Origin of the sequence: Acinetobacter qingfengensis (genome assembly GCF_008693185.1) — a bacterium.
Lineage (GTDB): Bacteria > Pseudomonadota > Gammaproteobacteria > Pseudomonadales > Moraxellaceae > Acinetobacter > Acinetobacter qingfengensis.
Window position 1 is genome coordinate 1 of the sequence record NZ_VXKN01000011.1, and the last position, 57,671, is coordinate 57,671.

The 57,671-nt window shown below is 36.3% G+C and carries 51 protein-coding genes, 2 tRNA genes and 3 pseudogenes (1 of these 56 running past the window's edge); 32 read left to right on the forward strand and 24 right to left on the reverse strand.

Annotated features, from left to right (window positions below):
• A pseudogene (locus F4V57_RS15060) lies at positions 1 to 94 on the reverse strand (helix-turn-helix domain-containing protein); the annotation flags it as partial.
• 451 nt (positions 95 to 545) lie between these two features.
• Here F4V57_RS15060 and F4V57_RS12455 point away from each other — a divergent pair.
• Positions 546 to 746, forward strand: a complete 201-nt coding sequence (locus F4V57_RS12455; RefSeq protein ID WP_070070795.1) for a hypothetical protein — start codon at positions 546 to 548, stop codon at positions 744 to 746.
• Between the two features lie 781 nt (positions 747 to 1,527).
• Here F4V57_RS12455 and F4V57_RS12465 read toward each other — a convergent pair.
• Positions 1,528 to 2,082, reverse strand: a complete 555-nt coding sequence (locus F4V57_RS12465) for a lipocalin family protein (protein WP_070070793.1) — start codon at positions 2,080 to 2,082, stop codon at positions 1,528 to 1,530.
• A gap of 778 nt (positions 2,083 to 2,860) precedes the next feature.
• Here F4V57_RS12465 and F4V57_RS12470 point away from each other — a divergent pair.
• The 4 genes from F4V57_RS12470 (at position 2,861) to F4V57_RS12485 (ending at position 5,854) form a co-directional block, all read left to right on the forward strand.
• Complete coding sequence (locus tag F4V57_RS12470) at positions 2,861 to 3,052, forward strand: hypothetical protein (RefSeq protein WP_070070792.1); 192 nt, start codon at positions 2,861 to 2,863, stop codon at positions 3,050 to 3,052.
• Positions 3,053 to 3,540: 488 nt separating this feature from the next.
• Entirely contained in the window at positions 3,541 to 4,128 is a 588-nt protein-coding gene (locus F4V57_RS12475) for an IMPACT family protein (RefSeq protein WP_070070791.1), read from the forward strand.
• A 125-nt stretch (positions 4,129 to 4,253) separates the two neighbouring features.
• Positions 4,254 to 4,880, forward strand: a complete 627-nt coding sequence (locus F4V57_RS12480) for an acyltransferase (RefSeq protein WP_070070790.1) — start codon at positions 4,254 to 4,256, stop codon at positions 4,878 to 4,880.
• A gap of 131 nt (positions 4,881 to 5,011) precedes the next feature.
• Positions 5,012 to 5,854, forward strand: a complete 843-nt coding sequence (locus tag F4V57_RS12485) for a universal stress protein (protein ID WP_070070789.1) — start codon at positions 5,012 to 5,014, stop codon at positions 5,852 to 5,854.
• 153 nt (positions 5,855 to 6,007) lie between these two features.
• On the opposite strand, the gene F4V57_RS12490 is transcribed toward F4V57_RS12485, so the two are convergent.
• Positions 6,008 to 6,685, reverse strand: coding sequence for an O-methyltransferase (locus F4V57_RS12490; protein ID WP_070070788.1), 678 nt, complete (start codon positions 6,683 to 6,685; stop codon positions 6,008 to 6,010).
• 409 nt (positions 6,686 to 7,094) lie between these two features.
• Here F4V57_RS12490 and F4V57_RS12495 point away from each other — a divergent pair, with 409 nt between their 5' ends.
• Positions 7,095 to 7,541 carry a hypothetical protein gene (locus F4V57_RS12495; protein WP_070070787.1) on the forward strand — a complete coding sequence of 149 codons (447 nt, stop codon included), beginning with the start codon at positions 7,095 to 7,097 and terminating at the stop codon, positions 7,539 to 7,541.
• A gap of 97 nt (positions 7,542 to 7,638) precedes the next feature.
• On the opposite strand, the gene F4V57_RS12500 is transcribed toward F4V57_RS12495, so the two are convergent.
• The gene (locus F4V57_RS12500) at positions 7,639 to 8,079 is read right to left on the reverse strand and encodes a hypothetical protein (protein ID WP_070070909.1); all 441 of its coding nucleotides are present in this window, start codon (positions 8,077 to 8,079) and stop codon (positions 7,639 to 7,641) included.
• Positions 8,080 to 8,313: 234 nt separating this feature from the next.
• On the opposite strand from F4V57_RS12500, the gene F4V57_RS12505 reads away from it, so the two are divergent.
• The 5 genes from F4V57_RS12505 (at position 8,314) to ispD (ending at position 13,249) form a co-directional block, all read left to right on the forward strand.
• Positions 8,314 to 9,954, forward strand: a complete 1,641-nt coding sequence (locus F4V57_RS12505) for a CTP synthase (protein ID WP_070070786.1) — start codon at positions 8,314 to 8,316, stop codon at positions 9,952 to 9,954.
• An 18-nt stretch (positions 9,955 to 9,972) separates the two neighbouring features.
• Entirely contained in the window at positions 9,973 to 10,830 is an 858-nt protein-coding gene (gene kdsA / locus F4V57_RS12510) for a 3-deoxy-8-phosphooctulonate synthase (protein WP_070070785.1), read from the forward strand.
• Between the two features lie 61 nt (positions 10,831 to 10,891).
• A complete protein-coding gene (gene eno / locus F4V57_RS12515) occupies positions 10,892 to 12,184 on the forward strand; it encodes a phosphopyruvate hydratase (RefSeq protein WP_070070784.1) in 1,293 nt (430 codons plus the stop codon).
• An 11-nt stretch (positions 12,185 to 12,195) separates the two neighbouring features.
• On the forward strand, positions 12,196 to 12,576 hold the full coding sequence (locus F4V57_RS12520) for a septum formation initiator family protein (protein WP_070070783.1): 381 nt from the start codon (positions 12,196 to 12,198) through the stop codon (positions 12,574 to 12,576).
• Positions 12,563 to 13,249 carry a 2-C-methyl-D-erythritol 4-phosphate cytidylyltransferase gene (ispD, locus tag F4V57_RS12525; protein WP_141729285.1) on the forward strand — a complete coding sequence of 229 codons (687 nt, stop codon included), beginning with the start codon at positions 12,563 to 12,565 and terminating at the stop codon, positions 13,247 to 13,249. The genes F4V57_RS12520 and ispD overlap by 14 nt, the downstream gene beginning before the upstream one ends.
• A 70-nt stretch (positions 13,250 to 13,319) precedes the next feature.
• On the opposite strand, the gene lpxB is transcribed toward ispD, so the two are convergent.
• Positions 13,320 to 14,477, reverse strand: coding sequence for a lipid-A-disaccharide synthase (gene lpxB / locus F4V57_RS12530; RefSeq protein WP_070070908.1), 1,158 nt, complete (start codon positions 14,475 to 14,477; stop codon positions 13,320 to 13,322).
• Between the two features lie 191 nt (positions 14,478 to 14,668).
• Positions 14,669 to 15,379, reverse strand: coding sequence for a cAMP-activated global transcriptional regulator CRP (crp, locus tag F4V57_RS12535; RefSeq protein WP_070070781.1), 711 nt, complete (start codon positions 15,377 to 15,379; stop codon positions 14,669 to 14,671).
• A gap of 127 nt (positions 15,380 to 15,506) precedes the next feature.
• On the opposite strand from crp, the gene F4V57_RS12540 reads away from it, so the two are divergent.
• Both F4V57_RS12540 and F4V57_RS12545 read left to right on the forward strand, forming a co-directional pair.
• Positions 15,507 to 15,932, forward strand: a complete 426-nt coding sequence (locus tag F4V57_RS12540; protein ID WP_070070907.1) for an OsmC family protein — start codon at positions 15,507 to 15,509, stop codon at positions 15,930 to 15,932.
• A 359-nt stretch (positions 15,933 to 16,291) separates the two neighbouring features.
• Positions 16,292 to 18,529 (forward strand): NADP-dependent isocitrate dehydrogenase, encoded by a 2,238-nt coding sequence (locus tag F4V57_RS12545; protein WP_070070780.1) that lies wholly within the window; start codon positions 16,292 to 16,294, stop codon positions 18,527 to 18,529.
• 160 nt (positions 18,530 to 18,689) lie between these two features.
• On the opposite strand, the gene F4V57_RS12550 is transcribed toward F4V57_RS12545, so the two are convergent.
• The 5 genes and pseudogenes from F4V57_RS12550 to rsmI form a co-directional block, all read right to left on the reverse strand.
• Positions 18,690 to 19,469, reverse strand: coding sequence for a pseudouridine synthase (locus tag F4V57_RS12550; protein WP_070070779.1), 780 nt, complete (start codon positions 19,467 to 19,469; stop codon positions 18,690 to 18,692).
• 307 nt (positions 19,470 to 19,776) lie between these two features.
• Positions 19,777 to 20,163, reverse strand: coding sequence for an RcnB family protein (locus tag F4V57_RS12555; RefSeq protein ID WP_070070778.1), 387 nt, complete (start codon positions 20,161 to 20,163; stop codon positions 19,777 to 19,779).
• Between the two features lie 779 nt (positions 20,164 to 20,942).
• Positions 20,943 to 21,362: pseudogene (locus F4V57_RS12560) on the reverse strand (acetamidase/formamidase family protein); the annotation flags it as partial.
• 673 nt (positions 21,363 to 22,035) lie between these two features.
• Positions 22,036 to 22,112 (reverse strand) — tRNA-Ile (locus tag F4V57_RS12565).
• Between the two features lie 326 nt (positions 22,113 to 22,438).
• Positions 22,439 to 23,275 (reverse strand): 16S rRNA (cytidine(1402)-2'-O)-methyltransferase, encoded by an 837-nt coding sequence (gene rsmI, locus F4V57_RS12570; RefSeq protein ID WP_070070033.1) that lies wholly within the window; start codon positions 23,273 to 23,275, stop codon positions 22,439 to 22,441.
• Positions 23,276 to 23,288: 13 nt separating this feature from the next.
• Here rsmI and F4V57_RS12575 point away from each other — a divergent pair, with 13 nt between their 5' ends.
• From F4V57_RS12575 to F4V57_RS12585, 3 genes are all read left to right on the forward strand, one after another.
• Positions 23,289 to 24,221, forward strand: coding sequence for a penicillin-binding protein activator (locus tag F4V57_RS12575; protein ID WP_070070032.1), 933 nt, complete (start codon positions 23,289 to 23,291; stop codon positions 24,219 to 24,221).
• 24 nt (positions 24,222 to 24,245) lie between these two features.
• Positions 24,246 to 24,647 (forward strand): YraN family protein, encoded by a 402-nt coding sequence (locus F4V57_RS12580; protein ID WP_070070031.1) that lies wholly within the window; start codon positions 24,246 to 24,248, stop codon positions 24,645 to 24,647.
• A 70-nt stretch (positions 24,648 to 24,717) separates the two neighbouring features.
• The gene (locus F4V57_RS12585; RefSeq protein WP_141729240.1) at positions 24,718 to 25,422 is read left to right on the forward strand and encodes a BON domain-containing protein; all 705 of its coding nucleotides are present in this window, start codon (positions 24,718 to 24,720) and stop codon (positions 25,420 to 25,422) included.
• Between the two features lie 134 nt (positions 25,423 to 25,556).
• Here the strand turns inward: F4V57_RS12585 and nudC are convergent, their stop codons facing one another.
• From nudC to dnaQ, 3 genes are all read right to left on the reverse strand, one after another.
• On the reverse strand, positions 25,557 to 26,327 hold the full coding sequence (nudC, locus tag F4V57_RS12590; protein ID WP_070070029.1) for an NAD(+) diphosphatase: 771 nt from the start codon (positions 26,325 to 26,327) through the stop codon (positions 25,557 to 25,559).
• Positions 26,328 to 27,983, reverse strand: a complete 1,656-nt coding sequence (locus F4V57_RS12595; protein ID WP_070070028.1) for a hypothetical protein — start codon at positions 27,981 to 27,983, stop codon at positions 26,328 to 26,330.
• Positions 27,984 to 28,099: 116 nt separating this feature from the next.
• Positions 28,100 to 29,500: a DNA polymerase III subunit epsilon gene (gene dnaQ, locus F4V57_RS12600; protein ID WP_070070027.1), complete on the reverse strand. Its 1,401-nt coding sequence runs from the start codon at positions 29,498 to 29,500 to the stop codon at positions 28,100 to 28,102.
• A 208-nt stretch (positions 29,501 to 29,708) separates the two neighbouring features.
• Between dnaQ and F4V57_RS12605 the strand changes: the two genes are divergently transcribed.
• From F4V57_RS12605 to F4V57_RS12640, 8 genes are all read left to right on the forward strand, one after another.
• Positions 29,709 to 32,765: a LysM peptidoglycan-binding domain-containing protein gene (locus F4V57_RS12605; RefSeq protein WP_070070026.1), complete on the forward strand. Its 3,057-nt coding sequence runs from the start codon at positions 29,709 to 29,711 to the stop codon at positions 32,763 to 32,765.
• Between the two features lie 19 nt (positions 32,766 to 32,784).
• Positions 32,785 to 34,638, forward strand: coding sequence for an extracellular solute-binding protein (locus F4V57_RS12610; RefSeq protein ID WP_081409217.1), 1,854 nt, complete (start codon positions 32,785 to 32,787; stop codon positions 34,636 to 34,638).
• Positions 34,639 to 34,661: 23 nt separating this feature from the next.
• Complete coding sequence (locus tag F4V57_RS12615) at positions 34,662 to 35,732, forward strand: microcin C ABC transporter permease YejB (RefSeq protein WP_070070025.1); 1,071 nt, start codon at positions 34,662 to 34,664, stop codon at positions 35,730 to 35,732.
• Positions 35,732 to 36,745, forward strand: coding sequence for an ABC transporter permease (locus tag F4V57_RS12620; protein WP_070070024.1), 1,014 nt, complete (start codon positions 35,732 to 35,734; stop codon positions 36,743 to 36,745). The genes F4V57_RS12615 and F4V57_RS12620 overlap by 1 nt, the downstream gene beginning before the upstream one ends.
• A complete protein-coding gene (locus F4V57_RS12625) occupies positions 36,723 to 38,309 on the forward strand; it encodes an ABC transporter ATP-binding protein (protein WP_070070023.1) in 1,587 nt (528 codons plus the stop codon). Before F4V57_RS12620 ends, F4V57_RS12625 begins: the two co-directional genes overlap by 23 nt.
• A 224-nt stretch (positions 38,310 to 38,533) precedes the next feature.
• Positions 38,534 to 38,944 (forward strand): hypothetical protein, encoded by a 411-nt coding sequence (locus tag F4V57_RS12630; protein ID WP_141729239.1) that lies wholly within the window; start codon positions 38,534 to 38,536, stop codon positions 38,942 to 38,944.
• 50 nt (positions 38,945 to 38,994) lie between these two features.
• Positions 38,995 to 40,728, forward strand: a complete 1,734-nt coding sequence (locus F4V57_RS12635) for a copper resistance system multicopper oxidase (RefSeq protein WP_070070021.1) — start codon at positions 38,995 to 38,997, stop codon at positions 40,726 to 40,728.
• Entirely contained in the window at positions 40,715 to 41,563 is an 849-nt protein-coding gene (locus F4V57_RS12640) for a copper resistance protein B (RefSeq protein ID WP_070070020.1), read from the forward strand. The genes F4V57_RS12635 and F4V57_RS12640 overlap by 14 nt, the downstream gene beginning before the upstream one ends.
• Before the next feature lie 53 nt (positions 41,564 to 41,616).
• Here F4V57_RS12640 and gcvH read toward each other — a convergent pair whose 3' ends face one another.
• Positions 41,617 to 41,991: a glycine cleavage system protein GcvH gene (gene gcvH / locus F4V57_RS12645; RefSeq protein WP_070070019.1), complete on the reverse strand. Its 375-nt coding sequence runs from the start codon at positions 41,989 to 41,991 to the stop codon at positions 41,617 to 41,619.
• A 237-nt stretch (positions 41,992 to 42,228) separates the two neighbouring features.
• Here gcvH and F4V57_RS12650 point away from each other — a divergent pair.
• From F4V57_RS12650 to F4V57_RS12685, 8 genes and pseudogenes are all read left to right on the forward strand, one after another.
• Positions 42,229 to 42,318 (forward strand) — tRNA-Ser (locus tag F4V57_RS12650).
• 411 nt (positions 42,319 to 42,729) lie between these two features.
• Positions 42,730 to 43,155, forward strand: coding sequence for a VOC family protein (locus tag F4V57_RS12655; protein ID WP_070070018.1), 426 nt, complete (start codon positions 42,730 to 42,732; stop codon positions 43,153 to 43,155).
• A gap of 399 nt (positions 43,156 to 43,554) precedes the next feature.
• Positions 43,555 to 46,191 carry a hypothetical protein gene (locus F4V57_RS12660; RefSeq protein WP_070070017.1) on the forward strand — a complete coding sequence of 879 codons (2,637 nt, stop codon included), beginning with the start codon at positions 43,555 to 43,557 and terminating at the stop codon, positions 46,189 to 46,191.
• A gap of 820 nt (positions 46,192 to 47,011) precedes the next feature.
• A pseudogene (locus F4V57_RS12665) lies at positions 47,012 to 47,545 on the forward strand (DUF932 domain-containing protein); the annotation flags it as partial.
• Positions 47,546 to 47,663: 118 nt separating this feature from the next.
• The gene (locus F4V57_RS12670; RefSeq protein WP_150330553.1) at positions 47,664 to 48,785 is read left to right on the forward strand and encodes a YqaJ viral recombinase family nuclease; all 1,122 of its coding nucleotides are present in this window, start codon (positions 47,664 to 47,666) and stop codon (positions 48,783 to 48,785) included.
• A 288-nt stretch (positions 48,786 to 49,073) separates the two neighbouring features.
• A complete protein-coding gene (locus F4V57_RS12675; protein ID WP_070070773.1) occupies positions 49,074 to 50,018 on the forward strand; it encodes a recombination directionality factor in 945 nt (314 codons plus the stop codon).
• 87 nt (positions 50,019 to 50,105) lie between these two features.
• Complete coding sequence (locus F4V57_RS12680) at positions 50,106 to 50,333, forward strand: AlpA family phage regulatory protein (RefSeq protein ID WP_070070772.1); 228 nt, start codon at positions 50,106 to 50,108, stop codon at positions 50,331 to 50,333.
• Between the two features lie 192 nt (positions 50,334 to 50,525).
• Positions 50,526 to 51,389 (forward strand): TIR domain-containing protein, encoded by an 864-nt coding sequence (locus F4V57_RS12685; protein ID WP_070070771.1) that lies wholly within the window; start codon positions 50,526 to 50,528, stop codon positions 51,387 to 51,389.
• Positions 51,390 to 51,490: 101 nt separating this feature from the next.
• On the opposite strand, the gene F4V57_RS12690 is transcribed toward F4V57_RS12685, so the two are convergent.
• The 9 genes from F4V57_RS12690 to F4V57_RS12725 all read right to left on the reverse strand — a co-directional run.
• The gene (locus F4V57_RS12690; RefSeq protein ID WP_150330554.1) at positions 51,491 to 52,561 is read right to left on the reverse strand and encodes a toll/interleukin-1 receptor domain-containing protein; all 1,071 of its coding nucleotides are present in this window, start codon (positions 52,559 to 52,561) and stop codon (positions 51,491 to 51,493) included.
• A 1-nt stretch (position 52,562) separates the two neighbouring features.
• On the reverse strand, positions 52,563 to 53,441 hold the full coding sequence (locus F4V57_RS12695) for a DUF4231 domain-containing protein (protein ID WP_070070060.1): 879 nt from the start codon (positions 53,439 to 53,441) through the stop codon (positions 52,563 to 52,565).
• Complete coding sequence (locus F4V57_RS12700; RefSeq protein ID WP_070070059.1) at positions 53,441 to 53,944, reverse strand: TIR domain-containing protein; 504 nt, start codon at positions 53,942 to 53,944, stop codon at positions 53,441 to 53,443. The genes F4V57_RS12695 and F4V57_RS12700 overlap by 1 nt, the downstream gene beginning before the upstream one ends.
• Positions 53,945 to 54,381: 437 nt before the next feature.
• Positions 54,382 to 54,738 carry a hypothetical protein gene (locus F4V57_RS12705; protein WP_070070058.1) on the reverse strand — a complete coding sequence of 119 codons (357 nt, stop codon included), beginning with the start codon at positions 54,736 to 54,738 and terminating at the stop codon, positions 54,382 to 54,384.
• Positions 54,739 to 54,767: 29 nt separating this feature from the next.
• A complete protein-coding gene (locus F4V57_RS12710) occupies positions 54,768 to 54,992 on the reverse strand; it encodes a hypothetical protein (protein WP_070070057.1) in 225 nt (74 codons plus the stop codon).
• Positions 54,989 to 55,123: a hypothetical protein gene (locus F4V57_RS15020; RefSeq protein WP_264754221.1), complete on the reverse strand. Its 135-nt coding sequence runs from the start codon at positions 55,121 to 55,123 to the stop codon at positions 54,989 to 54,991. The genes F4V57_RS12710 and F4V57_RS15020 overlap by 4 nt, the downstream gene beginning before the upstream one ends.
• Positions 55,124 to 55,127: 4 nt before the next feature.
• Positions 55,128 to 55,379: a hypothetical protein gene (locus F4V57_RS12715; protein WP_406564524.1), complete on the reverse strand. Its 252-nt coding sequence runs from the start codon at positions 55,377 to 55,379 to the stop codon at positions 55,128 to 55,130.
• Between the two features lie 168 nt (positions 55,380 to 55,547).
• The gene (locus F4V57_RS12720) at positions 55,548 to 55,880 is read right to left on the reverse strand and encodes a hypothetical protein (protein ID WP_227515694.1); all 333 of its coding nucleotides are present in this window, start codon (positions 55,878 to 55,880) and stop codon (positions 55,548 to 55,550) included.
• Between the two features lie 358 nt (positions 55,881 to 56,238).
• Positions 56,239 to 57,671, reverse strand: the 3' portion of a protein-coding gene (locus F4V57_RS12725; RefSeq protein WP_081409221.1) for a hypothetical protein. It continues 391 nt past the right edge of the window; the window shows 1,433 of its 1,824 coding nt (coding positions 392-1,824); the start codon falls outside the window, past its right edge — the gene reads right to left on this strand; its stop codon occupies positions 56,239 to 56,241.

Sequence of the window (57,671 nt, forward strand, 5' to 3'; positions counted from 1 at the left end):
GAACATTGTATTTATTACCAGTTGAAACTTTACCAAAACCAGATAAGTAGTATTGGACAACCTCAAGTTTAAATTCTTGAGAATATTTAGCCATAGAAAAGCACCTTTTCAAATTAGAACAAGTGTCCAACTTATTGGGGGCAGATCACTCCCGGGTGGTTTTTTACAGTGAAAGATTCTATCTTATAAATATTACCTTTTTTATTAAGTGACATTATATGGATATAATGCACTACACAGCAACAGGTCATAAACTGTCACCTAGTAAAAAGCTAGAACAAGATTATTACCTAAGGTAAATGAAAGTTACTTAGAATTTGAAAAATTCTGTCAATCAATGAATGTGCTGTATTTTAAATACGTTAAAAAATTTCAGATTAAGACTAGCAAAATTTAACGTTTAACACTCTTTGATCTTGGTAGTACTGTATTAGTTGACGATCAAGACTATTACTAATCAACGCTATGTATGGTTGCTTCTTGTCTTACTATTTTAACAATAGTTTGCTTTGATATAAATTCTCAGTCACATTCTGGTAAAACTCATGAAAGAAGCAATAGAGAAATATCGTCAAGAACGATCTACTTTAGAAAATGAAATAACAGATTTTTTAGTAGAGAAGTTTGCAGATTTTAAGGAAAAGACAGGGGCAGAGGTCATTTATCTGGATGTCGAATTTGAATCTTCAGAAGATTTGGATGAAGCTTTTTATATTTCCAGTGCGTTTGTCGGTACTGATTTATAAATAAACTAAATGATAAGGTCTATCAGCGATGATGGGCTTTTTTATTACTTAAAATAACATCTCTACACATAACTAATTTACTAAATAAGTTTTAATAAATTAGATAATCAAAAGGTTTTTTAAATGAACTACGTATATATGTGTTTTATTGTATTGATATTAGTGGCTTGTACTACTATCCAAAAAGAATATAAGGAAACATCTGAATGCATGAATTATAGAAATATGATGACTGCACCAATGGATCCACGAGCTATTGAAGACTTGAGAATTAAATGTGAAAAGTCTCAACAAAAGTCATGAATTTGAGTTAAATGAATTTTAGTTCTCCAAATTTCGGTACAGATGGCATTTACCGTGCAATCACCTTTCAGTTTTGAGATTCTGCCATCAACTCAGATCGTAACAGGGTAATCAAGAAGCTATATTAGTCGATTAGTTTTACTGGCTCAAAAATAATGTGGATGGCTAACTAAGATTGGCGACCAAAGCAAAAATAAATAAATTTGATATCATTGATGTGATTTTGAGACTTTTATTGCTAAACATTCGAGATTCTATACATCATTATCGGCTTTTGAGGCATATAGTAAAAGCTAGATTAATTGTTGTGAAGATAATTTAAAGTATGCTCTCAAAGATAATTTTTTTCTAATACGAAACTCGATGAGAGCTAAATGAAACTAGTAAATAATTAAAGCGCTGCGTATTATTATTCATTGCTTATTTTAATCAAAATAATTCACCATTTATTAGAAAAGATTAAATAGTCAGCCAAATATTAAGGGTTGTAGTGTGATGTCCTAATTAATTTTGAAATATCAAAACCCTGTTGCTTCGCTGTATCCAGATAGGATTGATAAAGTTTATCATCTATGGTTGGCGTTCTAGATAATATCCAGAGATATTTTTTAGATGGTCCACCGACCAAAGCCACTGTATAATCTGAATCTACTCTCAGTATCCAATAGTCACCTTGGGTAAAAGGTAACCATCTTAAACCCGTGGGCAGGAAACTTACTGTAAGTTGACTGTTGCCTGTATTCTTGACTGTAGCAAGACCATGAGCCGTATTGATTTTACCTTGTTTGGTTTGGCAAGTATTTAATACTTTTAATGTTTTAGAAGTATTAATAGCATATTCGGCTGTGGTATCGCTGGCACATTTACGTTGGAAATACATAGGTAAACGTGCGATTTCATACCATTTTCCAATATATTGGTCAATGTCAACTTTTTCTACAGCTTTAACCTGAGTTTCTGCCCGGGCTTGCATAGTTTTGATTGCCAAAGGTATAGCTACAATTGCCAATACCATATAAATCTTTTTATTCATGCTAATCCTAATTCATTTTATGCATTGTTGTATGACATTGGAACATATTTGACCAAGATTAAAGTAAAAATATGTTATATCATCAAATCATACTGTTAATTTTAGTTCTAAACTACACACAATATACCATTTATCTTTAGAATTAAAATTAACTACCCAAAAGCAATAGATACAAAAGTAAAGCATGAAGCTTGCAGTCAGCTAATCCAAATCAAATCTTGTAACCAGTAAAACAAAAAAACTACGATCAGTAATATTAATGAGAAATTCATAAATCTGATCTTGTTTTCTTATCTTTAAAATTATTAACTAAACTCTTTATGTATTGAAAATTTAACTAAATTATTACCATAATGACAATTGGATTTTGAGAATTAATCTAAATTTTTATAAAAATTTACTTGAAAGATTATAGTACTATTCAGTTTTTATGCTTTCAGCCATTGATAGGCTATACGTACAAAATTTATATGTACATGTAATGTGCCTGAATTTTTAGGTAATTGATCCGATAAATACAATTTTCTTGAATTAGTTCGTTAGTTTGCTTTTGTCTTCATCTTTAACCGCTTGAATGATAGCATTCTTGATATTTTCTGGCGGAGTTATGTCTGAACTCCTCAATAAATGAGTATTAAGTATTTGATTTTTATTGTTTTATAAAAAATCATTCTAACTTTAAAGTAATTTTTATATTTATAAAGATACAGTAGCCATAGACAATACACTATTATAAGTATAAGGTATATAATAAATATATTTATTTGAGGATTAAAGAATGCTTCTTAAATTTGCGATTCGATTTTTGATAATTTTGTTTGCTGTGATTGCCTTAACTGCTATAGCGATTCACTTTTTCTTTTCTAGCCAAGCTACAACATTATGGATTATGATGATGCCTGTTATTTTAGGCATTCCTATCTTAGCAGCAATTATTTTTACAACTGATAATGAATTAAACACGTTGTAAATAAGATGATAACTTTAATGAAAAAAGTTAAAATCCTATCAATTTGGTGGGATTTTACTTGATTAATATCATATTTCATGAAGGAAATTTTGACATAAGTATACTGATATTATTTTTATTTAATTTATAATTATAAAATATTTACAGATGCTCAAAAGGTTGTAGTAATTGATCTTCTGATTATTTTTTAATTCATTTGCTGGCAACAGTACAGAATCAGATTAACAAAGTTAAACCATTAAAATTTAGTATGATATTTCGGTTGTCGTAGTAATGCTTTGGATTATTAAAAGTAATTTTATAATAAAATTTAACCTGTTTAAGAATTGTAAATTATTAGTAAGCTAGTCATGTATCAATTAAGTTTTAATGAAATTGATTTTTTTGATGCATTTATTGATAATAAACGCATAATTTACGCATTGGATAAATAAAGTATTTTTTCCAGCGTTGAATTCAATCAAGTTTTTAATTCATGTGATTTTTATATGTCTTTTACGATTGCCAATAGTGCTAGCTTTGAAGAAGAAATTAAAAAAAGTCGCTTTCAGGGAATTGCTACACCTGTACAATCTGAAAAGGATGTAAAGGACTTTTTATTGCAGTATAAAAATTCCACCACCACGCATCAATGCTGGGCATGGAAAATTGGTCATGACGTACGCTTCAATGATGATGGTGAGCCTTCAGGAACCGCAGGTCGCCCAATTTTGGCAACAATAGAAGGTAATGAACTGACTAACGTACTAGTTTTAGTTAATCGTTGGTTTGGTGGTGTCAAACTTGGTACGGGTGGGTTGGTTCGTGCATACGGTGGATGTGCAGGGCAAACCTTATTACTGGCAGAAAAAATTGAATTAATTCCAACTCAACATGCTTTTTTATGCTGTAATTTTTCAGAATGGGCACAGTTACAATATGAACTTCATCAATATCAGTCAGAATATCAGGAACAATATACTGCGACAGGTGTCAATATATATTGTGAATTAAAACTTGATCAAATTGAGCTACTACAAAAGTTTTTACAAAATTTAACTAGAGGTCGTGAACATCTCAAAATTATTGAAGATTAAGGGTCATAGTTTTTGATATTATCTAATTAAGTCCTATTTTATTTATCAGTATGGTAACTTTAATATATTCCAAAATTAATGCTGTATGTTTTGAATCCTGTATAAAGTATAAAAAGGAAATATAAATGCCTGAACATGATCCGTTATTAAAATATCGTGAACAGCATCAACATCGATTAAATTATATGCCTTGGTTATATTGGAAATTAAAACCTAGAAATAAACTCTGGGCACAAGCATGGCAGCAAGATTATCAGCAGTATTTACAGGAAATGGAGGACATTGAAATTGGAGAAAATTGTTTTATTTCGCCATTAGCACATCTTTTTGCTGAGCCGGGGCGAAAAATTATCATCGGTGATCATAGTTTTGTGGCTGCTGACAGTGTTTTGCATGGTCCACTCCATATTGGTAATGAAGTTGCGATTAACCATCATTGTACACTTGATGGAGGGCGAGCTGGTATCACACTTTCTGACCAAGTTAGACTTGCTGCTTATACACATATATATGCTTTTAATCACGGTATGAAAACAAATATGGCAATTTATGAACAGCCGGTAAGGTCAAAAGGAGTTTTTATTGGCAAGGATGTCTGGATTGGTGCAGATGTTGGAATTGTCGATGGTGTGCATATAGATGATTATGCTGTTATTGGAATGAATGCTGTCGTGACAAGGAATGTGGAAAGCTATGCCATCATGGCTGGAAATCCTGCACAAAAGATTGCAGATCGTCGAAATAAGAAGTAAAAATGCTTAAAAAAATAGCAGATAGCATGAAAATCCTCGCTATTTCGGTTACACAAAGGTATAAATTGATCATATCTAAGCGATGGTATTTCGCATAAGATAAATTAAATCCTATCAAAAGGAGTGTAATCATGACCAGAGTTATTGCATGTATTGATGCTTCTCCCTGTGTCAATGCAACTGCTGAGGCAGCAGCATGGGTGGCGCAAAAAACTGGCCGAGAGCTTATTTTATTACAAGTTTTGGACTATCGTCCAGCAAGTTACCATCTTGGGGAAATTAGTGGTGTCATTGGATTTGAAAGTAATGCCATGTTATTGAAAGAATTGGCAGAACTGGATGAGAAACAATATGAACTGGCACAAAAATATAGCGATGATTTACTCAAATACATATCTAAATTGGTTCGCAACCGTTTTTCAATAGAACCTAAGATTATTCAACGGCGCGGTGATTTTCTTGAACAATGTTTTGATGAATTGCAACAACAGGACATTGTGGTGGTCGGAAAAATTGGAGAAAATGCTGCAGAAAATGATAAACCTGTTGGAAGTAATGTTGAAGGTTTAATTCGTGGAGCAAAATCAACGGTTTTAACTGTTGGTGAAAAATTTGTTCCTCCTGCTAGCTATTTATTTGCTTATGAATATTCTCCAGTGTGTCAGAATATGGTAAAACGTATTGAACATAGTGACTTATTACGAGGATTAACTTGTCATCTGGTCTATGTTGGTGACCAAAATGGTATTCTTGACTATGCGATAGGTCATTTACAGGCCGCAGGTATTGATGTTAAACCAGAATATATTTATGGTGATGTTGCCGAAACATTATTACAGTATCAGGATCAACACCATACAGGTTTAATGGTGATGGGGGCATTTAGTCATAGTAAATTACACCAATTCTTTTTAGGCAGTACAACTTTAACAATCTTTAAAGAATCAGAAGTCCCCATGCTGGTTCTTCGTTGAAAATTTGAACACATCAAAAACATGTGATTTGATACCTTACAGTTATCCGCAAAATATGTGGATAACTGTGTTTATAAAAGATTGTATGCCTTGCAATATTAGGGCTTGGAGTCAATTGGGTAAAAAATAACAGGCTGCATTGTTTTTATGTCATTATTTAACAATGGCAATTGCAAAACCATCATATCCTTTACAGCCTACAGTTTGTAATGCAGTACAAGTGGCCAGCTTAGGGTGATGATCTAACAATTGAAATAACTCTCTCAAACCCGTAATGCTAGGTTTTTGATTATCTGGATTAATAATTTCGGCAGCTCTAATCACATTATCCATAACAATAATCGTACCCGAATGAGAAAATGACAAGCATAATTCCAGATATTCAGGATAGCTTTGTTTATCGGCATCAATAAAAATAAAATCAAAAGGGGGTGTGTCGGTTGGTAATTCTCGTAAAACATCCATAGCACGTCCTAATCTTGCATCAATGATCTGTGAATATCCCGATGTATTAATATTTTCCTGTGCAAGTGCAATATGGGTATCCCTTCCTTCAATGGTAAGAATATAGCCATCTTCAGCTAAAGCTTGTGCCATATAAATTGTACTGTATGCAGCAAAAGTTCCTAGCTCCAAAATACGTTTACATTGATTCATCTGAATCAACATGGCTAAGAAAGCACCTTGATTGGGTGCAACATGTAAATGTCCGGGGAAACCACGTTCAGCAGTATGATCTAATGCTTTCTGGAGAATCGGATTTTCAGGAATAAGGTGCTGTTCAATGTATTGGTCTACAGCAGTCCATGTATTTTGGTCTGGGTTTAACATCAGAAAATAAGATTTGAAAAAAGACTGTTTATTTTAAACATAGCCACATTAAGTTGCCAGTAATGTGCATACTATTCTGCTGAATTGTTCTGGATTCCTATGTGATGAAATAATTTTGAAAATTATCATATCTCTATTCACTATGGTTAAATTTAATTATAAATAATTTTATCGTCGTGTTACTCAGTTGATTTATGTATGGTTGTTAATAATATACTTTTTAACATTATTAATAAATGAAATAATTAATGGATATGGAGTATGATAGTCTTGTCTAGTAATTTATAAGGTTTATCATTGTGTTGTTACAGCTATTCTGATTCAAAAATCAATCAAAAATAGTTGAGGAAAGTAAAGCAATTCCTTAGTATGCATATCGATTATTGGTTTTATATATGGTTCTTTAACAATGAAAACGACATTGGTTGTGTTTAGTAGTCTCTGTTTGACATCATTTTTTTTATTTGGCTGTAATGATGATAGAAAACAGGAAATTACGCCTGCAATAAAGCCTACCAATGACGCAACTGCTATGGCAAATGAAGCCTGGGTGTTAATTAATCAATTAGATCAAGTGTTGTATTCCGGACAAAAAGAACAATTACAGGAAAATATACGTGAACCACTACGTGAATTATCAACTCGCTGGCGGGTTGAAGTCAAAATGACTGATGCAGTGACAGAAGGTAAGTATGCATTATGCCGAAAATCTTTAACCAGTCTGGATGTATGGACAAGGGCAGTGATGGATAAGGCATCGGATCTTGCTGTAAAACAAAAAGAATATGAACGAGATAAATCATTATGTAAAGATGCGTTGGAACATCCGGAATTAGGTAACACATCGCCAAAGTAAGTAATGATGAAGATTAAACAGAAAATAATAAAGTAAAAATTTTAAAATAAAAAAAAGCTGAAGGTTTGAATCTTCAGCTTTTTGAATACAAATTATATTAATTATCTAATGCAGGTTGTGCAGCTTTCATCGCTGCGGCAACGGCATCATCTGTGGATGCATCGTTTGTTGATGATTTGCTGGCAAGGTCAGCATTACCTTTAGCAGGTGGTGTTACTGGTTTCGATTCAGATTTCACCGGTTGTTCAAAAGGCTGTACGGTTTGATCCGGATGTTGTTCAGGCTTTTGCTGAGGATGATGTTCTGGTGGTGGTGCATCATGTATGCCTGGTGGCACAGGTTGATCTTCAGAAGGTGCCTGATCCAGTGGTTTAAATTCAGGTTGATCCATCGATGGAGCAGCTTGCGTACCAGAAGCCTGTTGCTCTGTTTGCGTTTGATCTTGCTCTTTTTCAGACTCTTCTTTTTTTACACAGGCAGTTAATACCAAAGTGCCAACAAGGCAGACTAAACCTAATTTAATAAACGTCTTTTTCATCATCAATGACTTGATTATGGCTATTGAGGGGGAACAAGTATAACAATGTTTTAATGGTTTGTATTAAGCAAATTACATAATCTATGCAGTAAATGTAGTAAACGTTGGCTATTCATGCGATTGATAAATTTGTTTGTCAAATAATGATAATTAATTTTGCTTTATAGGGGTGGAGTAAAGTAAAATTGCAAAACATTGTATGCCGATTATCGGTGCCATTGTACGAGAATTTTAATGACCCATTTTATATTCGTTACTGGTGGTGTAGTTTCATCACTGGGTAAAGGTATTTCAGCAGCTTCTGTCGCTGCACTTTTAGAGGCTCGTGGCTTAAAAGTCACAATGGTGAAAATGGATCCGTATATTAATGTTGATCCAGGCACAATGAGTCCATTCCAGCACGGGGAAGTTTTTGTCACAGAAGATGGTGCGGAAACAGATCTTGACCTAGGCTATTATGAACGTTTTCTTAAACGTTCCAAAATGTCCAAATTAAATAACTTTACCAGTGGTCGAGTATATCAGGATGTACTGAACAAAGAGCGCCGTGGTGATTATCTGGGCGGTACTGTTCAAGTGATTCCTCATATCACCGATAACATTAAAGAACGGGTACTCAATGCAGGTAAAGGTTTTGATGTTGCGATTGTCGAAATTGGGGGTACAGTTGGTGATATTGAATCCTTACCATTTATGGAATCTGTACGCCAATTAATGGTGGAGCTTGGCCATAAGCATTCAATGTTGATGCATCTGACATTGTTGCCATATATTTCTTCTGCATCTGAACTAAAAACCAAACCGACACAGCATTCAGTCAAAGAACTTTTGTCTATTGGTATTCAACCAGACATTTTAATTTGTCGTACTGAACATGATGTCGATGCAGATACTAAACGTAAAATTGCATTATTTACCAATGTACAACCAGAAGCAGTTGTGGTGTGTAAAGATGCAAAAACCATTTATCAAATTCCTCGCAACTTCTATGAACAAGATGTTGATGATCTAATTTGTGAACGTTTTGGGTTTGATTTACCAGAAGCAGATTTATCAGACTGGGATCAAGTATGCGAAGCATTATTTAATCCTGAATTTACTGTACGTATCGCGATGGTTGGTAAATATGTTGAGCTTCCAGATGCCTATAAATCTGTTAATGAAGCTTTAATTCATGCCGGTATTAAAAATCGTGTCAAAGTCCAGATTGATTATGTGGATGCAGAAGCACTGGAATCGCAGGATGTTGCACAGGTTTTAAGTCGTGCTGATGCCATTTTGGTTCCGGGTGGTTTTGGTGAACGTGGTACTGAAGGTAAAATGCAGGCTATTCGTTATGCGCGGGAAAATAAAATTCCTTATCTGGGAATTTGTCTGGGGATGCAGCTTGCAGTCATTGAATTTGCCCGACATGCCGCTGGTTTAACAGAAGCAACATCCACAGAATTTAATCGTAATACAAAACAACCCTTGATTGGCTTGATCACAGAATGGTTAGATGAACGCGGTGAATTACAGCAACGAAGTGATGAATCTGATCTTGGTGGCACCATGCGTTTGGGGGCACAAAAATCAGAATTACTAGAAGGCACAAAAATCCGTAATATTTACGGACGTGCTGAAATTATTGAGCGTCATCGCCATCGTTACGAAATGAATAATCGTTTCATTGCCGATATTGAAAAATCCGGTATGCAGGTTTCAGGTTATTCATCAGTTCAGCACTTGGTTGAGACTGTTGAAATTCCTGATCATCCATGGTTTATTGCGGTACAATTCCATCCCGAGTTTACCAGTTCACCACGTGATGGACATCCATTATTTGCCAGCTTTGTTGCTGCTGCAAAAACACAACATCAAAACGTTACAAACTAAATTTTAAGGGCAGTGTGAATGTCTGAGCTACATGCAAAACAAATTGTTGAATTAGGTGATATTAAAATGGCAAACCATTTGCCATTTGTATTGTTTGGTGGAATGAATGTTCTGGAGTCAAAAGATTTGGCTTTCGAAATCGCTGAAACCTATATTGAAATTTGTCAGCGTTTAGACATTCCCTATATTTTTAAAGCAAGTTTTGACAAAGCAAATCGTTCAAGCCTGCACTCATTTCGTGGTCCGGGTTTGGATAAGGGAATTGAATGGTTGGCTGAAATTAAAAAGCATTTTAATGTCCCAATCATCACAGATGTACATGAACCGTATCAGGCGGCACCTGTAGCAGAAGTAGCTGATATCATTCAATTACCAGCTTTTTTAAGCCGACAGACCGATCTAGTTGATGCTATGGCAAAGACCAATGCCATCATTAATATTAAAAAAGCACAATTTCTGTCACCACGTGAAATGCAACATATCCTGAATAAATGTTTGGAAGCAGGAAATGACAAATTGATTTTATGCGAACGTGGTTCAGCTTTTGGTTACAATAACCTGGTCGTTGATATGTTAGGTTTCGATATTATGAAAACCATGAACGTACCGGTATTTTTTGATGTCACACATGCTTTACAAGAACCAGGCGGTCGCTCAGACTCTGCCGGTGGTCGTCGCGCACAAATTACCACATTGGCACGGGCAGGTATGTCGACTGGATTAGCTGGATTATTTTTGGAAGCACATCCAGATCCGGATCATGCCAAGTGTGATGGTCCATGTGCATTGAGATTATCTCAGCTTGAACCTTTTCTGGCACAATTGAAGCAACTTGATACACTAGTGAAAGGATTTGAAACACTCGATACGCACTGATACTCATTTTGGGCGTATTTTTTATCAATGATGATGTAAACAAGCAAAAGAGGAAAAATTAATGAGCCAAATCGCTGACATTCGAGCGCGTGAGATTTTGGACTCTCGTGGGAATCCAACCATCGAGGCTGATGTAATATTAGAGTCTGGTGTTGTTGGCCGTGCTTGCGCACCAAGTGGTGCATCAACGGGTTCCCGTGAAGCTTTGGAATTACGTGATGGCGATAAAGCTCGCTATTTAGGTAAAGGTGTACGTCAGGCTGTAAAAAACGTTAATGATGCAATCCATGGATTATTGGTTGGTCAAAATGTTTTTGAACAAAAGCTTCTTGATGATAAAATGATTGCACTGGATGCGACTGAAAATAAGGAAAAACTTGGTGCAAATGCAACTTTAGCGGTATCGTTGGCTGCTGCACGTGCTGCTGCACAAGAACAAAAATTACCATTATTCCAATATATTGCGAATTTACGTGGTCAATCAACTTTAAGTATGCCTGTACCAATGATGAATATCTTAAATGGTGGCGCACATGCAGATAATACTGTTGATATTCAAGAGTTTATGATTGAGCCTGTAGGCTTTACTTCATTTGCAGAAAGTTTACGTGCTGGCGCTGAAATCTTTCACTCATTAAAATCTGTATTAAAAAAACAGGGATTAAATACTGCGGTAGGTGATGAAGGCGGTTTTGCGCCAAACCTGCGTTCAAATGAAGAAGCAATTACTGTTATTCTTCAAGCAATTCAGCAAACAGGATATAAAGCTGGTTCGGATATCATGCTTGCATTGGACTGCGCATCATCTGAATTTTATAAAAACGGTCAATATATTTTGGCAGGCGAAGGGAACAAATCATTTACTAGCAATCAATTTGCAGATTATCTTGCTGGTTTGGTAAAACAATATCCGATTATTTCTATCGAAGATGGTCTGGATGAATCTGACTGGGATGGCTGGGCATACTTGACATCAATTCTTGGTGACAAAATCCAGTTGGTTGGCGATGATTTGTTTGTTACCAATCCAAAAATCTTACAACGTGGTATTGATCAAAAAGTAGCGAATTCTATTTTGATCAAATATAACCAGATTGGTACATTATCTGAAACACTTGATGCCATTTATTTGGCAAAAAACAATGGCTATACTACGGTTATTTCTCATCGTTCAGGTGAAACCGAAGACTCAACCATTGCTGATCTGGCTGTTGGTACTGCTGCAGGTCAAATCAAAACAGGTTCTTTATGTCGTTCTGACCGTGTTGCAAAATACAATCAATTACTTCGTATTGAAGAGTTGACCAAAGCACCTTATCACGGTAAGGCTGAATTCAAAGGCTTAACTAAATAAGGCTTTGATGCATGTTTACCTCAATTACAGGTAGAATCATTCTGGGACTTGCGACACTTTTAGTCGCAGGTCTGCAATACGCCTATTGGTTTGGTGAAGGTGGTTACTATCAACATAAGCAGCTTTTGCAAGATATTGGCAATCAGTCAGAAGTTAATCAGGAATTACGGGAAAGAAACCGGGTATTGGCAGCAGAAGTTTTTGATTTAAAAAATGGTGTAGAGGCCATTGAGGAACATGCTCGCCTTGATCTGGGATTGATTAAACCACATGAAACTTTTGTACAAATGAGCATGATCAGTAAAGATTATCAACCCATTTACTATAATGATATTAAGGTTTCGAAAGAAGACCAAATTACCAATGAAACTGATGAAGATGGCAATCCCTAAATTATGGGCTGTTATTCCAGCAGCAGGCTCAGGTAAACGTTTTTCTACCACACAATTAAAACAATATCAGCAACTTTGTGATAAAACTGTTCTTCAACATAGTGTAAATGCATTGTATCAATTACCTTTGGCAGGATGTGTTATCAGTATTTCTACTGAGGATCGAATTGCAAAACAGTTGGTGTTTGATCATCCTGTACAATTTTGTCTGGGTGGTCAGGAGCGAATGGATTCGGTACTGGCTGGGTTAAATCATCTTCGTGATTACGCAGCAGATGATGATTATGTTTTAGTTCATGATGCAGCTAGACCTTGTTTGCACCAGACCCAGATTCAATACATTATAGAGTTTTGTCATAAGGATGAAGTTGCAGGTATTATTGCTGTCCCTGTTCGTGATACTTTAAAATATGCAGAGAAACATCAATATATTGCTCATACGGTGGATCGTGAAAATTTGTGGCAGGCTCAGACACCACAAATCGTAAAATATGCAGTGTTGCGTTCTGCTTTGGAAAAAGCGCAACAAAAACAAATTGTAGTAACTGATGAAGCAAGTGCTTTAGAAGTTTTAGGCATCGCAATAAAATTAATTCCCGGACGTTCGGACAATATTAAAATTACTTATGCGGAAGATTTGCAGCTTGCCAAACTAATTTTACAAAGTTTTTAGCATTAAAATGATTTAAATTTAGATAATGCTAAACTTTTTAATCCATCCAAAATTTGGTTTCACCTTGAAATTATTGTATTTGAAAATGCTGCAAAATTGCAATTGCAGGATCCTGAATAGATTGGTCTACGGTTAATAATTGATGTAGCTGTATTAGTTGTTGCTGTTGCTGCTGGCCTTGTTCAGGATCAAGCAATAAGTTAACTTCATGTGCAATAGTTTGTGCTGTCACCCGATTCTGAATCAGTTCTTTTACCAGCATTTTTTTGGATAAAATATTGGGTAAAGACACATAAGGAATTTTTACCATGTGTTTGGCAATTTGGTAGGTCAACCAGTTTAATTTATAAATGACCAGCATTGGGCGATGTAATAATAATGCCTCAAGTGTTGCTGTTCCTGATGCAAGAACAATGGCATCACTGGCTTGCATCACTAACCTGCCAATATTGGATTCCTTACTTTGATTTTCAATCATTAGAATATGTTGCTGAATAGTGGTTGGTTGTTGTGCAAGTATTTCCTGAATTTGTTCAGCACGTTTTTGATTAATTGCAGGAATTAGAAATTTAAGTTTGGGGTGTTGTGGCAAAATTTCTACCACAGCTTCTAGCATTACAGGTAGTAATCTGGCAACCTCACCATGACGACTCCCTGGAAGTAAAGCCAGATACTGCTGCTGTGGCTCGAGTACCAATTGCTGCTTTGCATCTTGTTGGCTGTTTGGAGTTAATGAAAGTTGCTGAGCCAGTGGATGACCAACAAAAACTGCCGCAACCTGATATTTTTGATAAAACTCAACTTCAAAAGGAAATAAACACAATACCAAATCAACAGCATATTTGATGGCATAAACCCGTTTTTGTCGCCATGCCCATACGGATGGACTAACATATTGTACAGTATGGATCGGTAAATTTTTATCCTTTATTTTTTTTGAAACGCGTAAATTAAAATCAGGTGCATCAATACCAATAAATAGGTCAACAGGATTTTGAGTCCAACGTTGAATTAAACTATCACGTACAGCGAATAATTCTTTTAAATGTTTTAGTACTTCCACCAGCCCCATGACAGAGAGCGTTTCCATAGAATATAAGCTATGAAAACCTTCGGCAATCATTTGTGGACCACCAATTCCTTCAAATTCGGCATCTATACCTTTAGCCTTAAAATTTCGTATTAGTGCAGCACCTAGCGTATCACCAGAGACTTCTCCAACAACCATTGCAATTTTTAAGCGTTTAGGCACACTGTCATCCTTTTAAGTAGATTACTGTGATTACGATATTTAACACAATAAACGAATGATTCATAAATAAATGATAAAAATACGATGAACGACAGGAATATACAAACCTGTCATTTTGGGAGATGATTTTTTTCTTATTTTTAAAGACAAAAATAAGAAATTTTCATTTATTCATCGTCATCATGATCATCTGTATCTATGCTTTCAGTGGTATGTAGTGCACTGTCATAAATTAAAATGGCTTTTCCTTCCATTTCAATCATGCCTTGTTCTTCCAGTGTCTTTAACACCCGACCAACCATCTCACGAGAACACCCAACCAGTCGTCCGATTTCCTGACGAGTAATTCTGATTTGGCGGCCATTTGGTAACATCATGGACTCAGGTTGAGCGGCTAAATCAATTAAACAGCGTGCAATACGTCCCTGTACATCAATAAATGCAAGATCAGTGACTTTACGGGTAGTATGTTTTAATCGTCTGGCAAGCTGTGCAAAAAGTGCATAGCTTAAATCCGGATATTGCTGACATAACTCATGAAAAGTGTCATATTCAATTTCAGCAATTTCACAGACCTCACGGGTACGTACTTCAGCAGTACGGTGAGGATTAATTTCAAATAGACCCATTTCACCAAAAAAATCACCTGCATTTAAATAAGCAACAATGATTTCACGATGATCACTTTCTTCAACAATGATAGAAACAGATCCTTTAAGGATCAAGTAAAGGGAGTGTGATTCTGCACCAGCATGAACAATCGTATTCTTTTTGGGAAAACGATTAATCTTGGCACGTTTAAGTAAAGCTTTCACCGATTCAGGTAGCTGTCCTGGAGATAAGGCGTCCGTGCTTAACCTTGAATTATTTGCAGTCATGAAAAACCCCAATTTATTTATTGGAAAAAACTACCTATTTTATACTCGGAGGGAATAGTCGAATAGGGTATTGCTAGTGTACGATATTGAATCGATAGCAATGTATATTTTTTTATGCGGGGTTGCAATGCAAGCAAGTGTTCAATGGTTAGATAATGTCTCATTTAAAGCAATTTCCAGTAGTGAGCATGAAGTTATCATGGATGGTTCACCAGAATATGGCGGACAAAACCGTGGTCCACGTCCAATGGAATTGATTTTAATGGGATTGGGTGGTTGCGCATCATTTGATATTGTCACCATTTTGAAAAAATCCCGACAAGACATTACTGATGTAAAATGTGAGCTTAATGCTGACCGTTCATCAGATATTCCGGCAGTATTCACAAAAATACATTTACATTTCGTTGTAACAGGTCATGCATTAAAAGAAAAGCAGGTTGCCAAAGCTGTAGAGTTATCTGCTGAAAAATATTGCTCAGCAAGTAAAATGCTTCGTGATGGAGGAGTTGAAATTACACATGATTTTGAAATTGTAGATGCAATTAACTAAGATTTTATCATCATCGTGTAGGTTCTTAATAAACGAAATCACATTTTCCATAAAAATGAAGTTCTCGTTTCAAATCGAATGAATCGAAGTGTTAATATATGAGTGGTATTCTTGCGAAAACCTATAAATTCCGCCTGTAAAAGGGAAGAACTAAAAAGGGTTTGGTTATTTTCGTGAGAGATGGATTTAAATGCGGTATTTTTCAACGAAATGTCACTATTACAAGATATATTGTTGACTGAACAGCGATGAGGGTCGATACTCTCACCGTTTTATTTTATTAAACTGGTTCTCAGGGACTAAGTATTGTATTTACTTTTTGTTCCCCAAAAAACTTAATCATAAGCAAGGAGCTGTATATGGCTGGTGGAAAATCAACAATTATTTACACATTGACTGATGAGGCGCCGCTATTAGCGACCTATTCGCTATTGCCGATTATTGAGACCTTTACTAAACCGGCCGGGGTCGAGATTGTTAAAACCGATATCTCTGTGGCCTCACGTGTGCTTGCAGAATTTACCGACTATCTAAGTGATGAACAAAAGGTTACTAATAACCTCGCAGAACTGGGTCGTCTTACTCAAGATCCCGACACAAATATTATTAAACTTCCAAATATCAGTGCTTCAGTTGGTCAATTGACAGCTTGCATTAAAGAGCTTCAATCTAAAGGTTACACAATACCTGATTACCCTGAAAACCCTGTGACTGAGGAAGAAAAAGCGATTAAAGCGCGTTATGGTAAATGTTTGGGTTCAGCAGTAAATCCGGTATTGCGTGAAGGTAACTCTGATCGTCGGGCACCTACTGCAGTCAAAAATTATGCCAGAAAACATCCTCATTCTATGAGTGAATGGAAGCAGTGGTCGCAAACGCATGTTTCTCACATGGAACATGGTGATTTTTATCACGGTGAAAAATCCATTACGTTGGATCGTGCTCGTAATGTGAAAATGGAATTACTTACTCAAAGTGGTCAAAGCATTGTACTGAAGCCGAAAGTCGCATTACAAGATGGCGAGATTATCGACTCAATGTTTATGAGCAAGAAAGCACTTTGTGAATTCTATGAGAAGCAATTGGATGATTGTCGTGAAGCAGGAATTTTATTTTCATTGCATGTGAAAGCAACAATGATGAAAGTTTCGCATCCGATTGTTTTTGGTCACTGTGTCAAAATTTATTATAAAGACGCATTTGAAAAACATGGCAAGTTATTTGATGAATTAGGTATTAATGTTAATAACGGTATGGCTGGTCTATATGAAAAAATCAAGACATTGCCAACGTCATTACGTGAAGAAATTATCGAAGATTTACATGCTTGTCAGGAACATCGTCCTGCACTTGCTATGGTGGACTCTGCCAAAGGCATTACAAACTTCCATTCGCCAAATGATATTATCGTTGATGCATCCATGCCTGCAATGATTCGTGCCGGTGGTAAAATGTGGGGTGCTGATGGCAAACAATATGATGCCAAAGCTGTCATGCCAGAATCGACTTTTGCCCGTATCTATCAAGAAATGATTAATTTCTGCAAATGGCATGGTAATTTTGATCCAAAAACTATGGGTACTGTTCCGAATGTTGGTTTAATGGCGCAAAAAGCAGAAGAATATGGTTCACATGATAAGACCTTTGAAATTTCAGAAGCTGGCGTTGCCAATATCACAGATTTAGAAACAGGTGAAGTATTACTCTCTCAAAATGTTGAAGAGGGTGATATTTGGCGGATGTGTCAAGTAAAAGATGCACCAATCCGTGACTGGGTTAAACTTGCTGTAACACGTGCCCGTAATTCTGGCATGCCAGCAATTTTCTGGTTGGATCCATATCGTCCACATGAAAATGAACTGATTAAAAAAGTTGAAAAGTATCTGAAAGATTACGATACGACTGGTTTAGATATCCAGATCATGTCTCAGGTACGTGCAATGCGTTATACACTTGAACGTGTTGCGCGTGGTTTGGATACAATTTCGGTTACAGGTAATATTTTGCGTGATTATCTGACTGACTTATTTCCAATCATGGAGCTGGGTACATCTGCGAAAATGCTATCTATCGTGCCATTAATGGCTGGTGGTGGTATGTACGAAACTGGAGCAGGTGGTTCTGCACCAAAACACGTACAGCAATTGGTTGAAGAAAATCATCTACGTTGGGATTCTCTTGGTGAATTCCTTGCATTGGCAGTTTCCTTGGAAGAACTTGGTCTTAAAGAAAATAATGCTCGTGCAAAATTACTGGCAAAAACACTGGATCAGGCGACAGATAAATTACTAGATAATGGTAAGTCACCTTCACGCCGTACTGGTGAGCTTGATAATCGTGGTAGTCATTTCTATCTTTCATTGTACTGGGCAGAAGCACTTGCTGCACAAGACGAAGATGCTGAATTAAAAGCTAAATTTACGTCACTGGCTAAAACATTGGCTGAGAATGAGCAGCAGATTGTTGCTGAACTGACTCAGGTGCAAGGCAAACCAGCTGATATTGGTGGTTACTATGCGATTGATCAGGCGAAAGTAAGTGCCGTAATGCGTCCAAGTCACACATTCAATACTGTATTAGCAAGTATTGACGCATAATAGGCACAAGTGATTTAAATTTTGTTAACGTAAATTATCGCCGGTGCAGATCAATGCGCCGGCTTTTTATCTGTGGATGCTTACAGTATAAGAAATTCCATTTGATATGAGTTATTGTTATTCAACAATGAACTCAAACAAAGTATTCTATCAATAAAAATTAACGCGCTCTGCGGCCACGATTTTTGCTATTTGGTCGGGTTGTACCATTGGTTTTACGGCGTGGTTTCTCACCTTCTTCCATTTGCCAGATTCGTTTAGTTCCAGATTTTTTCTTTTCACCTTCGGGCTTTTTCTTCTGCATGGGTTTGCCGCCAGTACCACCTGGTTTTTTCACATAGGATCGTGAACGATAAGGCTGTTCTGCTGGAATATCTTTGAAATCAGAGTAAAGCAGTGGTTCAATTTCTACCGTCTCACCAGGTTTTAAACCAAGCTGAATCAGATCAATAGAACCAATTTGAGTACGAATAAGGCGTAAAGTAGGAAAACCAACACTAGATGTCATACGTCTAACCTGACGATTACGGCCTTCACAAATTGAAATTTCAATCCATGAAGTCGGAATATTAGCACGATAACGTACAGGTGGGTTGCGCTCCCACAGCAATTCGGGCTCTGAAACTTTAACAACTTTAGCTGGAAGCGTCATACCATCTTTTAGTTCAACACCTTCCCGTAATTGTTCTAGTGCTTCTTCAGAAATATCACCATCAACCTGAACTAAATAGGTTTTGTATTTTTTATTTGCGGGATTAGTGATAAATTGATTTAAACCACCATGATCTGTTAAAAAAACTAGACCTTCTGAATCCATATCAAGGCGACCAGCCAAACGTAAAGTCGGGTCATCAACAAAATCAGACATTGTCATGTGTGCTTCGTCTTTACGGAATTGGGAAAGTACACCATAGGGTTTATTCAGAATAATAATTTTCATAAAATACGACTTCTTTAAGCTAACACGATAAAAACTTTGAGCTTATACAATGAAATATGTTTATTTCCTATATATAGAGTTCAAAATTATTAAATTCAATTTCGCTATTATGCGTTAAGATGAGTTGAAAGTATTGTTTATTGATAAAATTTTTAATATTAAATGATAAGTTTAAAGCAAATAAAGAAAATGATGACGTAATCTTATGGTGTTTTAGCTATTAAAAGCACCCATTTAGAAACAAATGTTATTTGCTCTTTAGGGTGCAGGTTGGAAAAATAATTTGCTTTGGTTTAGCGGAAAATTTTTAACGTCCGCCCATCAGGATCGATGTAATAATGCCTGTAGCTACAGCAACCAAAATATAATCACCATTAACTTCTAACCAGCGGTGACCACGAGGTGGTTGAGGTAAATCACGATCTCTCCAGTCATTCACATAATGCTCCTTACTTCGAAATTCTCCAGGTACACGATCACCTCTTTTCCAATCTTCATGTGGTTGCGGAGCACGATTGCGGTCATAAGAATCTGGATGGCCTTCTGGGCCATGATTAGGTGGAGCATCTCTGTCATTTTGATAACCATAATCTTGCTGACCCCGATCAAAATCATCAGGATTTGCAAACGCTAAAGCACTGGTTGAAGCTAAAGTTGCTGCGAGTAGTATAGTTGCAATTTTATTTCTTAACATTAGAAACTCCTTAAGTTTATAGTGTGTATAACATCACTTAAGAATATAAAAAATATGAATGAATTGAATCATTATGTAATTGGATTTAATTTTTATTGATAAAAATTACAATAAATAAAAGATAAAGTTTATAATTTGTAGAAATTAAGAAAGTATTTTTAAGATTTTGATATTATCTAAGTTATTTAGATCGTATTTAATTTCAACTTTTTTACCTATGGTATATTATTCTAATTCACTATTTTTTAATAATATCTTGATATTATTTGTAATTCTTGTATCTGTTTTTTTTAAACTTTAATTTCATATAAAACATTGGACGATATTGAAATTTAATTAAAGAATCTAGAAAATAAATAACTTTTGCCGTAGTTGTAATGCCTCTTTTATAAAGATAAAAGCGATAAAATAAATCCTTAAGTAGAATTTTCCACCAAACATAAAGAATAAATGTAGCAGACTATATTGCAAAAATAATCAATAAAATTTGAGAAAACATTATTTATTTTAGCACTAATATCATTGGATAGTACATCATATAAAAAATGTGTTTAAAAATACAAGTTAAGTTTTGTCCAAAATTCATGATTAAATATACTTTTATAGCAAAAATCGGGTTAAGATCTTACAAGAAAACTTAAATTATATAATCATTTATGGTCATTGCACCTAAATGGTTTTTATATGATTGATCTAGTGTGCATTGAATATAGAATTAATGAATTTTAATGGTTAAAATAAAACCCGACATTAAGTCGGGTTTATAGTATTTTTAAAAATTAATCTTTTTTATCTTCAAATTCTTTGAAATCAGCTTTACGAATCATGGCGTGAATACCTTTAGTTTTATCTACAACTTGAGAAACTTGGAAATCTGTAGCAGCACTTAAATATGCATAAGCAGTTGCTTCATCAATACCAAATTCATTTTTTAAGAATGCAATAGTTTCGCGAGTTGATTTTTTCATTGCTTCGTCAAGATCAGCATCTAAACCGGGTGTAATCCAGAACTCTGCATTTTCAGCTAGAGGTTGTTTAATTTCTTTACCAGGAAATTTATCTTTACCAGCTTTTAGCAAAGTGATTTTAAGCGTGGAACGTGCTGAGCCTTCAAGAGCAGTCAAAGAAACTTCACCATCACCTTGTACAAAATGACTATCACCTGTATAGAACAACGCACCAGTAACTTGCACAGGATAAAGGCTTAAAGTTTTTTTGGGTATATGCAAATACTGTATCTGTAGCTGCATTGGGTGCGGCGACAGGTATAGCTTCTATTGTAGTGAGAAAAATGGGAGGAAATACTGGGGTAGGTGGACTTTTATTGAATGGATCAAAAGCAGGTAAAATATTGCTACGCCAGTACAGGAGGTCAGTTAGTTGCAGCAGGTGCAATCGGTTATATGGTATGGAGACAGAAGCTCGTAACTTATATATGCAAACAGATGCAGGTCAAAAATTTGATGATTAGGGAGGGAAAAAGATTGCTGAATTGTTAGCATTCTTTGGCAATGGTGAAGCTCAGGCGGCATGAGCTGCACAAGAAAAATACGATTAAATGCTTACAGCGCAGCAAAATCAGACAAATGTCATTTCAAATCAATTGGATCAAGTCATTACTGCAACAAACAATATGGCTAATCGACCACCACCGCCTGTAAGCATCAACGGTGGATCATTATTTGATGCTATATCACCAAATCTAATACTGAAGTTACTTGACACGGGAGTGTTCCTACAACACCGTTAATCTTTAAATAAAGCATTAGAATCTATTAGTGCAGAATTGGCCACAAACTTACAGATTGCTTACATGGAATTTAGGCATTAAAAAACCACTTAGGATTAGTACACCTAAGTGGTTGTTCTATATGGTGGGCCCACCGTGACTTGAACACGGGACCAACGGATTATGAGTCCGCTGCTCTAACCAACTGAGCTATAGGCCCTTTAATATCGCAACTTATTGTATTTGCGATATTTTTACAATTTTCGAATACTATCTTTTTTCTTAAAAAAACACAAGAGTTTTCTTAAGTAGATGCATAGTAGATTGCAAAAATATTGTAATATACAGTGATATATTGCAAAGCAAGTGAATTTTAGCTTATGTCTAGCAATCGAGTAAAGCCAACCAAGACATTTATTGATCAACTAGATTTAATTTTTAATACTTAACAAGATAATAAACACCTATTTAAAATATTTCTCTCTAAGACTTGTTTCAATAATATTTCAAAATGGGTTTAGTTCAGCAAAACTTTTCTAAAAACATTTATTGATCCTGTAATTCTAAAGCACGTTGATATAATTCTTTTTTCTTCATACCGGTTAAATCAGCAGCCAATTGCGATGCTGATTTAACGCTTAAATCCTGTAATAAACGTTTCAATAATTGATCAGTTTGTTGCTGTTCATGGTTTTGTGGTTGATTATTTCCTGCAACAACTAGCACAATCTCTCCTTTTTGTTGATGATGATCCTGTTCAACAAATGTCAGTAATTCAGCAGCTGGTTTTTGTACAATAGTTTCAAATGTTTTAGTAATTTCTCGTGCAAAACCAATTGCACGATCTGCGCCAAAAATTTCAACCAAATCTTTTAAACAATCTACAATACGATGGGGGGCTTCATAAAAAATATGTGTTTCTGGTTTATTTTTTAATTGTTGTAACTGGTTTTGGCGTTGTGTTGCTTTAGAGGGTAAAAAGCCAATAAACGTAAATCGATCACTTGGTAATCCTACACAGGATAAAGCAGCAATGGCGGCACATGCACCAGGAATCGGGCTGACACGAATACCAGCTTGTTGCGCTGCCCGTACCAATTTAAAACCAGGATCACTAATTAACGGTGTTCCAGCATCACTAATTAAAGCGACATCTTCACCAGATTGTAACTTTTCGATAATTGATTTTATTTTACTTTCTTCGTTATGATCGTGGCACGCAGTTAATGGCGTTGCAATATTGTAATGTTTTAACAACGGTGCAGATTGGCGGGTATCTTCTGCTGCGATTAAAGACACCGACTTTAATATGTTGATTGCACGATAAGTGATGTCATCTAAGTGCCCAATTGGGGTGGCAACAACATATAACTGAGCACTCATTTAGGGAAACTCCATGAAAGTGAAAAAAATAGCATTGATCTCTTTGGCTACACTTGGTTTATCAAGTTGGGCAAATGCAGAGATTTTGGTTATTCTACCTCAAACTGGCCCAATGGCGAATGCTGCTGACAGTATTAAACGTGGGATTGTGCAGGTAAACACGCAATCTTCACAAAAATACAAATTTAAATTTGTAAATAGTAGCAATCAGTCACTTAAAAATATTTTGCAGAGGCAAGTCAATGCAAATACTGAGTTAGTTATTGGTCCTTTGGATAAAAAACAGGTTGAGCAGCTGATTCAATTAAAACCTAAAGTAAAAGTTCTGGCTTTAAATCAGGTACAATCGCAGATAAACAATGTTTATCAATTTGCTTTGTCCAAGGAAGATGATGCCGTGGCACTGACACAGGTGATGAAAAATAAGGGTGTTGAAGAGTTAATTGTATTACGTGATAAAAATTCGGGAAATCAAACAGAGAGTTTTTATCAAGCCATGAAACAGTTATGGGGTGAGAAAATGCAGGATGAAAATAAACTGCCATTTTTCTCCCGAAAAAAACGTGGTGTTTTGGTTCTGGGTTCTGGAAAATGGGTAAGTGAACAGGATTTACCAAAGAAAAATATTTATACTTTGCCTTATGCTATTGAAGAAAATCATCCAGTTCCTGAAGGTATGGTATTTTGTGATACGCCAGCATTATATATTCAACAATGGAGTGATGTAATTAATGCATATAAACAAAAACCTGTAAGTTTGCCATACCAGCGTTTAATTGCATTTGGTGGCGATGCTTGGCAACTTGCCGATGGGTTGTTACAGCAAAAAAATGCGCAAAATGTTGGGTTTAATGGTCGAACCGGACAATTGAAAATTAGTCAATATACAGTTCAACGTCAACCACAGTGCTTTGAATATCATAAAAAAGGTATAAAATCCTTATAATATAGATCAAAAGCCATATAAATCATGCAAAAACAAAATATTGGACAATGGGCAGAACAATTGGCCTTAGATTATCTCCTGACTCAAGGATTGAGTCTGATTAAACAAAACTATCATAGTCGCTGGGGCGAAATTGATTTGATTATGCTAGATGGAAATCATCTTTGTTTTATTGAGGTAAAAGCTCGTAAGCTTTATGGTATGGTAGATGCACTGGAAGCTGTGGATGTGTATAAGCAGCAAAAAACAATTTTGACAGCTCAATATTTTTTGCAACGTTATCCTGAATATGAAAATTTTGATTGTCAATTTGATGTGGTGGCGTTGAATTATACAAAAAGGGCTGATTTATCAAAAAAATGGATAGATTTGTTACAGCAAAACACTGTAAATTTACAGTGGCTCAGGCATGCTTATACCATGTAATTGAGAAATAAATGAAGCCATATCAATCAGGAGTATTTTGGTGAAGGCAATTAAGATTTTGACAGTAGCAATGGTGATCAGTTTAACAAGTGGTTGTGCATCATTTATTGCGAATAACACGTCCAGTACTGTTGGTACACCATCAGGAGAAAGAAGTCTTGGACAGGTTGTACTTGATAAATCCATAGAGCGAACTGCTCGCATTAATATGTATAAACTGGATAATCGGTTCAAGCAATCACGTGTCAATATCGAAAGTTTTCACAGTGTTGTTTTGCTTACAGGTCAAGTGTCTGACGCCCAATTAAAGCAATTGGCAGAAGACAATGTAAAAGCCATGAGTGATGTTAAGGCTGTACATAATTTTATTACAGTTGGACCACAAGTTAGTTATTCCACAATCATGCAGGATTTGGCAGTAACAACCAATACCAAAGGCTTGCTGATGCGTGCACCAGTGGTGAGAGAGAGTAAAGTACTGCTACATACAGAAGATGGTGTACTGTATGTAATGGGGCGTTTAAATAATGCTGAAATTACAGATCTGAATGGTGCTTTACAAAAAGTTGGTAACGTTACTAAAATTGTAACTTTGATTGATAATATTGAACAAAATCAAAGTGTCAATGCAGCAACGACAAATATCGGGTTAGGTGGAGGAGCGAGCACGACATCTTATGCCAATGATCCAACACCAGTTGCAGTTGATCCAAATCAGGAGCAACCTCAGGCCGAGGCGATTTATAATCCTGAACCGTCTTCATCTTCACAATAAGCTGTTGATATTTTATTCACAATTAATATTATAGTATCAAGATGAATAGTTGATTCGCTATTCATCTTGACATGGAAATCACTTATAGAAATTTATGCTTATATTCTGATTTAGATTAAATCAGGATTTGGTTTTTAATCAGGATTAAGTTCAGTATAAATCTTGGATAAGTTATGTGCAGTTGCCTTAATCATCTTATGCGCAATACTTCCTGAGGTCGGGATTTTAGGTAATTGATCATAATTAAAGAAATCCGCTTCCAGAATTTCTTCAGGCTGTAAAATAATATCACCGCTCTCATATTCAGCATGAAATGCAATCATCAAATTGGAAGGAAAGGGCCAGGGTTGGCTGGACAGATAAGTCAAATTGTTAACCTTGATACCGACTTCTTCTGCAATTTCACGATGAACTGCTTGTTCCAGTGTTTCACCTACTTCTACAAATCCGGCAATTAAGCCATACATATCGTTATTTGGACGATTTGCTTTGGCCAAAAGAATTTCATTCTGACGAGTGATGATGGTAATAATACATGGCTGTACACGTGGATATTGATGGTAATGACATGCTGGGCAAATCATGGCAAATTCTTTTTTATGTGGCACAGTTTTTTCACCACAATGGCTACAAAAACGATGGTTACGTTTCCATTCCAGTAATTGTTTGGCTTTGGATGCTTGTTCAAATTCTTCCACTGTCCAATACATGATTAATTCACGAATAGGAACTAGTTGGAATCCTTCAGGTAACGGCGTATTTGCACGGATATCCCGAACAATAATTTTATCTTTGGCAAGTTCAATAAATAAATCGTATTGACCGGCATCGACCAAAGGCAAGTCTAGATCAGTATTGACGACCAGATTTTGCCCTTGAAAAAGATATGCGATATGTTTAGACATTTAACACATGGCCTGTTGTAGTTGTGCAACACTATCTAGCCCCACTTGCATGGTTTTTGGCATAAATGGGTGGTGATTTTGGATCTGTTCAAAATGATAGTCGGCACTGGCAATAGTATTGGCTAACAAACGGATTTCTCTGGATTGTAAGTCCCGTTTGGTTGCTAAAATATACTGTTCCAGTAATTGGGCTGTTTTCTGGAGCATCTGATAACCTTGTTCAGATTCCAGAAAAAGTAATCCACCGGAAACTTCGCGCAAAAGAGCAGGTATCTCTTCAAGTTCTGTATGTTGCATATTTTGTGCATAACGAATCAGCATATCACTTAGTTTTTGTACCGATAATCTGGCTTCCTGACACAATGTTTGTTGAGCATTTTCTACAGTTTCCAGAATAATATGATGGTTATTGATCGGTAATTTTGCTCGAACAGGGGTGTACTCATACGCCAGCATCTGTAATGCGTTGCTGCTAAACAATAACGCATTCATCAGTTCATTAGCATGCGCTGGATCAGCCAAATATTGTATAGAACGTATTTTTGTGGCTTGTTGTTGTAATTGTATGGCTGCTTGCTCTAAATTAATAATAGAAAAAACTTTAGCCATCTCAGAGAGTTGTTCTGAAATTTTGAGCTGTTGAGAATTATCAGTTAAATAATCCCCAAACTCAATTTGTTTTTCGATTGTAGTAATTTGCTCATTAAGTAGATGAACAACTGTGCTGATCGTATTAAAATCAGGGCCAAAAAGTTGACGACGCAAACATTGTAACTGATTGTCACTCAGAACATCATCCATGAGATTGAGTTGTTCACGAATCTGAGCAGCCACAAGAGAATCTTCGCTTAGACATAAAATAATCACATCTGCAAGATTTTGAATTTTTACTTCAAATAGTGAAGGCTTAGCAAAAAACTGTTCGGCAAGTTGTTCAATCTGAATCAGGCTACGCAAACGTGGTTCGGTCAAATGAATTTGTGCGCTATTTTTTAAGGCTTGATGTACCAAACGCCAGAACTGCTGGGATTGTAATCCTTCAGCCTTTAGGGAAAAATAATTACCACAAAGCGAAAGTGCCTGATAATCCAGCAAAGAGGTTTTATTCTTTAAAAGGTGTAACAAGCTGACTTTATATAGTCGTAAAACCAGTTGGCTTTCTGGTAATTGTGCAGGATTATCCAGTTTAATATTAGGTTCTATAGCTTCTAGAAATGGCTGAACAACAGTTCCTTCATGAGTAAGTGGCTTTTTAAGGGAAATTTCAAGCTGATTAATGGCTGAGATAAGCAGTTGTGGCGCTGAAGCTTCCTTGATACATAGAAAATCAATGTAATGTACCAGCGTATTCATACCTTCGCTCATGGCCTGAATATCATTGGCGTGAATATTTTGTTGCTTAAAATCCTGTAATACCTTGTACATGACATCGGCGGTGAGCTGAGTTAATTTTGCCAAATAAGGTTGTTCAATAAGTGCCAGAACTTGTGCTGCCTGTTGAAGGTTGATTAGAGCATCTTCTATGCCAAAGGGCATAATTTGATCTTCTAATAACTGATTTACCCCTGTTTCCACATTCTTAATTATATTTTCAATTTCAGTCTTAACAATTAATAAAGGTGTGGAATCAAAATGTGATGATGATTGAAATGACATAGGTCAATAACCTTTCCTAAAGGACTTTTTTAAGTTTGTGAACTTGGTTTAGCATGTTTATCTATAACAGACACAATACCATTGTCGCTGAGAAAGTTAAATATCAATCCCATAAATTAAGCAGGGGAATTTTCTTCAAATAGGCTAGGTTGATCATTCTTTTCCCGATATTGTGCCATCCATGCTTGATGTGCTGCCAACTCTTCCTCACGAGGTTTAATCACCGGCGTAGAAATTGGCTGAGAGTTTTGTTGGGAATTTAATTGTATTTGCTGCTGGTTGTGAGCCGAGTTATCAATGTCTAGGCTGACTTGTCCACCAGTCATTGCCAGATAAACATCTGCCAGAATCTCGGCATCCAGTAATGCGCCGTGAAAAGTACGATCTCGTGCCGGAATTTCGTAACGTCTAACCAATGCATCTAGTGAGTTTTTCTGTCCAGGATGTTTGCGTTTGGCAAGAAGCAGGGTATCAGTTACACCACATACTGTAGAAAGTGACCCAAAACCGGCACGTTCAAATTCTGCATTAAGGAAGTTCATGTCAAAGGTTGCATTATGTGCGACAATTTCAGCACCTTTTAAATAGTCAAAAAGTATTGCTGCAATTTGCTGAAACTTAGGTTTATCTGATAAAAAATCATCGCTTAAACCGTGAATATTTTCTGATTCCCCGACTTCTTTTTCGGGGTTAATGTAGATATGAATTGAGCTACCAGTTAAACGGCGATTGATCATTTCAATCGCCCCAACTTCAATAATTCTGTCACCATCCTGATAATAAAATCCTGTAGTTTCTGTATCTAAGATAAGTAGGCGTTCACCATGCTGATGCTGTGTTGTGTCTGTAATTTTAATAAATTCAGCCAGTTCGGCTGGTATGGTGTGAGTTTGTTCGTTTAACGTCTTATCTTGCGAAGATGAGATTATTGTGGTTTCATCAATGTGTGTTGCAATCATCATTGGTTCTTCAGTATTTAGATCATCAGCTTCAGCCACTAAGTCTTCATCCAGTCCAAAAGGATCATCAAGTAACCAGTCTTTTTCATTCTTGGTGCTTTCTGGCAAGTCAGTTAATTTTTTTTTTGTGACTGAGTCGGCTCCCAAGTTTGCCAATTGATCAGCACGTTCATTGCCTTCATTACCTGCATGACCTTTAACCCAGTGCCACTCAATATTCCTTCCTGTGCAAGCCTGATCAAGTTTTTTCCATAAATCTGGATTTTTGACATCCTTCCAGTTTTTTGCTTTCCAACCAGTAATCCATTCGGTAATGCCACGTTTTACGTAAATTGAGTCGGTATAAATAGTGAGTTGTGCTGCTACAGGACAAGCCAGAATACCTTCTATAGCTGCGGTGAGTTCCATACGGTTATTGGTGGTATTCAATTCACCACCATGATATTCCTGCGTTTTTTTTTGTTGATCAATGATAAATGCTCCCCAGCCACCAATACCAGGATTACCTCGGCAGGCACCATCAACATAGAGTGTGAAAGACTGGGTGGAATTGCTCATAAATATTCAACTTTTGTAGTGAGTTGCCAATCGGGAACCGCTATTTTAAACAAAAATCGGTGCAACTGTTGCATGAGTTCGATTTTTTTTAAATTTCTTGTAACATTTATAGCATCAGGTGGATACAAAATTACATTGTTTTCGATATGTGCTTTAATACAATGCAACAATTCATTGCTTTAATTTTTAGATTTTTTTGGAAACATTTATGTTAAAAGTGACTGCCTTGGCATGGCAAAATGTAGTGAACCAAACCTTTAAACTCTCTATATTAACTACTGCACTTGCATCAATTGCTGTCCTTTCCGGGTGTAGCACAACCCAGCAAAATTCACAGGTTTCCAAATCTAAAAATGATTTACTGGATGCAGACAGTTTAAATTCTCTGGAAGATTTATTGTACGCGACGGATATGCGTGCAGTAGAAAGTGACCGTTTATTAGTACTACGTTATGGTGATGTCTGGAGACGAATGACGGTCGGTTTTAAAATGAATTTGAGTGTTTATGACCCAAGAATCGAAGCGCAACGTGGATGGTTTATTTCCCGTCAACCATATTTGGATCGTTTAAGCGCACGTGCCAGTCGATATTTGTACTATACGGTTAAAGAAGCTGAACGCCGTGGTATTCCTACAGAGTTGGCTTTATTACCAGTCATCGAGAGTTCCTATGATCCTGCTGCAACCAGTAGTGCTTCTGCCGCAGGGTTATGGCAATTTATTCCAAGTACCGGCCGAATCTATGGCTTAAGACAAAGCGATTTGTATGATGGTCGCCGTGATGTTGTAGAATCTACTCGTGCAGCTTATGAGTATTTGTCCAGTCTTTATAATCAGTTTGGTTCATGGGAATTGGCTTTGGCTTCTTATAATGCTGGACCGGGACGTATTCAGCAGGCAATTAACCGTAATAAAGCTGCAGGTTTACCGACGGATTACTGGTCATTAAAACTTCCAACTGAAACCATGAATTACGTTCCACGTTTTCTGGCGGTAGCACAAATTATTAAAACGCCTGAACGTTATGGCGTACATTTACCAGCAATCGCTAACCGTCCCCATTTCCGTGAAGTTGCAATTCCCGGTTCAATTGATTTAAATGAATTATCTGGGTTAATTGGTGTAAGTCGTGGCGAGTTGTATGCACTTAATCCGGCACATCGAGGGAATTATACAGATCCAATGGCACCGGGCCGAATTTTGATTCCAAATGAAGTTAATGCTGCAATGGATAGCAAAATTGCCAGAATGAAAACGATGTCTGGCTCGGGTGGGTTATGGGCAGGTACAGCAGCGCCACCACCAGTGTTGACGACAAGCCCATCAACGGCAAGACCTGTAACCAGCGTGTCAGCGCAATCTGCAACTTCGGTAGCAGTGAGTCGATCGCAACCTACGCCTCAGCAGACAGTTGTGGTTAATAATACTACAAAACGAACCACTCCACAGGGTTCTCAGGCACTTGCTGCTTTTGCTGCCAATGCGGATGTACCAAGTGCGCCAAGATTACCTGTATCGATTACACCTGCTAGAAATGTACAGCAAATTAATATAGAACCCCCAATTTCTGATGCGGAGAAACAGGTCATCATTGCTCAGGATGATGCAAAAAACGCAGCAAATATTAAAACATCCCAGCAAGAAAATGCAGCAGTGGCCAGAATTGTCGAACCAAAACCTAGTGATGCTGAAAGACAACAGGTAATTCGTGAGCTAGAACAAATTGCACCTAAAGGTACAGAGATTGTAGATCCACTGGATGGTAAAATTAAATTAACAGCAATCCAGAGTAGTCAGTCAATTGCTGATCAAAAAGGTGAAGAAGTTAAATTGAATTATGCTTATCCTAAAGCAGTGGCTGATGCCGAAAATCGTGCGCATTCCGAAGCTATCGCACGCAATGCAGGTAAACCGATTGTTGAAACACAAAATGAGGTTGTGGTGGTCGCACCTAAAGGGCAACGTCAAGTTTATACTGTACAAAGTGGTGATACATTGCTAATCGTTGCCCAAAAGTATGGTCTAAACTGGCGTGATATTGCTGTATGGAATCAGATTAATCCAGATAATCCATTATTCGTAGGAACGCGCCTGTATTTATATAATGCAAAACCTTTGGTATCAACTAATTCACCATCTGCACCTGCAATTAAGCGTCCGGATCGCTATACGGTAAAAGCTGGCGATAGTTTGACAGCAATCGCCCAGCAATTTGACGTTAGCCTTCAGGATCTGGCTGCATGGAATAATTTAGCGCCCACCAGTAATGTGCGTATTGGCCAGCGTTTAACTTTAAATGAACCTAAAAACTTTAAATCTGCTAACGCAGGCTCATCCTCAATATCAAATACTAATAGGAATACTGTTGCTACTGAAACATATACGGTGAAACGTGGTGAATATTTGCAAATGCTTGCCGCACGTTATGATATGAGTATTAACGATTTACTTACATTAAATCCGGATTTAAATATCAATAGTAATTTGCTGGTTGGACAAAAAATTAAAGTCCCAAAAACGCAGCTAAAAAATACAGTTGCTTCAAGTAATGAAAGTTCACCATCTACAACACCAAAGATTAAAACCATGACCTATACTGTGGTGGCGGGTGATTATTTGAGTTCGGTTGCAACCAAATACAATATTAGTTTAAGTGATTTGGCAGCATTGAATAATATTAATCTGAATACACCAATTATGGTTGGACAAAGATTACAGGTACCTGCAACAGAACAACGTCCGGAAAGTTATGTTGCTCAAAATGGCGATACATTAAGCTCAATTGCAAGAAAGTTTGATCTTAGTGTGACAGAACTGGCATCGTATAATTATTTGAAAACTACGGCACGTGTAAATCGTGGCATGATTTTGAAATTACAGCCACAAAGCAAGAATACAAGTACGGTAGCTAAAAAAACTGAACAGAAATATGATCAACCAGTGACCAGCCAATATAAGGGTGATACTGAAACTTATGTAGTACAGGCAGGCGAATCATTAACTGCACTCGCAAATCGTTATCAACTTTCCATCACTGATTTAGCTGCTTTAAATAAATTAAAATCAAATACTTCATTACGTGTAGGACAAAAGATCAAAGTCCCAAAACGTACCACCAGTTATAAGGTAAAAGCTGGAGATAATCTGACAAAATTGGCACAACGCTATAATGTTAGCTTACAGCAATTGGCTGAAATGAACGATTTACAGCCAACAACTCAGGTGCGTATTGGGCAAGTTCTCACAGTACCAAATTCAAATTGATCGTATTTGGAGTATAAAAATGGTGCAAGTGTCGCAGCGAGCCATGATTGTGGCTTGCTTGAGTACTGTATTTAGTGGATACCATTTAAGCTACGCTGTGCCACAAACTCTGAATTATATTAGTCTGGATGCAAAGCCACGTTATCATCAGGTTAATGCTTTTCCATTTGCTCATCCTAATGCTCCTAAAGGTGGCTATATTGCTTTTCCTGCAATAGGTACATTTGATAACTTCAATAGTATGAATGGCAAGGGTTCTGCGGCAGATGGTGTGCAGTATCTTTATGATGGTTTAATGAAAGATTCACCTGATGAACCCGGCGTAGCCTATCCATTATTGGCCAAAAGTGTAACGTACGATCCGCAAAATCCAGCGTTTGCCGTATTTCATTTGAATCCAGAAGCAAAATTCAGCGATGGCAGCCCAGTGACTGCACGTGACGTTGTTTATACTTTTAATAAAATCTTGAATGAAGGCGCTCCTGGAATTCAGATTTATTTTTCCGGCATTGCCAAAGTTACAGCCTTAAATCGTTATGATGTACGTTTTGATTTTAAAGGAAAAGATAATAAAGAATTACCATTAATTGTCGCTTCAGTATCTATTTTTTCTGAAAAAGATCTTAAAAATAAAGATTTTTCACGAGTTACCTTACAAGCACCGCTAGGAAGTGGTCCTTATACTGTAAAACAGATTAATCCTGGGCGCAGCATTATTTATCAGCGTAATCCTCAATATTGGGCGAAAGATCTTCCCATAAATCGAGGTGCCTATAATTTTGATCAAATACGTTATATTTATTATCGTAATCTGGAAATTGCCTTTGAGGGATTTAAAACTGGCCAATATACTTTACATACTGAATATTCTGCCAGACGTTGGATGACGGAATATAATTTCAATGCAATGAATGCAGGCTTAATTAAAAAAATTGAATATCATCACAGGAATCCAATTGCCACGCAAAGTTTGTCACTTAATACGCGGCATACACCACTCAATGATATTTTTTTCCGACAGGCATTGAGTTATGCCTATGATTTTGAATGGCAAAATAAAGCACTTTTTTATGGAAAGTATAAACGACTTCAAAGCTACTTTGATAACAGTGAACTGGCCGCAACTGGAATGCCATCTTCAGATGAACTTAAAGTTTTAAAACCGTATTTACCCCAACTTAGTGCCTTGGAAAAATATGGTGTGATGATTGATTGGCGTTATCCTGTTTCAGATGGCAGTGGTTTTAATCGCGATAATTTACTGACAGCCAGACGTATTTTGCTACAGCGTGGTTATCGTTATAATGCAAAAGGACAGTTACTGGATAAAAATCACCAACCTATTCGACTTGAATTATTGATTACACAAGACAGTCTAAAACGCACTTTGATGCCATTCGTACGTAATTTAAAACGATTAGGAATTCAACTGGATGTACGTCAGGTGGATTCCTCTCAATATTTGGAACGTATGCGTAATTACGATTACGACATTATTCCCAATTTATTACCGCAATCACTTAACCCGGGAAATGAACAAGCACGATTTTGGACAACTGAATCGGCGAATCAACCGGGAAATTACAACTATCCGGGCATTAAAAGCCCAGTCATTGATGCAGTGGTACAACAATTAATTAATGCAAAAAATCGTGACGAACTAATCACATATACCAGAGTATTGGATCGCTTGTTACGTGCGGGTTTTTATGAAATTTTAACCTATGGTAAGGATGCTGAGTGGTATGCCTGCTGGGATATGTATGAACAACCATCAACAACGCCACAGCTTGTGATTGGCTTGGATTATTGGTGGGTTAATCCACAAAAAGCGCAAAAAATTACCCAGTATATTCAGCGCAAACCGTCTTAATCACAAAATCAAAGGAAGACAAGATGGGCACATATATCGCCAAACGTTTGCTGCTGATGATTCCAACCTTATTGGTGATTTTGCTGATTAATTTTGCCATTGTACAAATCGCTCCGGGTGGTCCTGTTGAACAGGCAATTTACCGAGCTGAAACCATGAAAGGTATGGGAAATAAAATTAGTGGGGCAGAAACCATGAGTCCTGATGCAAATTATCAGGGTGCAAGAGGATTATCGCCTGAAATGATCGATCAAATCAAACATCAGTATGGTTTTGATCAACCTGCGTATTTACGTTTTTTGACCATGCTCAAAGGCTATCTTAGACTGGATTTTGGCAATAGTTTTTTTAAGGATAAGCCGGTTATTGACTTGATTAAAGATAAACTGCCTGTGAGTGTCTCTTTAGGCTTATGGAGTTTTTTACTTATTTATCTAATTTCAATTCCACTTGGAATTAAAAAAGCACGAGCAGATGGATTACTGATAGACAAAACCACATCATTATTATTAGCAATTGGTTATGCAGTACCCACATTTGTATTTGGTGTTTTATTGATTGTATTTTTTGCTGGAGGAAGCTACTGGCAGTGGTTTCCGTTACAGGGATTAATTTCAGATAATTTTAGTGATTTAAGCTTTTGGGGTAAAATCAAGGATTATTTCTGGCACATGACTTTACCGATTCTTACAATGGTGCTGGGCGGATTCGCCAGTTTGACTTATCTCACCAAATATTCTTTTATGGAAGAATTAAGCAAGCAATATGTACTTGCTGCCCGTGCCAAGGGATTGAGTGAAAATCGTGTCTTGTACCGGCATGTATTCCGCAATGCCATGTTGATTGTTATTGCAAGTTTACCTGAAGCTTTGGTTGGGATTTTCTTTGTCGGCAATCTGTTTGTGGAGATTATTTTTAATCTGGATGGTTTGGGCTTACTTGGATTTGAAGCTGTTACTCAACGGGATTATCCGGTTATTTTTGGCACTTTATTTATTTTTACTTTGCTGGGACTAATTCTAAGGTTGATCAGTGATGTGATTTATCAATGGATTGATCCGCGTATTGATTTTGAATCCCGGGGAGCAAAATAATGTCGCCACTGATACAACAAGCTGTACAGCGATTAAGAAAAAATCGACTAGGTATGGGATGTATCATTATTTTTTTCCTAATTTTTATATTGTCGATGGCAGTAGAATTGGTTGCTAATGATAAACCAATCATGGTGTCTTATCAGAATCATTGGTATTTTCCGGTATTTAAACAGTATCCTGAAACCACATTTGGTGGGGTATTTGAAACAGAAACAGATTATAAAGATCCGGTTGTACAACAATTGATTCATCAACATGATGGCTGGATGCTTAATCCGTTGATTGCATTTTCTTATGATACACCGAATTTACAACTGGCTGTTCCTGTACCATCACCACCAACTGCCCAAAACTGGCTAGGGACAGATGATCAGGGACGTGATGTTCTGGCACGTGTCTTATATGGATTAAGAATTTCTCTATTGTTTGGATTATGTTTAACCTTTGCTTCTGCAATATTGGGTATTATTGTTGGTGCTATTCAGGGATATTATGGTGGCTGGATTGATCTGTCAGGTCAACGCATATTGGAAGTTTGGGGTGGCTTACCACAATTATTTATGGTCATTATTTTGGTCAGTATGTTTACACCTAATGTGTATTGGTTATTTTTGATTATGTTATTTTTTGGCTGGACAGCGTTGGTTGGATTGGTGCGGGCAGAATTTTTACGCGCTAGAAACTTTGACTATGTGCGGGCTGCTCGTGCGTTAGGTACGCCTGATCATCGTATCATTTTTAGACATATTTTGCCCAATGCTTTAAGTTCTAGTTTATCGCAATTGCCATTTATTTTGACTGCTAACATCACGGCGCTGACAGCATTGGATTTTCTTGGATATGGTTTACCTCCTGATGTACCATCACTGGGTGAATTGCTGGAACAAGGAAAAAATAATTTAAATGCACCGTGGTTAGCACTTTCCGGATTTTTTAGCTTGGCAATTGTATTGTCATTATTGATTTATATCGGGGAGGCATTGCGCGATGCATTTGACCCAAAACGATAAGCATACGCCATTACTGGATGTTCAGCATTTATCTATTACTACTGAGCAGCAAACGCTATTACAGAATTTAAGTTTTCGTTTATATGCAGGACAAACTCTGGCTTTGGTTGGGGAGAGTGGTTCCGGAAAATCTATTACCAGTTTGGCAATTTTAGGGTTATTACCCGATCAACTGAAAATTTCAGGACAGGTCAAGTTTGTAGGGCGTGATTTACTGCAATGTAATGTACAGGAGCTAACTCAAATCCGGGGCAAGAAAATTGCTATGATTTTTCAGGAGCCAATGACAGCATTAAATCCCTTGCATCGTGTTGAACATTTGATTGGTGAAACCTTGCGCTTAAATGGCATGTCTAAAGCCGCAGTTCGACAAAAAGTTCTAGATTTACTTCAGGATGTTGGCTTAAGTGATGCGGAAGAAAAGTTGAAACGCTATCCGCATCAATTGTCTGGTGGGCAGCGACAACGTGTGATGATTGCTATGGCGCTGGCTCAGGAACCTGATGTTTTAATTGCTGATGAACCAACGACAGCATTAGATGTCAATTTACAAGTCCAAATTCTTGATTTACTTAAGACATTGCAACAACAACGGCAAATGGCCATGTTGTTAATTAGTCATGATTTAAATTTGGTACGTCGATATGCTGATCAAGTTATGGTATTACAACAGGGTCAATTGATCGAACAGGGCGATATCGCTAGAGTTTTCGCACATCCAGAACAGGATTATACTCGACTTCTGCTTAATCAGGATTTTGGACAGGCATTGGCTTATCGTCCGGATGCATTGGCATTACTTGAACTACAAGATCTTCAAGTACGGTTTCCAATTAAATCCGGAATATTTAATCGCACTCATGCATACTTTACTGCATTACACCCACTTAGCTTAACACTTCAGCAAGGACAATCCATTGGTATTGTTGGAGAAAGTGGCTCAGGCAAAAGTACATTAGCATTGGCCGTTACGCGGTTAATTGAAAGTACAGGACAGATTCAGTTAAATGATATACGTTTGGATCAATATAACGAAAAACAACTTAGACCTTATCGACAATATATTCAAATTGTCTTTCAGGATCCGTTAAGCAGTTTAAATCCTCGTTTAAATGTGGCTCAGTTGATTGGTGAAGGATTACAACTCCAAGGACTTAGCAAGTTACAAATTCAGCAAAAAGTATTGCAAACATTGACTCAGGTCGAGTTACCGGAAGCATTTGCCCAGCGTTACCCACATCAATTATCTGGCGGCCAACGCCAACGCGTTGCGCTGGCTCGTGCCTTAATTTTGCAGCCGAAAGTCATTATTCTGGACGAACCAACATCAGCACTGGATCGTAGTACACAACAATCTATTGTTAAATTATTACGTGATTTACAACAGAAATTTCAGCTCAGTTACTTATTTATCAGTCATGATTTGGCTGTGGTCAGAGCATTGTGTCAACATATTCTGGTCTTACATCATGGTCAGGTGATGGAATTTCAAAGGACAGAACAATTATTTGAGCAACCCAAAACAGCATATACTCAGGCATTACTGGATGCCAGCTTATTGTAAATCCATTATTTGCTTATCCGATAGAATAATTTGGTTGAAGCTTGCCCCAATAGAAATTGTAAATGTTTAAAATCATGTAAAATTTACTGTCAATCACTATTCAGCAGTTTCGTTGATGCGTTATGATATTCGCCTATCGTGCTTTATTTTAAATGTTGATCTTGGATTTGATGCTAAAATTATCTGTCAGTCGCCAATTGATAAGTTTAATCATCATGTTTTTTATGATGATAACGAGTCATGTCAGTTCAGCAATGACTCATCAATACTTGACTACTCATCTGATCAGCACCCAATCTGAACATATAGAAACCCTTAATCATCATGATATGCTTCATATTGCACAGTCTATCCAAAACTGCCATGAGCAGCAGCGACACTCTCAATATCAGCATTCCCAACATACCAACATTTGTATGGATGAGTTGACGATCAATGATCAGCAGCATACGCAATATCACTGTCAGGATTGTAGTTCATGGCATTGTAGCAGTAGTTCTTATGTATTGTTGAATCAGTCTGTTTTATCTGCACCGAATCAATCAGCCAGTTTTGAAACCACATTAAACGTGTTGTATCAGTTTAATCGTACTACATACATTTCCTCTCCATTGCTGCGCCCACCTAGAGTTTAAAGCTTTAAAAAATCTTTAATTTTTTAGACTTTATTTTAGGAAAAATCATCATGAAATCGATCATGCCATATTTATTGGCAGCTTTTGCATTGTGTTGGACGCAGCTTATTTTTGCTCAGACAAAGGAATATCATCTGATTATTGATGAGAGGAATGTCAATATTAATGGTAAATTCAGCAAAAAATTAACAGTAAATGGACAATTTCCTGCACCTACTTTGACATTTGAAGAAGGGGATGAGGCTGTCATTGTTGTTCATAATCATTTAAGTAAGGAAGAAACCGCCTTACATTGGCATGGCTTATTACTACCTGCGGTCATGGATGGCGTCCCTGGACTCAGTGGATTTAAGGGAATTCCTGCGCATGGACAATTTACCTATCGTTTTAAAATTCGGCAAAATGGTACCTATTGGTATCATGCACATAATAAAGCACAGGAACAAGATGGACTGTATGGGGCATTTATTGTTTATCCTAAAGGTAATATACCTTTAACTGCCCAAGAAAAAACACAACAGGATTATGTGGTGATGTTATCCGAATTTCATCCGAGTTCGGGGCAGAAAATCATGAATAATCTGAAAAAATCAGCAGAATATTATCAAAACCAGCGAGAAACTTTTGGAGATGTTTGGCAACAGTTCCGTCACCAAGGCATTCAAAAAACATGGCAAGATCGTAAAATGTGGAATCAGATGCGAATGTTAAAAACCGATTTATCTGATGTCACAGGTTACACATTTTTAACCAATGGGAAAACCTCTAAGCAAAACTGGACAGGTACATTTAATTCTGGTGATAAAATTCGTTTGCGTTTTATCAATGCTTCGGCCATGTCATTTTTTGATGTACGTATTCCCAATCTAAAAATGACGGTTGTGAGTGCTGATGGGCAACCAGTCAAACCAGTGAATATCGATGAATTTCGCATTGGAACCGCGGAAACTTATGATGTGCTGGTAGAACCTAAGCAAAATCAGTATCAAATTCAAGCAGAATCCATTGACCGAAGTGGATTTGCATTGGCGACTTTACTGGCAAAAAATACACAATTTAAACCTCAACCAGAACCAATACATCGTCCACGTGCGCTATTAAGTATGGAGGATATGCCGATGTCAGAGATCTCACACCAGCAACATACAGCAATGCAGCATGCCGAGATTTCAACACAAAAAATGGCGATGTCTGAATCAGTGAGCCAGCATGAAATGCGTCAGATGATGAGCAATCATGAGCAAATGCATACTGAGAAAAATTCTGTACAAGGCTGGAGTAATGCTTCAACTCCACAAGGTTTGATTGCCTTAAAATATTCAGATCTACAATCTTTAGATTCACAGCAAGATTTAAGAATACCAGAGCAAACCATTGAAATCCGTCTTGGTGGATCGATGGAACGTTATTTATGGACAATAAATGGTAAAAAATACAGTCAGGCACAGCCATTACAAGTCAAATATGGCGAACGTGTACGTTTAAAATTTATTAATGACAGCATGATGGCACACCCAATGCATTTACATGGCATGTTCGTACAGCTTGAAAATGGACAAAAAATAGAAAATTTACCAAATAAACATACGGTGATTGTACCGCCAAACAAAACGGTTAGTGTGTTATTAACTGCTGATGAATTAGGGGAATGGGCATTGCATTGCCATCTTCTTTATCACATGACCTCAGGCATGATGACTAAACTCGTGGTTGCACAGGTCGATCCTGCTCAACAACCAGCAGTTATCGCATTACCGCAGGGAGAACATCATGTACATCACTAAAAATATTGAACAAACAATGCTATTTTCTACAGTCATTACATTATTTCTGTCCAGTCCAGTGAGTGCGCAAGATATGATGCAACATGATCATTCCATGCATACTCAGCATGAACAGATCGTGGATATGTCACAAGCAGAATCTAAGCAACAGAAAAATACCAGATCCTTCAGTTCAGATTCACAGCAAATACATCAACATTTACACGGTAATGAAATTTATCAAGCCACTACATTACAAAATCAATGGCTGTGGAATGGGACAGATCATGGTTTATTACAATCTGAATTAAAAAGCTGGATAGGTACAGATGAGAACAAACTGTTTATTCAAGGTCATTTAAATAAAACCGAATCGGTGCAATCACATTATGATATAGCCTTATTATATAGTCATTATCTTGCTGAATTCTGGGACATACAAATAGGATTTAAATATCAGAATAATCTTGATTTAAAACAGGATGATGGCTTATTGGTAATGGGTTTGCACGGCTTAGCGCCTTATTTTTTTGAAACTGATCTAAGTTTTGCTGTCAGTGATCAACAGAGTCAGTTGAATCTGGAAACATCACGAGATTTTTTGTTTACACAGAAATTGATTAGTCAGCCTTATTTAAATGTAACGCTTATATTAAATGATAAGCAAAAAATTGCACGTAAAACAGGATTAAGTGAATTGCAAAGTGGTATTCAGACACGCTATGAAATTAACAAAACAGTGATGCCTTTTGTTGATATTTCTTATCGTTATGACAAAGGTTATAAAACATGGATTGATCAGGATCATGCACAAGATGGCATGTATTATGGTTTAGGTTTGAGCCTTAAATTTTAGTTATCTTTGATATGCAAAATGGCTTCCAGTTTCGGAAGCCATTTTTATGTTATTTATAAACCTGCTTCATACTCAGTATTACTTAATAGATGTTCTACATCAGCAATATTATGAGGCTTAATTTTGTAAATCCAACCTTTTCCATACGGATCTTCGTTGATGGTTTCAGGATCATCTTCAAGTGAAGTATTTACTTCAACCACAATACCAGAAATAGGGGCGTGTATATCAGATGCGGTTTTTACTGACTCGACAATCCCTGCTTGTTCGGTTGCTATTACTTCTTGACCTACCTCGGGGGCTTCTACATAAACCAAATCACCTAAAGCATCTTGTGCATGATCACTGATCCCAGTAATAATAAGATCTCCTTCTACGCGAACCCACTCATGGGTAGATGCATAACGAATGTCACTTGGATGGTTCATGGCTATACCTTGGCTTTATCTGATTGATTAAATATATGCTTTTATACAACGGCACGTATAAAAAACAAAGTTTTTTAATTCAGCTTAATTACATTTTTATAGATTTATTTGAATAAGTTATTAAAATTTGAACATTTTCTTGCTCATCAATAAAATTGTTCATTCAATATGCATTTAAAGTCTATGTGATAAAAATTGCTTGAGTAATTCTAAAAAGCTTTGTATTCTTGCGCTCATGGAAGCGTGGCAGAGCGGTTTAATGCACCGGTCTTGAAAACCGACGAGGGTGTGAGTCCTCCGTGAGTTCGAATCTCACCGCTTCCGCCAAATATCTAAATAAGCCCTTGTTTTTACAAGGGCTTATTTTTTATCTGCGCTTTTGTCCCACATTGTAACCCACATAAAACTTTTGATTGAATCAATATAAATAAGATGTATTCGGACGAATTTGGACAGTAGTGGTTTATTTCAAGTTTTATTTTATGGGAAATTTAAACTCCTAAATCGTACTAATGTTTTAAATCTTATACTATCAAGTTGATCATTTCTGATTTTTTAAAGACACCCTGTTTACGGATTAAGTTTTAAATTGATCAAAGCAATAACGCACTCAGCTATCTAGGATATTCCCATGTGGTGTGTATCAATAGATAGGTAGTTGTTCATCGTTTGCATAATTCAACTTACATAGCCGTTGTTTTAAGCATCCTCTTAATTCGGCCTTAGCAAGGAGATAATATGAGTACTCAATTACATCGAGGACGGTTGATTGATCACATTCAACTGGTGGTTCGTGATCTTAAAGCAAGTCAGGAATTTTATACAGCAGTGTTGACTGTATTAGATATTCCCATTATTACCACTACGGACGATTATTTTTGGGCAGATGAATTGGTGGTATCTTCATTAGATAGCCCAGCAGCACAAGGTATGCTTACAGGTCGTCATCATTTAGCATTTCAGGCGAAAGATCGAAAGACGGTGAATGCTTTCTATCTTGCAGCACTGGCGCATGGTGGTCAAAGTAATGGTGAGCCTGCTGAACGATCTTACCATTCAGGCTATTATGCTGCCTTTGTTATTGACCCAGATGGGAATAATATTGAAGTTGTATATCATGGAGAAGCACAACGTAGTGCTTCATCCGTCGTCATTGATTTTTAGAGGCGTATGTTTAAAGTTCAAATTTCCTCTAATCATATTTGAATCGTTATTTAAATTTCTTAATCCGCCAATCAAGGCGGATTTTTTTATGCATATTTGTCTCTCATTTTTAAGAAAAATATAAGGAATAGATATGCATAAATATACGGATTTAGATTATAAAATAACTGAATTTATCAATTGTAATATACGGAATATTAGTATTGTTTATTTTGTTTTTAAATCAATCTAAGGTATATACTGTAGTACTTTGATAAATTATATTCAATTTTATACAGATTTCCATCTATCTATGTATATTTACAATTTCAATGATAAGGTGCCCCAGTTTTAGCTCGACTATTCCTGTGGTGAAATGATTGGTTTCTAGCTTTAAGTGATATGTGAGGAGAGTGGGTTGTGGAGGAATTAGAGCAGCAGGATAAGCTTAATCAAAATGCAAGCAATCTCTTAACGTATGTTGGTGATGAGGAGGTTTTTAAGTTCTTAAAAAAAGTCAGGTATGATCGAAAGTTTTCAGTATGGCGAGAACATTTAGGCAAGGAAGACGCTCATGGTATTTTTTTTGAAACTATTGTGATGTTGGAGAACTTACAACGAAGTATTCGGGGTATTTTTAACAAAGCCAAGCCCACAAAGGATGAATATATAGATGCTATTAAACATCAAGATCAATCTACAATTCAGTCCATACTTGAGTTCTTTGAATCATTACGTCTAAATAATGTCTTGCTTGAGTATGCCAGCAACCATAGTTTTAGTGGATTGGTCATTAGTTTTTTGCAATATTTGCAATTTCATCAAGATGCGCCATTTAATAAGGCGGGTGATGCATGGACACAAGAGACTTTTCCAGTTGATGCTGCTTTTGACTGCATTGAACAATATGAAGTCTTCTTAACAAAACAGGGTCTGGAACAAAATATTACGACTGTAAATAAAAACAAGCATTCGTATACGTCTACGCTAAATAGCTCTAAAGCTAGAATTAATCGGCAATACACTGAGATTTTAAGCAATTATCAAGAAGCCTTGGAGGCCTTTCAAGAGATCGAAGAAAATAAGAAACTTAAAAAAGTTTATATACTTTACCTCAGTGTTGATTTCAATCTTTTAGATCGTGATAAGGATTGGTCAAGATCATTCATGAATATTCATTTAACCCCTATATTTCGAAGTTTAGAAGGCTACATTCGGAATACGTCTGATGTGTTGATGTACTTTATCGACTATGACTACCGTATGAGTAATGTCATGGTCATGGATATGATCATAGTCTTGGAATATTCCCAAAATTTACAATTACCACAATTGTTTGAGACTATTCAGCAGGTGATTGAAATATCTATTGGCACAGCACCTATTGAAGTTTATGTTCGAAATTTAAATGATGCAATAAAACGAAAATTTAAGGATAAGTCGGCTGTAGGCATATTGAACTTATCTAAGAAAGCCCTACATGATTTTAAATACTGGCTACTAAATTGCTTTTACTATAAAGACTTAATGATTAGTGAAAATTTTAGCCATGATTTTTATAGAAATAAGTTAGTGGATAGTAAGGCTGGGACTAGACTTTATGCTAAAAAATTAGATAAAAATTTAGTAAAACAAAAACAGTCAAAGCATGAAATTCAAACAGATAAAACTCTGTATCAAGAAGTGCGAAATTTATCAATACCCGTATTGCCTGAGGCTTCACAGTACTTTAAAGAAAGTGATGTGATCGCTATCTTAAAAGACAAGCCTATTTGGCATGACAGAGAATTACCATCATCCATACAAACACAGTTACAGGATCTACGTAAGTTGTATGCTGAGCAAAAAGAACAATATGGCTGGTCATTAGAGCAGGTAGATGCCCTAAATAAAATTGAATTGTTGATGCAGATGTTGAGGTACTATCGTCTGTTGACTGATATCTCCATAGAGCATCTCAATGCAGTATCAACTAAACCGATGACCCATTTAAGTCTAGTTGAAAAACAATATCTTGATGTTGCTAATTGGATTGAATGCCTAGTAGCTGCTCAAAAAGAGGGGGGTAATGGTGCTCTCGATATGGATTTTGTAGAGCAGTACCATCAACAGTTAAGTTGGCGCATTACCGCTTTTATTCAATTTTGGAAAGATCATCATAGTATTGCTCCATCAGATCGCCTTACCCAAATGATAAATTTATCTTTAAAAGATACTTTTTCTGGTATTTGCAGGCATTTAAAAGAACTACATGTTGTCGCCAATACAGCAGATATTATTAAGCAGGAGAAGCAGATCATATTAAATGTGCTCAAGAATAAAGAGTCGGGAACACGCTATTTACGGCAAAGCTTAAAGAAAGATGTCTGGTTATGTCGATTTCAGCTTTGGTATGATTTTACAGTATATGATGGCTCTACTGATGTTCTATCAGATTCTGTTGATCGGTATAAAGCCTTCTCATTATTGTTGTCTGATTTCCTTAAAAATATTCAGCGTTCGCCGAGGAGGGTTGGAGGGCATTTAGTTGGATATATCGGTAGTTATATTAGCTTGGATAAACCCAAAGTTGATCTGGTCTTTATCTTTAGACATGAAGAAGAGTCACTTGATATTATTGATCATCAGGAAGAGCGTGTCTTGCCAATTGCGCAGTATTGGGAAGGCTACATTCAAATGAAAGAAAAGATTTTGCAAAAAAATGTTTCTAAGAAAAATAACCCAACATCTCGTACAACCAAGCCAGACTCTTTACAGCAGTATTTGCAATATTTAAAACACGGTCGGTTGCGTAGTCAGATACGGCCTGTAATGGCAAGACTGCATGAACTCAATCATGAACGATTTACTATTTATCATAGCAGCACTGAATTAAAACCAGTTTTTATTAAGAATGTTGCGGATCACTATGCTGCTTATACATTTTTGCTGAGTAATGAATCACTGTATCAAAAACTATCTAACAATGTTTTTTTAAAAGGTCGAGCAGAGTATCAACCGCGCCAGAAAAATACTCTGTCTGTTACTCATGTAGTCAGTGTTCCCGATGACGAATAGTTTGCAACTTTAGATGTTATTGAAGGCAAGGCCTTAGCTTCAAAACATGAGGCTTATCTGTAGAACAATAAATAAGTACAGACTAGGTTGATGTAGATATCATTGGATGGTCGTTTTTGAAATAGCCAAGACTTGGTCGGATTTTTAATTCATTGAATGACCGTAACTTTGGTTTGTATTGTCGTTGTGTTCGTAAAATAATAATAATCTCATTGGATACTTTAAAAGCCTTATAGTATAAGGCTTTGATGCTCTCTCTCATACAATCTTTATTATCGCAATGGTCTTAGTAGGTTGCTAGGATTTAAATTTAATTAATATTAATAATAACTCTATCTAATTAACCATATCTATAACAAATCAATGATTTATCAATCTAGATCTACTCAGTACATGTTAAAAAATCATCTTAGTAAAAAAATCTATAAATCATACGAGTGTACACCTATGGATAATTCATCTTTCAGAATATTCAAACTAGAAAATCTCATGATTGAATGGACAGAATAACTATCACCAGTATCACGCTAGCTTGAGGCAATAAATTACAGATTCATCTCTCTTATGGTTTTAACCCATAGGAGATACAGACATGAACCATAATGAAACACTGATTGAAATTGAAGATTTGATGCTGAATATTTGTTCAGGAAAATATCACTGGAAAGAAGTTCATTTCTTACTTGAAGATTACCTACAGCTTGCTCATGATATTTATGATCCTGAAACTGAATATTCACCGATGCTACAAGGTTACTTTGACTTGATGTCGATTCATCGTTCATCAAGGTTGGTTCATAGAACAAAGTCTAATCCTCGGTTACAGGGACAGGCAAACAATACAGGTACGGTTAAAGTGCCACACAGTACCAAATTCGATGCCGAAGCGGTGAAACAGCAACTGGGTATTTCAGTACAGGCATGGGATGAACACATGTACCAGATGAAACAACTGAGCCAGCGCAAAGTCTCGCAGGGGGAAGCCGTAGCCTATTTCGATGCCGTATTCAACAATAGCAATATGAGCATCCTTGATCAGGAGGAAAATATCATTCAGTTTTATCGGGATGTGGCGGATAAAGCCAAACTGGATGGCAGTAATACTAGTCCTAAATCCGAACCCAATGGCAAAGCCATGTCCAAAGTGATGCAGATGTTTAATGGTCAGGGACGCGGTGCAGAACTGAGTTCAGCGAAGAATACCGCTTATGGTTTACTGTGTTCCATGACGGAATACATCGACCATGAACGCAGAGCCATGAGTCGTGACCATCGACTGGATTCAGCATGGTTTGGGGCTGGTGCCAATCTCAAACAGCGCAGTGTACAACAGGCACTTCAGTTTATTGCCTAAGTACGATTTAACATCAATTTAAATTGTTATTGACAGGTGATTCCTTGTTTTGCCACATCACCCCCGATGTGGCTTTTTTATGCCGACATTTTAATTTTTTACAGAATTGGAGTATTTCATGAATAGCACATCTACTACTTTAGCATCCAGCACCCATTTATCATCAGTGATTCCTACAAGTTCTGTTTCTGCTTTAAATCCATCATCTATTAACCAAACTTCCATCAAGCAGCAATATCCATCTCGTCAATCTTTATCCAACAGAGCCAAACGCTTGATTAATACAAAATCAATGTCCAGAGAGGACTGGTTAACGATACGTCAACAAGGCATTGGCAGTAGTGATGCTGCCGCAGCCTGTGGACTCAATCCGCATCAGTCAATGCTGGAACTGTGGATGCTAAAAACAGGACGCATGCCAAGTCCAGCCCAGCAACCGACAGAGCATCGTTATTCTCCTTTATATTGGGGACAACAACTGGAACCTTTGATTGCCAAATACTATCAGCACAAGACAGGTCATAAAGTCCGAAAAGTCAATGCAGTATTACAACATGCCGATATCGACAAAGCCTTTATGCTGGCTAATCTGGATTATGCCGTAGTGGGATGTGATGATGTACAAGTCTTGGAATGTAAATCCATCGGTGAATGGGGCATTAAACACTGGAAAGAAGGTGTGCCGTTATATGTCTTGATACAGGTACAACATCAATTGGCCGTGACAGGCAAACAGGCAGCACATATCTGTGCCTTGTTCTGTGGACATGAAGCCAGAATCTTTAAGGTAGAACGCAATGACATTGTGATCCAGCGTTTAATTGCCAGTGAACGCATCTTCTGGGATTGTGTGGAACGGGATATTCCACCGAGTGTCGATGCCAGTGAATCTGCGGCCAAAGCTTTACAGCTTTTATATCCTGAACATGTCCCACTAGAAACCGTTGATTTTAGTACGTTAGAGGGTGTAGACCAGTTATTTAGTGATTTACTGTTGGAAGAGCAGCAACTGGCACAGCATCAGACCAAGTATGATTATCTCAAGCATCGTATTCAATCCTTGATGAAAGATGCTGAACGAGCCGTCTTTAGCAAAGGCAGTGTGACATGGAAAAAATCCAAAGACAGTATCGTATTGGATCATAAGCAGTTACTGAAACAACAGCCTGAACTACTGCAACAGTATCCACAAACCCGACACGGCAGTCGACGTTTTAATGTCTATCCTGCAAAAGCGTAAATCTTCTATCTGCATCAATGAAATATTAAACAGATTTTTATCACAGCAAACGTTTACTTATTTATTTCCCAAATTTAAAAAATCTGCAAAACCACCCCATTTGCCCTTCCTTCAAATATAAAGAAAGGGCGTTGGCGCAGCTTTGCATTGTTTATGATCGCACAATAATTTCTCCCATGACCTGTGATTGGAAATCGTTTTTTTAGGCTGTTTAAAAATAGGGTGTAGGGGTAGTGCATTCAATAGATTTGGGGAATCCGTAAATAAATACAATCAAGGACAATCATCATGATTAAAGGTTTAGCCATTACCCCACCTGTGTTGGGGCGTATCAGTATCGGTAAAATAGTCGAAAAGAACGGTAAACGACTGCCTGAAAAGGATGACCAGTTTACCATTACCAGTCAGATCCAAAATAAGGATGGCTGGGTCAAGCATCCACTGGATGAGCAGCTTAGAGCCAAAGCACAAAATGGCAAACTCAGAACCATTCCCGTCCGCATGATCTTTAATGACCCTGAACTCAATCTAAGAGCAGAATATACCTTGTTTGACCGTCAAACAGGACGTCCTGTCTGTGTCGGTAATGGCGAAAGCTGTCAACGCCTCACGCAACAGGGCGTAGAACAATTGCCATGTCCATCACCTGATTTATGCCCACTGGCACAAGGAGGGCAATGTAAACCCTATGGCCGATTACATGTCAATCTGGATGACAGTGATGAACTGGGTACATTTATTTTTAGAACCACAGGTTATAACAGTATTCGCACACTGGCAGCACGATTGAATTATTACCATGCGGCATCTTGCGGACTATTGTCATGTTTACCATTACAACTGACCTTAAGAGGGAAATCCACCACACAAAGTTATCGTACTCCTGTGTATTACGTGGATTTAACCTTACGGGATGGCTTGTGTCTTAAAGACGCCATTCACATGGCGAAAGAGGTGGATCAACAAAGTAAGGATGCTGGATTTTATCAGGAGGCTTTGGACTTTATTGCCAAAGCAGGCTTTAACAATGCTGTATTTGAATTACAGGAGGATGAAGGACTACAGATTGCTGAGGAGTTTTATCCTGAAATGAGTGAACAGGCAAATGATTCATATGTAGAAGGGCAGCAGCGACAAAACACGAAAACACAGCATAACAAGGAGCATGCTGAACATAATCCTGTGATGCAGTTAACACAGGGATTACGGCAAAGTGTCAAGGCAGTGAACTAAGCCTGAATCACAACTCAAGGTTAAAAAATACAGAACACCGATTTGTATCGAGAGAAACCGCTCTCGATCACATTTCGGAGAAATTACATGAATGCATCCACTGACTATCAATATCGTATCTTTAACATCAAAGCTGTGGTTGAAGTAACCGCTTTGAGCCGTTCCACCATCTATGAACTAATTAAACCGACATCGCAATATTACGATGCGAGTTTCCCAAAACCAGTACATTTAACGGAAACACGTATTGGCTGGGTGTCACAGGAAATCTACGACTGGTTAGAGTTGAAGATTGCACAACGGGAGGACAAATAGAGGGAGTAAAATCCCTTTATTTTTTGATTTGTACAGAGCATGGAATAGTTGTGTTGTAAATGGTCAGTATGATGTAGTCAATTGAGCAAAAAATTTTTATTTCGCATAAGATATTTTGTGTTAAATAGATAATTTATTTTTCAAATTTATTATATACTTAGGATAATTTAATAAAGATATGGTATTAAACTTATGTATTATCATGTGATTTTAGAATTAGGCGAAAAACATCATAAGAATGAATGGGATAAAGTCGAAATTAAATCAGATTTAACAAATTTAGAAGACGTAATTAATAAATACGCTGAGCCCTATCAGATTGGACAACCTATTTTAATTAATGGACGCACTATTTCTATTGAGCATATTGAACGTTTACGTATTTTTTCTAGTGGAATATCTGGTGAAGTTCTAAAAGAACAACAGGCTAATACACGCAGGGCAGAAGATCGAGCATCTGGTGTTGTTATGATTGGTTTTTATTCTAATGACTTAGAGTCAGCAATTCTAAAGCAAAAAGAAATAACAGAAGAATTAATAATATATGCGAAAGGAACAAAAAAAGAAGTTTCTAATTTAGTGGAAAAAAATAAGAAGATTACTCCATCTAAAGTATTCATTGTTCATGGTCATGATGATGCATTGATAAATGAGGTAAAAGCTTTTTTATCTGCTCAAACAATTGAACCAATAGTTCTTAGAGAACAACATGATGCTAGTCTTACAATCATAGAGAAATTAGAACGTTATACAAAAGACCCTTCTATTGGATTTGGGATTGTTTTATATACACCTGATGATGAAGGTAAAGCTATTGGCGAAAATGAATATAAATTAAGAGCTAGGCAAAATGTTGTTTTTGAACATGGTTTATTAATAGGTTTATATACTCGTGAAAAAGTTATTTGCTTAGTAAAAAAGGAAGGTCATATTGAAATGCCAGGGGATGTGAATGGTGTTGTATATACAGATCATAGTTATAAAGATTGGCGAATGTCTGTGGCTCACATGCTAAGTGATGCCGGATATGAAATCAACTATAGAAAAATTAGTTAATGGCTATTTTAAAATCTAAAAACCTAGATCTTGATCTAGGTTTTTTCGCAGTTGAGATTTTATATTAAATAAAAAATTTTTATAGAAAAGATCTATACTTATTATTTAACCTGTAAATCTATTTCCTTGATGGGAATTTCAATTCTGGCTTCAGCTAAGATTACTCTAGGCACAAAGTTTGCTAATTCTATTATTAAAAAATCTTCTGTAATGGAAAAAATAATATTTTCCTCATTTATATACTGAAAATATTCTGTCAAACCTTCAAAAGTAGTATATTTTTTTAATAAAATTAACGTTTCGTCCCAACTTCGATAATCTTTAAATAGATTATTAAATTTTAATGTTCTTAAGGGGGGAATTTGGAAATTAATGGATTTTATATAAGTATTAGGGTGCACTCCACCAAAATAAGAATTTATTGAAATACATATACTTATGATGTTATTTGATATGAAAACTATATTTCCAATAATTTGCAAATCAAAACTTGAACTTCTCATCACATCTGATTCAAAGTATTCAGGATCTTCTAAAACGAAATTTCTATACTCAAATATTTCTTCTATAATTTTTCCTTGAATTACGTTATTTATTTCATTCGCATCAAAAAAATGATTATCAATAAATTCAGGAAATTCACAGAGGAAATCAATTTTGAAATCGTTTATGTTAAATTTATATCTATTTTCTTGATTAATATAAGTATCATTTATTGAATTAATTTTATGGTTTTCTTGAAAATATTTTCTACGTTGTAAATTTAGGCTATCAAGAATTTTTTTCTCAAAGTACACATCATCAATAAAAATATGTTGTATATGCTTGAAATTTATATCTGTAAGGTTATCTTCTAAAGTAATGGGAACAATATAAATATCATTATTTAACTTATATTCCATTAAGCTTCTTGCAAGTTTATATTCTTTTTGAATATATCCTCTTTTTCTTAATGAAGTAGTCGAAACTAAAATAATAATAAAGTCAGCGGCCGAAAGATTTTCCTTTATTTCTAAATCCCAATTCTGTCCTGGTAATAACTTTTCTTTATCTAGCCATGGTTCATAGTTTGTACAATTCAGGAAGTCGTAAATTTTTTTTGCACTGTTGTAATCTTCACTAGCATAGCTAATAAAAACCTTATTTAAGTTTTGATCTGTTGGGATGGACATATTATAGACTATCCTGTCTAGCTAACCATTGCGTATGCTCTCGAGAAAATGCATTTTCACTATCTGCTACAAATATCTCAAATTCTTTATCATCTGAAATATTTAAAAATTTCTCCTTAATTTTAGAAATCTCAAATGCAGTAAGTCTATAGCTAGCGGATAACTCTCTATGTTTTTTAGTAACCAACCAAGTAAATACAAATGAACTAGCTAATAAAAATACATCTGCAGGCCAAATATTTATTTCTGGATATTTAGCTCTTAGGATTGCAAATAACATTGCTAAAATTTGAAATATAATCATTACAGAAAACCAGATTTTTGATTTTTTTCGATTCTTTTCTGCATTTACATTATAAAAATCTAGTTGATCTTGAATCCTATGTTTAAGATAAAAATCTTTTCTTTCCTCAAAATTTTGATTTCGAATAGTTTTCATTTCACTAGTTATATAATTTATATTTGATCCAATATGACAAAAATCTTCAGATAATTGTTGGTGTTCTTTTAATAAAGCATTTAATTTATCTATAATATTGTCATCCACAACTTTAGCTTCTAGTTGTAAAGAAAATGGTTCAGCACCAGTAGCATATTTAAAAGATATAGATTTCACTGACTCTGCGAGTGCTCTAGATCTATACCAAGTTTGGTCTTTTTTAGATAGTACTAAGTAAATTGTAGCAAGTATTGAAAAAAATATTAAAGCTGCACTAGTAAAGGCAAAATTAGAGCTCGTTAATCCAAAAAATCCTAATACAGCACTTACTAAGCTCAAAATAAAAGTTAATTTAATATTTAATAGATAATTTTTCTGAGAAGAGTCTGATAAATTATCAGCCTGATAAAACAATGTGGGAAATTTAAGAACTTTATTCATCATTCAAGACCTAAAATTTTTTTATAACCTAATCGTTCATAGACATGAGATAAATAGTGATAATTATCATTAGGTTTTTTCGTATGATCTTCTAAGGCGAAAGCAAGGATATCTGGCGAGAATGGAATAAAGACAGCACCTACATTTTTTAAAGGCTCGGGAGTCAAAAAATTATTAATACGTCTTCCATCATGATGATTTCGATCAAGATTGACAGCAATAATTCTACAATTTTTTTCTAGAGCTACTTCAATCTCCCACTCTACAAATGTTTTCTTAAATCTAGTATCTTGTCCAATCAAAGATATAAAAGTTCCTGCCATATTTATTCTTTCTCGGCATAATCTTTTTATATAAGCTTCATTAGTGGAATTAATTGCAGTATGTAACTGGCAATCTGAGAAGTTGAAATCGAATCGAGTATTAGCTTTCCATGCTTTCATTAAATGATAAGAACGAATATCACTACTACTAAAACCTACAAATGCTCTTGGTAAGCCCATTTAAAAGACCTCATATTTTACAATCTTATTTATATCAGATGGATTACAAATCTTCAATTTAATGTATCTTATAGAAAATCTAAATAAATTTACTCAAGGTGATAAGTCTCTTTCATAAATTAATATTTGCTAAACTTAACATAATACGCCTTATTCGAAACACAACCCAAATTGGTTTAAATATTTCAATAAGTTGTATTAGATATTGCTTCACATCAATGTAGATTGAAATATATCAGCTAATTTATTCTCAATCTTGATAATTTCTACCAATATTTTTAGCATATGCTTTGCCCATCAGATCAAACATTTTTAATGTAACTAAAGTTTGCTCAATTTAGAAAGCTTACATGCATGGCTGAGTTGTTTAAGTGTAGTGTTAAAGATCTATCTTGAAAAAAGCATAGGAAGTTTACTCCCTATGCTTTGAATATTTACTACCAAGCACAAATTTTAAAATCACTACCGGCCCAGCAGGCTTTTTGTTTTTGTGAACGTACAGCTTCGCCCCACATAGAACCACCACCACCGATTTTAGTTGCCTGTACTACAGCTTGGTCTTTACCTTCCACAATAACCATTAAACCTTCAACCTGAACCTTTTTCACAAAGCTGGGATGACTAATATAGAAGCTACCGCCACCTTGTGGTTCAAAATTGCATTTACCCTTGTAACGGGTTTGACCACCTTCATCAATCTGGCAAGTAGCTTCCTTGGCTTTGGCTTGTACCAGTGTTGGATACGTTGCAACCAATCCAGCAGAAAGCATTAAACCCAGTGTAAATTTTTTCATAACATTTTTCCTATAAATAGACATTAAAATTATTTAGAACGTAAAACTAGTGCACCGATAATGAGTAAAATCAATACCCCACCAATAAACTTACCGACAGAGGGAAACATTACCGCAGGCCATACAATGCCTTGGCCAATGTTGTAGGCAAAGGATTTATAGTTATACTGTCCCCAAAAATGCTGATACACCGCAAAGAAGAACCCGATAATAAAATATCCACCAATCACCCATGTTTTAATGCTATCTTTCATTTTTTATCCCCACCTACAGCAAAATTAACCAACAACATAAACAGACCCACCAGAATCATAAAACCAATAAACGGTAGACCCAGAAATGCCACAATAATGATGACAACGATCACACCTGCAAGAAAACGCATCGGCTTACTCCCGCATACATTGCATTGTGCTTTGCACCATATCGTTCTGGAATTGTTCGGTTTGGCTCATGGTGTAAAGTTGATTTTTAAACCCATCTTCTCCATATTTATCTTCAAGCTTTTTATAAATGCATTTACAGGTTGAACCTTCAATGCCACCTGTTTTACAACCACTGATAAATTGACGTTCTTCCTTACTAGCACAACCAACAGCAGACACCCCGATCAATACTAATGACAGGGCAGATAAATACATTCTCATTGTTACTCCGTTCATTATTCTTTTTTTAGATATGATTAAACGCAGTCAGCGTATGATGAAATACAGCCTGAGACAGCAACAGAAAAATTCAGGTCAACATAATCAGAAAGCCGACACCACCATAACTAAAACAGCCAAAGTACACATACAAAAAATGAACTGTTATTTACAGCTCACTTTCTTGGCATTCTGAAATTCCATGATGGTGGTAATGTCTTCATAGTTTTCGAACTTTTGGTCTTTGGCGGTAATTTGGATGCAATCACCTTTTTTAACGGATTTTAGGTTCTGATATTGCTTAGGAGTAAGGTCAACAGCGTAAATAGAAATATTACCTTTATTAGTCGCAAAGAAAGCCGCTTCTTCACTCCATTGAATGTTATTTTTAACTTTTACGGTGATGCTTGCAGCATACAGACTTGAGGTAGAAAATAGTGCTGTAACAGCCAATATCTGGACTGATTTTTTGATGAGGGATGGCGCTAACATTTTCATGATAAGTATCCTTGTGTGTTAAACAAGTTCTACCAAATCACTGTCAAATTATGGTGGCAGAACGAAAGAGGGTTGACAGACTGGTCACACAAGTACCCAGCACGCACGAAGGCGTCCCCCTCCCGTTCCACCGCAGAGGGGTACGACAGGGTAAACAAAAAAAGGCTATAAGCCCTTTAATGCTCTCGTGTGGATCGGTCTGTCAAAACCGACTGGCAATGTAGGCCAGCAAGGGAATGATAAATTTATGGGGGGAGTTAGTCAATTCTTATCAGAACGGTTTAATGATTATAAATGCTAGATTTTCACTGTAATTTTGGATTTGCGATGAGTAAATGACATGTAATGAGCTTATCATCTAACTTAGAAGACCATTTTCTATATGGTTGGTTGTTCTTAAAACAAGTGAAGAATAAGCATCTGACTGAAATAGGTAATCCCATATATCTAAACAAATGTTAAGAGTATCACTATCTTCATCATCTGTTGCCTCATCATAAAGACGTTGTACAACTTTTATAACTTCTGAGTCTTGGAACCTTTCATTTTTAAATTCACTGTTGATGGTTGAGTTAGTCGTTATATTAATAACTAATTTTAAAAGTGATGAGCTATATTGATTATAACTGTCACCTTTGTTTTCAAAATAATGAAATAAACTATATAGGTTAAAATGAGCAGCTTTAGATTTGGCAAATATTTCAAATAGTTCTGCTGAATTTGTTTTGTTCCAAAATTCATCATGTCCAACTGTACTACTAATTGAACGCAGTATGCCTTCATCGTTATCATTAACCAATATCTCAAAAGATGATTGCAATTTTTCTAAATTTTCATCTCCATGGCCATCACATAGAAGCTGGTTAACTACAGACGTGCAACCTTCTTTTAGAATACCAGTGTCATTAAAAATGATTTTGAGTTCCTCCTGAAAAAGGTCATAAAAATACCAACGAGCATAAATTTGGCGTGCTGCCTCTTTACGAACGTCTTGATATTTTGAGCTTAACATTTTCAAAATAAGTGAAATTAAATCTTCCTGATGCTTGCCTTTAAAACCATTATTGAAAAAATAATGTGACTCATAACCACAAACCATTCTTAGGTCTTTGTTGCATAAAGCAAGAAATTTGGTGAATGCAAAATCTTCATCATAGTTTAATAGAGGAGCTAAGAGTTCCAATGCCGCCATTTTTACTGCTGGATGAGGATCATTTATAGCTAAATCTACAAAATGCTTATGAGACAAAGCATATTCTTTATCATTCCAAAAGAGCTCGGCAATAGCCAAATAAGCTTTACCCATACCAGCTTCTGCTTTAATAAGAGTGACGGCTGTTTGATTTACTGATTGAACAATTTCATTAAGTTCAGGACGTGGGATAACATTTTGAGTAATAAGATGAGGTTCAATAGAATTAACGAATTCTTCTGATAGTTGTCTAATAACAGTTGTGATTCTTTCATCATTAGGTGTGATTTTTAGACTGAAACCGTGGGCCTCAAGATCGTTTAATAGTTGAGAAACTGTAATTTTTTGCCTAAGCCTATTAAAGCCAACAGGATAATTTTTTAGAAAATTAATCACATTAATCGGTTGGTCAAAAAATAGTATAGAAGCCTTATCTAGTAGTTCATTACGTTGATAGGCATCTTCAGCGTAACTGATCACTACAAATTTTTCTAGGAAATTAATTGCACGTTCCAAATGCATATCTTGTTGAATATCCAAACCAAGATATGTACATAGCTGTGAAAAATCCTTTTGTCTTTCTACGCTGGTGTTAATTT

Bases quoted from the DNA above. Each gene is read 5' to 3' on its own strand.
- F4V57_RS12455 (WP_070070795.1), top strand. From the start codon at position 546: ATGAAAGAAGCAATAGAGAAATATCGTCAAGAACGATCTACTTTAGAA.
- F4V57_RS12465 (WP_070070793.1), bottom strand. From the start codon at position 2,082: ATGAATAAAAAGATTTATATGGTATTGGCAATTGTAGCTATACCTTTG.
- F4V57_RS12470 (WP_070070792.1), top strand. From the start codon at position 2,861: ATGCTTCTTAAATTTGCGATTCGATTTTTGATAATTTTGTTTGCTGTG.
- F4V57_RS12475 (WP_070070791.1), top strand. From the start codon at position 3,541: ATGTCTTTTACGATTGCCAATAGTGCTAGCTTTGAAGAAGAAATTAAA.
- F4V57_RS12480 (WP_070070790.1), top strand. From the start codon at position 4,254: ATGCCTGAACATGATCCGTTATTAAAATATCGTGAACAGCATCAACAT.
- F4V57_RS12485 (WP_070070789.1), top strand. From the start codon at position 5,012: ATGACCAGAGTTATTGCATGTATTGATGCTTCTCCCTGTGTCAATGCA.
- F4V57_RS12490 (WP_070070788.1), bottom strand. From the start codon at position 6,685: ATGTTAAACCCAGACCAAAATACATGGACTGCTGTAGACCAATACATT.
- F4V57_RS12495 (WP_070070787.1), top strand. From the start codon at position 7,095: ATGAAAACGACATTGGTTGTGTTTAGTAGTCTCTGTTTGACATCATTT.
- F4V57_RS12500 (WP_070070909.1), bottom strand. From the start codon at position 8,079: ATGAAAAAGACGTTTATTAAATTAGGTTTAGTCTGCCTTGTTGGCACT.
- F4V57_RS12505 (WP_070070786.1), top strand. From the start codon at position 8,314: ATGACCCATTTTATATTCGTTACTGGTGGTGTAGTTTCATCACTGGGT.
- kdsA (WP_070070785.1), top strand. From the start codon at position 9,973: ATGTCTGAGCTACATGCAAAACAAATTGTTGAATTAGGTGATATTAAA.
- eno (WP_070070784.1), top strand. From the start codon at position 10,892: ATGAGCCAAATCGCTGACATTCGAGCGCGTGAGATTTTGGACTCTCGT.
- F4V57_RS12520 (WP_070070783.1), top strand. From the start codon at position 12,196: ATGTTTACCTCAATTACAGGTAGAATCATTCTGGGACTTGCGACACTT.
- ispD (WP_141729285.1), top strand. From the start codon at position 12,563: ATGGCAATCCCTAAATTATGGGCTGTTATTCCAGCAGCAGGCTCAGGT.
- lpxB (WP_070070908.1), bottom strand. From the start codon at position 14,477: ATGGTTGTTGGAGAAGTCTCTGGTGATACGCTAGGTGCTGCACTAATA.
- crp (WP_070070781.1), bottom strand. From the start codon at position 15,379: ATGACTGCAAATAATTCAAGGTTAAGCACGGACGCCTTATCTCCAGGA.
- F4V57_RS12540 (WP_070070907.1), top strand. From the start codon at position 15,507: ATGCAAGCAAGTGTTCAATGGTTAGATAATGTCTCATTTAAAGCAATT.
- F4V57_RS12545 (WP_070070780.1), top strand. From the start codon at position 16,292: ATGGCTGGTGGAAAATCAACAATTATTTACACATTGACTGATGAGGCG.
- F4V57_RS12550 (WP_070070779.1), bottom strand. From the start codon at position 19,469: ATGAAAATTATTATTCTGAATAAACCCTATGGTGTACTTTCCCAATTC.
- F4V57_RS12555 (WP_070070778.1), bottom strand. From the start codon at position 20,163: ATGTTAAGAAATAAAATTGCAACTATACTACTCGCAGCAACTTTAGCT.
- rsmI (WP_070070033.1), bottom strand. From the start codon at position 23,275: ATGAGTGCTCAGTTATATGTTGTTGCCACCCCAATTGGGCACTTAGAT.
- F4V57_RS12575 (WP_070070032.1), top strand. From the start codon at position 23,289: ATGAAAGTGAAAAAAATAGCATTGATCTCTTTGGCTACACTTGGTTTA.
- F4V57_RS12580 (WP_070070031.1), top strand. From the start codon at position 24,246: ATGCAAAAACAAAATATTGGACAATGGGCAGAACAATTGGCCTTAGAT.
- F4V57_RS12585 (WP_141729240.1), top strand. From the start codon at position 24,718: ATGGTGATCAGTTTAACAAGTGGTTGTGCATCATTTATTGCGAATAAC.
- nudC (WP_070070029.1), bottom strand. From the start codon at position 26,327: ATGTCTAAACATATCGCATATCTTTTTCAAGGGCAAAATCTGGTCGTC.
- F4V57_RS12595 (WP_070070028.1), bottom strand. From the start codon at position 27,983: ATGTCATTTCAATCATCATCACATTTTGATTCCACACCTTTATTAATT.
- dnaQ (WP_070070027.1), bottom strand. From the start codon at position 29,500: ATGAGCAATTCCACCCAGTCTTTCACACTCTATGTTGATGGTGCCTGC.
- F4V57_RS12605 (WP_070070026.1), top strand. From the start codon at position 29,709: ATGTTAAAAGTGACTGCCTTGGCATGGCAAAATGTAGTGAACCAAACC.
- F4V57_RS12610 (WP_081409217.1), top strand. From the start codon at position 32,785: ATGGTGCAAGTGTCGCAGCGAGCCATGATTGTGGCTTGCTTGAGTACT.
- F4V57_RS12615 (WP_070070025.1), top strand. From the start codon at position 34,662: ATGGGCACATATATCGCCAAACGTTTGCTGCTGATGATTCCAACCTTA.
- F4V57_RS12620 (WP_070070024.1), top strand. From the start codon at position 35,732: ATGTCGCCACTGATACAACAAGCTGTACAGCGATTAAGAAAAAATCGA.
- F4V57_RS12625 (WP_070070023.1), top strand. From the start codon at position 36,723: ATGCATTTGACCCAAAACGATAAGCATACGCCATTACTGGATGTTCAG.
- F4V57_RS12630 (WP_141729239.1), top strand. From the start codon at position 38,534: ATGATGATAACGAGTCATGTCAGTTCAGCAATGACTCATCAATACTTG.
- F4V57_RS12635 (WP_070070021.1), top strand. From the start codon at position 38,995: ATGAAATCGATCATGCCATATTTATTGGCAGCTTTTGCATTGTGTTGG.
- F4V57_RS12640 (WP_070070020.1), top strand. From the start codon at position 40,715: ATGTACATCACTAAAAATATTGAACAAACAATGCTATTTTCTACAGTC.
- gcvH (WP_070070019.1), bottom strand. From the start codon at position 41,991: ATGAACCATCCAAGTGACATTCGTTATGCATCTACCCATGAGTGGGTT.
- F4V57_RS12655 (WP_070070018.1), top strand. From the start codon at position 42,730: ATGAGTACTCAATTACATCGAGGACGGTTGATTGATCACATTCAACTG.
- F4V57_RS12670 (WP_150330553.1), top strand. From the start codon at position 47,664: ATGAATAGCACATCTACTACTTTAGCATCCAGCACCCATTTATCATCA.
- F4V57_RS12675 (WP_070070773.1), top strand. From the start codon at position 49,074: ATGATTAAAGGTTTAGCCATTACCCCACCTGTGTTGGGGCGTATCAGT.
- F4V57_RS12680 (WP_070070772.1), top strand. From the start codon at position 50,106: ATGAATGCATCCACTGACTATCAATATCGTATCTTTAACATCAAAGCT.
- F4V57_RS12685 (WP_070070771.1), top strand. From the start codon at position 50,526: ATGTATTATCATGTGATTTTAGAATTAGGCGAAAAACATCATAAGAAT.
- F4V57_RS12690 (WP_150330554.1), bottom strand. From the start codon at position 52,561: ATGTCCATCCCAACAGATCAAAACTTAAATAAGGTTTTTATTAGCTAT.
- F4V57_RS12695 (WP_070070060.1), bottom strand. From the start codon at position 53,441: ATGAATAAAGTTCTTAAATTTCCCACATTGTTTTATCAGGCTGATAAT.
- F4V57_RS12700 (WP_070070059.1), bottom strand. From the start codon at position 53,944: ATGGGCTTACCAAGAGCATTTGTAGGTTTTAGTAGTAGTGATATTCGT.
- F4V57_RS12705 (WP_070070058.1), bottom strand. From the start codon at position 54,738: ATGAAAAAATTTACACTGGGTTTAATGCTTTCTGCTGGATTGGTTGCA.
- F4V57_RS12710 (WP_070070057.1), bottom strand. From the start codon at position 54,992: ATGAAAGATAGCATTAAAACATGGGTGATTGGTGGATATTTTATTATC.
- F4V57_RS15020 (WP_264754221.1), bottom strand. From the start codon at position 55,123: ATGCGTTTTCTTGCAGGTGTGATCGTTGTCATCATTATTGTGGCATTT.
- F4V57_RS12715 (WP_406564524.1), bottom strand. From the start codon at position 55,379: ATGTATTTATCTGCCCTGTCATTAGTATTGATCGGGGTGTCTGCTGTT.
- F4V57_RS12720 (WP_227515694.1), bottom strand. From the start codon at position 55,880: ATGAAAATGTTAGCGCCATCCCTCATCAAAAAATCAGTCCAGATATTG.